General features: G+C 49.0%; 52 protein-coding genes, 11 tRNA genes, 4 rRNA genes, 1 other RNA gene and 1 pseudogene (2 of these 69 running past the window's edge). 32 read left to right on the top strand and 37 right to left on the bottom strand.

The genetic code is table 11. The features are described from left to right. The 9 genes and pseudogenes from EA26_RS18335 to EA26_RS18295 form a co-directional block, all read left to right on the top strand. A protein-coding gene (locus EA26_RS18335) for a GFA family protein (RefSeq protein WP_052079822.1) crosses the window boundary here: on the top strand, window positions 1–358 show its 3' portion. The gene continues 71 nt to the left of window position 1, outside the view; 358 of the gene's 429 nt are visible here — the last part of the coding sequence; its start codon lies beyond the left edge, outside the window; its stop codon occupies window positions 356–358. Window positions 359–659: 301 nt separating this feature from the next. After that, window positions 660–1913 (top strand): HD-GYP domain-containing protein, encoded by a 1254-nt coding sequence (locus EA26_RS18330; RefSeq protein WP_039430538.1) that lies wholly within the window; start codon window positions 660–662, stop codon window positions 1911–1913. A gap of 463 nt (window positions 1914–2376) precedes the next feature. Next, window positions 2377–3935: ribosomal RNA gene (locus EA26_RS18325) — 16S ribosomal RNA — on the top strand. A 307-nt stretch (window positions 3936–4242) separates the two neighbouring features. Continuing rightward, window positions 4243–7130, top strand: a 23S ribosomal RNA gene (locus EA26_RS18320). Between the two features lie 113 nt (window positions 7131–7243). Next, a 5S ribosomal RNA gene (gene rrf, locus EA26_RS18315) occupies window positions 7244–7359 on the top strand. 48 nt (window positions 7360–7407) lie between these two features. Continuing rightward, window positions 7408–7483 (top strand) — tRNA-Thr (locus EA26_RS18310). Between the two features lie 15 nt (window positions 7484–7498). Then, window positions 7499–7614 (top strand): 5S ribosomal RNA (gene rrf / locus EA26_RS18305). Together the 16S, 23S and 5S rRNA genes with 2 tRNA genes alongside form the textbook arrangement of a ribosomal RNA operon. 54 nt (window positions 7615–7668) lie before the next feature. Then, window positions 7669–7745: transfer RNA gene (locus EA26_RS18300), tRNA-Asp, on the top strand. Window positions 7746–8251: 506 nt separating this feature from the next. After that, a pseudogene (locus EA26_RS18295) lies at window positions 8252–9682 on the top strand (NAD-dependent succinate-semialdehyde dehydrogenase). 146 nt (window positions 9683–9828) lie between these two features. Here EA26_RS18295 and EA26_RS18290 read toward each other — a convergent pair. From EA26_RS18290 to mutY, 13 genes are all read right to left on the bottom strand, one after another. Continuing rightward, window positions 9829–9904, bottom strand: a tRNA-Asn gene (locus EA26_RS18290). A 15-nt stretch (window positions 9905–9919) separates the two neighbouring features. Next, window positions 9920–9995, bottom strand: a tRNA-Thr gene (locus EA26_RS18285). 33 nt (window positions 9996–10028) lie between these two features. Further along, window positions 10029–10104, bottom strand: a tRNA-Asn gene (locus EA26_RS18280). Window positions 10105–10236: 132 nt separating this feature from the next. After that, window positions 10237–10312: transfer RNA gene (locus EA26_RS18275), tRNA-Phe, on the bottom strand. A 7-nt stretch (window positions 10313–10319) separates the two neighbouring features. Next, window positions 10320–10395, bottom strand: a tRNA-Thr gene (locus EA26_RS18270). Window positions 10396–10447: 52 nt separating this feature from the next. Continuing rightward, window positions 10448–10523, bottom strand: a tRNA-Phe gene (locus EA26_RS18265). Between the two features lie 232 nt (window positions 10524–10755). After that, window positions 10756–12381: a methyl-accepting chemotaxis protein gene (locus tag EA26_RS18260; RefSeq protein WP_039430537.1), complete on the bottom strand. Its 1626-nt coding sequence runs from the start codon at window positions 12379–12381 to the stop codon at window positions 10756–10758. 258 nt (window positions 12382–12639) lie between these two features. Next, window positions 12640–12715, bottom strand: a tRNA-Asn gene (locus EA26_RS18255). Between the two features lie 39 nt (window positions 12716–12754). Continuing rightward, a tRNA-Thr gene (locus EA26_RS18250) sits at window positions 12755–12830 on the bottom strand. A gap of 49 nt (window positions 12831–12879) precedes the next feature. After that, a tRNA-Phe gene (locus EA26_RS18245) sits at window positions 12880–12955 on the bottom strand. A 108-nt stretch (window positions 12956–13063) separates the two neighbouring features. Then, window positions 13064–14194 (bottom strand): membrane-bound lytic murein transglycosylase MltC, encoded by a 1131-nt coding sequence (gene mltC / locus EA26_RS18240; protein ID WP_039430536.1) that lies wholly within the window; start codon window positions 14192–14194, stop codon window positions 13064–13066. A gap of 77 nt (window positions 14195–14271) precedes the next feature. Beyond that, window positions 14272–14544, bottom strand: a complete 273-nt coding sequence (locus EA26_RS18235) for an oxidative damage protection protein (protein ID WP_039430535.1) — start codon at window positions 14542–14544, stop codon at window positions 14272–14274. A 21-nt stretch (window positions 14545–14565) separates the two neighbouring features. Then, window positions 14566–15618 carry an A/G-specific adenine glycosylase gene (gene mutY / locus EA26_RS18230; protein WP_039430534.1) on the bottom strand — a complete coding sequence of 351 codons (1053 nt, stop codon included), beginning with the start codon at window positions 15616–15618 and terminating at the stop codon, window positions 14566–14568. Window positions 15619–15783: 165 nt separating this feature from the next. On the opposite strand from mutY, the gene trmB reads away from it, so the two are divergent. Together trmB and glsB are read left to right on the top strand one after the other, a co-directional pair. Further along, window positions 15784–16503: a tRNA (guanosine(46)-N7)-methyltransferase TrmB gene (trmB, locus tag EA26_RS18225; protein ID WP_039430533.1), complete on the top strand. Its 720-nt coding sequence runs from the start codon at window positions 15784–15786 to the stop codon at window positions 16501–16503. A 111-nt stretch (window positions 16504–16614) separates the two neighbouring features. After that, window positions 16615–17535 (top strand): glutaminase B, encoded by a 921-nt coding sequence (gene glsB, locus EA26_RS18220; RefSeq protein ID WP_039430532.1) that lies wholly within the window; start codon window positions 16615–16617, stop codon window positions 17533–17535. 39 nt (window positions 17536–17574) lie between these two features. Here the strand turns inward: glsB and hemW are convergent, their stop codons facing one another. The 7 genes from hemW to EA26_RS18185 are packed head-to-tail and all read right to left on the bottom strand — an operon-like array spanning window position 17575 to window position 22306. Then, window positions 17575–18747, bottom strand: a complete 1173-nt coding sequence (hemW, locus tag EA26_RS18215) for a radical SAM family heme chaperone HemW (protein ID WP_039430531.1) — start codon at window positions 18745–18747, stop codon at window positions 17575–17577. A gap of 9 nt (window positions 18748–18756) precedes the next feature. Next, on the bottom strand, window positions 18757–19359 hold the full coding sequence (locus tag EA26_RS18210; RefSeq protein WP_039430530.1) for an XTP/dITP diphosphatase: 603 nt from the start codon (window positions 19357–19359) through the stop codon (window positions 18757–18759). Window positions 19360–19367: 8 nt separating this feature from the next. Further along, window positions 19368–19799, bottom strand: coding sequence for a DUF4426 domain-containing protein (locus tag EA26_RS18205; protein WP_039430529.1), 432 nt, complete (start codon window positions 19797–19799; stop codon window positions 19368–19370). A 45-nt stretch (window positions 19800–19844) separates the two neighbouring features. Continuing rightward, window positions 19845–20135: a DUF167 family protein YggU gene (gene yggU / locus EA26_RS18200; protein ID WP_039430528.1), complete on the bottom strand. Its 291-nt coding sequence runs from the start codon at window positions 20133–20135 to the stop codon at window positions 19845–19847. Beyond that, window positions 20135–20692, bottom strand: a complete 558-nt coding sequence (locus tag EA26_RS18195) for a YggT family protein (RefSeq protein WP_039430527.1) — start codon at window positions 20690–20692, stop codon at window positions 20135–20137. Before EA26_RS18195 ends, yggU begins: the two co-directional genes overlap by 1 nt. A gap of 44 nt (window positions 20693–20736) precedes the next feature. Beyond that, on the bottom strand, window positions 20737–21555 hold the full coding sequence (proC, locus tag EA26_RS18190; RefSeq protein ID WP_039430526.1) for a pyrroline-5-carboxylate reductase: 819 nt from the start codon (window positions 21553–21555) through the stop codon (window positions 20737–20739). A 40-nt stretch (window positions 21556–21595) separates the two neighbouring features. Next, window positions 21596–22306: a YggS family pyridoxal phosphate-dependent enzyme gene (locus EA26_RS18185; RefSeq protein WP_039430525.1), complete on the bottom strand. Its 711-nt coding sequence runs from the start codon at window positions 22304–22306 to the stop codon at window positions 21596–21598. 24 nt (window positions 22307–22330) lie between these two features. Here EA26_RS18185 and EA26_RS18180 point away from each other — a divergent pair, with 24 nt between their 5' ends. Both EA26_RS18180 and EA26_RS18175 read left to right on the top strand, forming a co-directional pair. After that, on the top strand, window positions 22331–23368 hold the full coding sequence (locus EA26_RS18180; RefSeq protein WP_039430524.1) for a type IV pilus twitching motility protein PilT: 1038 nt from the start codon (window positions 22331–22333) through the stop codon (window positions 23366–23368). 17 nt (window positions 23369–23385) lie between these two features. Then, window positions 23386–24492: a PilT/PilU family type 4a pilus ATPase gene (locus tag EA26_RS18175; protein WP_039431675.1), complete on the top strand. Its 1107-nt coding sequence runs from the start codon at window positions 23386–23388 to the stop codon at window positions 24490–24492. Between the two features lie 63 nt (window positions 24493–24555). Here EA26_RS18175 and ruvX read toward each other — a convergent pair whose 3' ends face one another. The 7 genes from ruvX to metK all read right to left on the bottom strand — a co-directional run bounded on the left by ruvX (window position 24556) and on the right by metK (window position 30370). Beyond that, window positions 24556–24978, bottom strand: a complete 423-nt coding sequence (ruvX, locus tag EA26_RS18170; protein ID WP_039430523.1) for a Holliday junction resolvase RuvX — start codon at window positions 24976–24978, stop codon at window positions 24556–24558. A 40-nt stretch (window positions 24979–25018) separates the two neighbouring features. After that, window positions 25019–25582 carry a YqgE/AlgH family protein gene (locus EA26_RS18165; RefSeq protein ID WP_039430522.1) on the bottom strand — a complete coding sequence of 188 codons (564 nt, stop codon included), beginning with the start codon at window positions 25580–25582 and terminating at the stop codon, window positions 25019–25021. A 51-nt stretch (window positions 25583–25633) separates the two neighbouring features. Next, entirely contained in the window at window positions 25634–26587 is a 954-nt protein-coding gene (gene gshB, locus EA26_RS18160; RefSeq protein WP_039430521.1) for a glutathione synthase, read from the bottom strand. Window positions 26588–26601: 14 nt separating this feature from the next. Continuing rightward, window positions 26602–27333: a 16S rRNA (uracil(1498)-N(3))-methyltransferase gene (gene rsmE, locus EA26_RS18155; RefSeq protein ID WP_039430520.1), complete on the bottom strand. Its 732-nt coding sequence runs from the start codon at window positions 27331–27333 to the stop codon at window positions 26602–26604. Window positions 27334–27787: 454 nt separating this feature from the next. Continuing rightward, on the bottom strand, window positions 27788–28483 hold the full coding sequence (gene endA / locus EA26_RS18150) for a deoxyribonuclease I (protein ID WP_039430519.1): 696 nt from the start codon (window positions 28481–28483) through the stop codon (window positions 27788–27790). A gap of 119 nt (window positions 28484–28602) precedes the next feature. Then, entirely contained in the window at window positions 28603–29103 is a 501-nt protein-coding gene (locus EA26_RS18145; protein WP_039430518.1) for a SprT family zinc-dependent metalloprotease, read from the bottom strand. A gap of 112 nt (window positions 29104–29215) precedes the next feature. After that, a complete protein-coding gene (gene metK, locus EA26_RS18140) occupies window positions 29216–30370 on the bottom strand; it encodes a methionine adenosyltransferase (protein ID WP_039430517.1) in 1155 nt (384 codons plus the stop codon). 322 nt (window positions 30371–30692) lie between these two features. Here metK and tkt point away from each other — a divergent pair, with 322 nt between their 5' ends. The 5 genes from tkt (at window position 30693) to mscS (ending at window position 37447) form a co-directional block, all read left to right on the top strand. Continuing rightward, window positions 30693–32687, top strand: coding sequence for a transketolase (gene tkt, locus EA26_RS18135; protein ID WP_039430516.1), 1995 nt, complete (start codon window positions 30693–30695; stop codon window positions 32685–32687). Between the two features lie 113 nt (window positions 32688–32800). Further along, window positions 32801–33826 (top strand): erythrose-4-phosphate dehydrogenase, encoded by a 1026-nt coding sequence (epd, locus tag EA26_RS18130; protein WP_039431673.1) that lies wholly within the window; start codon window positions 32801–32803, stop codon window positions 33824–33826. A gap of 147 nt (window positions 33827–33973) precedes the next feature. Beyond that, window positions 33974–35137 carry a phosphoglycerate kinase gene (locus tag EA26_RS18125; RefSeq protein WP_039430515.1) on the top strand — a complete coding sequence of 388 codons (1164 nt, stop codon included), beginning with the start codon at window positions 33974–33976 and terminating at the stop codon, window positions 35135–35137. Between the two features lie 156 nt (window positions 35138–35293). Next, window positions 35294–36370 carry a class II fructose-bisphosphate aldolase gene (fbaA, locus tag EA26_RS18120; protein WP_039430514.1) on the top strand — a complete coding sequence of 359 codons (1077 nt, stop codon included), beginning with the start codon at window positions 35294–35296 and terminating at the stop codon, window positions 36368–36370. Window positions 36371–36583: 213 nt separating this feature from the next. Continuing rightward, entirely contained in the window at window positions 36584–37447 is an 864-nt protein-coding gene (mscS, locus tag EA26_RS18115) for a small-conductance mechanosensitive channel MscS (RefSeq protein ID WP_039430513.1), read from the top strand. 89 nt (window positions 37448–37536) lie between these two features. On the opposite strand, the gene EA26_RS18110 is transcribed toward mscS, so the two are convergent. Next, window positions 37537–38166: a LysE/ArgO family amino acid transporter gene (locus EA26_RS18110; RefSeq protein ID WP_039430512.1), complete on the bottom strand. Its 630-nt coding sequence runs from the start codon at window positions 38164–38166 to the stop codon at window positions 37537–37539. 133 nt (window positions 38167–38299) lie between these two features. Between EA26_RS18110 and EA26_RS18105 the strand changes: the two genes are divergently transcribed. Together EA26_RS18105 and EA26_RS18100 are read left to right on the top strand one after the other, a co-directional pair. After that, complete coding sequence (locus EA26_RS18105; RefSeq protein ID WP_039430511.1) at window positions 38300–39196, top strand: LysR family transcriptional regulator ArgP; 897 nt, start codon at window positions 38300–38302, stop codon at window positions 39194–39196. 121 nt (window positions 39197–39317) lie between these two features. Continuing rightward, the gene (locus tag EA26_RS18100) at window positions 39318–40013 is read left to right on the top strand and encodes an oxidative stress defense protein (RefSeq protein ID WP_039430510.1); all 696 of its coding nucleotides are present in this window, start codon (window positions 39318–39320) and stop codon (window positions 40011–40013) included. A gap of 67 nt (window positions 40014–40080) precedes the next feature. On the opposite strand, the gene serA is transcribed toward EA26_RS18100, so the two are convergent. From serA to EA26_RS18080, 5 genes are all read right to left on the bottom strand, one after another. Beyond that, the gene (gene serA, locus EA26_RS18095) at window positions 40081–41310 is read right to left on the bottom strand and encodes a phosphoglycerate dehydrogenase (protein WP_039430509.1); all 1230 of its coding nucleotides are present in this window, start codon (window positions 41308–41310) and stop codon (window positions 40081–40083) included. Window positions 41311–41569: 259 nt separating this feature from the next. Next, entirely contained in the window at window positions 41570–42226 is a 657-nt protein-coding gene (gene rpiA / locus EA26_RS18090) for a ribose-5-phosphate isomerase RpiA (RefSeq protein WP_039430508.1), read from the bottom strand. Window positions 42227–42280: 54 nt separating this feature from the next. After that, window positions 42281–42880, bottom strand: a complete 600-nt coding sequence (locus tag EA26_RS18085; RefSeq protein WP_039430507.1) for a 5-formyltetrahydrofolate cyclo-ligase — start codon at window positions 42878–42880, stop codon at window positions 42281–42283. Window positions 42881–42884: 4 nt separating this feature from the next. After that, window positions 42885–43069, bottom strand: a non-coding RNA gene (gene ssrS, locus EA26_RS21230) — 6S RNA. 4 nt (window positions 43070–43073) lie between these two features. Next, entirely contained in the window at window positions 43074–43385 is a 312-nt protein-coding gene (locus EA26_RS18080) for a cell division protein ZapA (RefSeq protein ID WP_039430506.1), read from the bottom strand. Between the two features lie 247 nt (window positions 43386–43632). Here EA26_RS18080 and EA26_RS18070 point away from each other — a divergent pair, with 247 nt between their 5' ends. Genes EA26_RS18070 through EA26_RS18060 form a run of 3 tightly spaced genes read left to right on the top strand, consistent with a single transcriptional unit; the run spans window position 43633 to window position 46636 of the window. Continuing rightward, window positions 43633–44208: a YecA/YgfB family protein gene (locus EA26_RS18070; RefSeq protein WP_039430504.1), complete on the top strand. Its 576-nt coding sequence runs from the start codon at window positions 43633–43635 to the stop codon at window positions 44206–44208. An 11-nt stretch (window positions 44209–44219) separates the two neighbouring features. Continuing rightward, window positions 44220–45398, top strand: coding sequence for a 2-octaprenyl-6-methoxyphenyl hydroxylase (gene ubiH / locus EA26_RS18065; RefSeq protein ID WP_039430503.1), 1179 nt, complete (start codon window positions 44220–44222; stop codon window positions 45396–45398). A gap of 14 nt (window positions 45399–45412) precedes the next feature. Further along, entirely contained in the window at window positions 45413–46636 is a 1224-nt protein-coding gene (locus EA26_RS18060) for an FAD-dependent 2-octaprenylphenol hydroxylase (protein WP_039430502.1), read from the top strand. Between the two features lie 71 nt (window positions 46637–46707). On the opposite strand, the gene EA26_RS18055 is transcribed toward EA26_RS18060, so the two are convergent. From EA26_RS18055 to ygfZ, 3 genes are all read right to left on the bottom strand, one after another. Next, a complete protein-coding gene (locus EA26_RS18055; RefSeq protein WP_039430501.1) occupies window positions 46708–46914 on the bottom strand; it encodes a DUF1107 domain-containing protein in 207 nt (68 codons plus the stop codon). 571 nt (window positions 46915–47485) lie between these two features. Further along, a complete protein-coding gene (locus tag EA26_RS18050) occupies window positions 47486–47974 on the bottom strand; it encodes an aminoacyl-tRNA deacylase (protein WP_039430500.1) in 489 nt (162 codons plus the stop codon). Next, window positions 47967–48941, bottom strand: coding sequence for a tRNA-modifying protein YgfZ (ygfZ, locus tag EA26_RS18045; protein WP_039430499.1), 975 nt, complete (start codon window positions 48939–48941; stop codon window positions 47967–47969). The genes EA26_RS18050 and ygfZ overlap by 8 nt, the downstream gene beginning before the upstream one ends. Window positions 48942–49169: 228 nt before the next feature. Between ygfZ and EA26_RS18040 the strand changes: the two genes are divergently transcribed. Both EA26_RS18040 and EA26_RS18035 read left to right on the top strand, forming a co-directional pair. Further along, a complete protein-coding gene (locus tag EA26_RS18040) occupies window positions 49170–49430 on the top strand; it encodes an FAD assembly factor SdhE (RefSeq protein WP_039430498.1) in 261 nt (86 codons plus the stop codon). Next, window positions 49399–49815 carry a protein YgfX gene (locus EA26_RS18035; RefSeq protein ID WP_160173463.1) on the top strand — a complete coding sequence of 139 codons (417 nt, stop codon included), beginning with the start codon at window positions 49399–49401 and terminating at the stop codon, window positions 49813–49815. Before EA26_RS18040 ends, EA26_RS18035 begins: the two co-directional genes overlap by 32 nt. Window positions 49816–49845: 30 nt before the next feature. Here EA26_RS18035 and nadB read toward each other — a convergent pair whose 3' ends face one another. Then, a complete protein-coding gene (nadB, locus tag EA26_RS18030) occupies window positions 49846–51453 on the bottom strand; it encodes an L-aspartate oxidase (RefSeq protein ID WP_039430496.1) in 1608 nt (535 codons plus the stop codon). A gap of 353 nt (window positions 51454–51806) precedes the next feature. Between nadB and rpoE the strand changes: the two genes are divergently transcribed. The 7 genes from rpoE to rnc all read left to right on the top strand — a co-directional run. Beyond that, the gene (gene rpoE, locus EA26_RS18025) at window positions 51807–52385 is read left to right on the top strand and encodes an RNA polymerase sigma factor RpoE (protein WP_039430495.1); all 579 of its coding nucleotides are present in this window, start codon (window positions 51807–51809) and stop codon (window positions 52383–52385) included. Between the two features lie 28 nt (window positions 52386–52413). Beyond that, window positions 52414–53034, top strand: coding sequence for a sigma-E factor negative regulatory protein (locus EA26_RS18020; protein ID WP_039430494.1), 621 nt, complete (start codon window positions 52414–52416; stop codon window positions 53032–53034). Beyond that, on the top strand, window positions 53031–54002 hold the full coding sequence (gene rseB, locus EA26_RS18015; RefSeq protein ID WP_039430493.1) for a sigma-E factor regulatory protein RseB: 972 nt from the start codon (window positions 53031–53033) through the stop codon (window positions 54000–54002). The genes EA26_RS18020 and rseB overlap by 4 nt, the downstream gene beginning before the upstream one ends. Next, entirely contained in the window at window positions 53999–54469 is a 471-nt protein-coding gene (locus tag EA26_RS18010) for a SoxR reducing system RseC family protein (RefSeq protein WP_039430492.1), read from the top strand. The genes rseB and EA26_RS18010 overlap by 4 nt, the downstream gene beginning before the upstream one ends. A 113-nt stretch (window positions 54470–54582) precedes the next feature. Next, window positions 54583–56376 carry a translation elongation factor 4 gene (lepA, locus tag EA26_RS18005; RefSeq protein ID WP_039430491.1) on the top strand — a complete coding sequence of 598 codons (1794 nt, stop codon included), beginning with the start codon at window positions 54583–54585 and terminating at the stop codon, window positions 56374–56376. A gap of 107 nt (window positions 56377–56483) precedes the next feature. Then, window positions 56484–57383, top strand: a complete 900-nt coding sequence (gene lepB / locus EA26_RS18000) for a signal peptidase I (RefSeq protein ID WP_039430490.1) — start codon at window positions 56484–56486, stop codon at window positions 57381–57383. A 22-nt stretch (window positions 57384–57405) separates the two neighbouring features. Further along, a protein-coding gene (rnc, locus tag EA26_RS17995; protein ID WP_039430489.1) for a ribonuclease III crosses the window boundary here: on the top strand, window positions 57406–57671 show its 5' portion. Its footprint extends 412 nt past the window's final position; the window shows 266 of its 678 coding nt (coding positions 1–266); the start codon lies at window positions 57406–57408; its stop codon lies off the right edge, out of view.

Raw genomic sequence — 57671 nt, 5'->3', positions numbered from 1 at the left:
ATGGCCATTACCCAACTTGTATCAGTGTCACTGTTCTAAATGCCGCAAGCTGTCAGGTTCTTCGTCTGATACGGCGACCTTTTTGAATAGGGAGCAGTTTAAATGGCGTAGTGGTCTTGATGTGATCCAGTCATATCGAATGGAATCTGGATATCGTTCGGATTTTTGCCAAAAATGTTGCAGTAGCGTTCCGCATTTGATGGACAACCAAAAACAGTATTGGATACCCGCCGGATTACTTGATGAAGCAGGGACTGAGAAAGTCGTTGCCCATTTGTATGTTTCCCACAAGGCAATATGGGATGTGCTCGGTGGACAAGGAACGCAGTTTGCAGAAATGCCGCCGATGGACGAATAAAACCAGTTATTGCAAATTAAGAGAAATTCATAGAAAGCGCACTTTACTTATCTGCAACTTAGCCTGTTGTCAGCTATCTTGTACTTAAGGAGAAAGTAACACTCGCCTGGCTGTTTACTATACCTGCGATGGGTTGTTAAGGTTTCTTGACGACTTTTTAAGTGTTGCAAGAGATGCGCATGATGTTGTCGCTCCTTTTTATCAGCTTTACCAATATGATCGTGAAGTGTTATTGATGAATTAATTCGCAATCTCCACTAATATTCACAACTTACGTAGCAATTTTAGGTCAGAACGAGAAGTGTCAACGATTAAAATTACCGTAGATCGTATTCAGCCTGGATTACATATGCGTCTGCCATTGAAGTGGAACGAACACCCCTTCCTGTTTAATAGCTTCAAAATTAAAGATCAGGAGCAGGTCGACATGATTCGCCACCTCGGCGTGAAGTATGTTTATCTGAATGTGAGTCAGAGTGATACACAGCCTCTTCCTGCCAATCAAACTGCAATTCATGATGAAAGCCAGTCGGATAAACTCGACGTCGAAACCCAAAAACTGTGGAGTGAAAAGCAAAAGCGTATTGAAAAACTCAGTTCATACCGACGTCGTGTGATTCAATGTGAGAAAGAGTTTGAGCGTTCATTGGCAAGAATGCGCTCCGTGATGACGAAGATACGTAATCGGCCAATGGATGCGGTTGATGAAGCAAAACAGCTTATTGACGATATTGTTGAAAAGCTCATGAGCGATGACAATGTCACGTTGCATTTGATGAATGGTAAAAGCGAATTTGAAGATATCTATTTTCATTCACTTAACGTTTCTGTCATTGCGATGATGATAGGCCGAGCGAAAGGCTTTGATGCAGAGCGTTTGAAAGAGCTCTCTTTTGCCGCTCTTTTTCACGATATTGGCAAGATTAAAGTGCCTTCAGCGATCATTCGTAAGCAGACGCCCCTGACCGAGCCCGAGTTCAACTATCTCAAGTTGCATACTAAATACGGTGTTGATTTAGCGAGTACCATCGGCGATTTCCCTGAAAGTGCCAAATTAGTGATAGCACAACATCATGAAATGAACGATGGCTCGGGATATCCGGAAGGACTGAAAGGTGCCGACATTGATGAACTCACTCAAGTGATTGCCGTTGCCAATGCTTTTGATAACTTGTGCCACCACAATGTTCAGTCTGAGCAAAAGATACCTTATACCGCGCTTTCTTTCTTATATAAGAACTGTAAGCATCTTTATAATGTTGAGAACCTCAGCATTTTGATCAAATTCATGGGCGTATTCCCGCCGGGCACGGTTGTTCAGCTTTCCAATAACATGGTTGGTTTAGTTATTTCGGTGAATGCATCTCATCTTCTTTACCCCAATGTATTGGTCTATGATCCTACCGTGCCTCGAACGCAGGCTCCGATCATCGATCTTGCCGATAAAGATATTAAGATTATTAGTGCTATTCACCCCAGCAAATTGCCTGAAAAAGTGAAAGAGTACCTGAATCCTAGATCGCGGATCTCTTATTTCTTTGATAGTGATGACTAGTTATCCACAAGGTTTTGTGAATATCCTCTGTGCAAGCTGAATATAAATTAAGACAAAATGGACGCTTGAGCGAATAATGTTCGCTTAAGCGTTTTTTTATCAAAAAACGCGATTTTCCACTTGCCAAGAAAAAAGCGTTCCCTATAATGCGCATCCACTGACACGGCAGACGCCACAAGGCTTCAGCGGTATCAGCGAGGTGAAAAACTTCTCCGAAAAGAAATTTGAAAAAGTGTTTGACTCTTCAAATTAACTCGCTAGAATGCACCTCCGCTTTGAGAGAAAAGCTTCTCGAAAAGCAAGCTCTTTAACAATATAAACCTATCAATCTGTGTGGGCACTCGTTGATGATAATCGCAAAAGATTTATCAATGAACTGAGTGACCAAAACGAATCGCAAGATTCGGCACAGTCAATTTATTCAGTATTCATTGAGCCGAAGCGAAAGCTTCAAAAAAACTTTTAATTGAAGAGTTTGATCATGGCTCAGATTGAACGCTGGCGGCAGGCCTAACACATGCAAGTCGAGCGGCAACACAGAGAAACTTGTTTCTCGGGTGGCGAGCGGCGGACGGGTGAGTAATGCCTGGGAAATTGCCCTGATGTGGGGGATAACCATTGGAAACGATGGCTAATACCGCATGATGCCTACGGGCCAAAGAGGGGGACCTTCGGGCCTCTCGCGTCAGGATATGCCCAGGTGGGATTAGCTAGTTGGTGAGGTAAGGGCTCACCAAGGCGACGATCCCTAGCTGGTCTGAGAGGATGATCAGCCACACTGGAACTGAGACACGGTCCAGACTCCTACGGGAGGCAGCAGTGGGGAATATTGCACAATGGGCGCAAGCCTGATGCAGCCATGCCGCGTGTGTGAAGAAGGCCTTCGGGTTGTAAAGCACTTTCAGTTGTGAGGAAGGTGGTGTTGTGAATAGCAGCATCATTTGACGTTAGCAACAGAAGAAGCACCGGCTAACTCCGTGCCAGCAGCCGCGGTAATACGGAGGGTGCGAGCGTTAATCGGAATTACTGGGCGTAAAGCGCATGCAGGTGGTTTGTTAAGTCAGATGTGAAAGCCCCGGGCTCAACCTGGGAATTGCATTTGAAACTGGCAAACTAGAGTACTGTAGAGGGGGGTAGAATTTCAGGTGTAGCGGTGAAATGCGTAGAGATCTGAAGGAATACCGGTGGCGAAGGCGGCCCCCTGGACAGATACTGACACTCAGATGCGAAAGCGTGGGGAGCAAACAGGATTAGATACCCTGGTAGTCCACGCCGTAAACGATGTCTACTTGGAGGTTGTGGCCTTGAGCCGTGGCTTTCGGAGCTAACGCGTTAAGTAGACCGCCTGGGGAGTACGGTCGCAAGATTAAAACTCAAATGAATTGACGGGGGCCCGCACAAGCGGTGGAGCATGTGGTTTAATTCGATGCAACGCGAAGAACCTTACCTACTCTTGACATCCAGAGAATCTGGCGGAGACGCTGGAGTGCCTTCGGGAGCTCTGAGACAGGTGCTGCATGGCTGTCGTCAGCTCGTGTTGTGAAATGTTGGGTTAAGTCCCGCAACGAGCGCAACCCTTATCCTTGTTTGCCAGCACGTAATGGTGGGAACTCCAGGGAGACTGCCGGTGATAAACCGGAGGAAGGTGGGGACGACGTCAAGTCATCATGGCCCTTACGAGTAGGGCTACACACGTGCTACAATGGCGCATACAGAGGGCGGCCAACTTGCGAAAGTGAGCGAATCCCAAAAAGTGCGTCGTAGTCCGGATTGGAGTCTGCAACTCGACTCCATGAAGTCGGAATCGCTAGTAATCGTGGATCAGAATGCCACGGTGAATACGTTCCCGGGCCTTGTACACACCGCCCGTCACACCATGGGAGTGGGCTGCACCAGAAGTGGTTAGTTTAACCCCTTTTCTTTCGAGATTAGGGGAGGACGATCACCACGGTGTGGTTCATGACTGGGGTGAAGTCGTAACAAGGTAGCGCTAGGGGAACCTGGCGCTGGATCACCTCCTTATACGATGATTATTGCGATGAGTGTTCACACAGATTGATGGTTTTGAAGCAAATGCTTCGAGCTATTATTGCTCTTTAACAATTTGGAAAGCTGACAAAGTAATTTATCTTTATTGATAAATTACTTGTAAAGTTCTCAATGTTTGTCTTGATGACAAACACCAACAAAACACATTCAAGTGTTCTTGGGAATGTCACTTATAGTGACAATTCAAAATTGAGTCCGGCAAATCAATGCTATCTCGCTCATTCAAATAATGAGATAGCGAACTTTGGTTGTTTAAACAGAAGACCCTTTGGGGTTGTATGGTTAAGTGACTAAGCGTACACGGTGGATGCCTTGGCAGTCAGAGGCGATGAAGGACGTACTAACTTGCGATAAGCGGTGATGAGGCAGTAAGAGCCACTTGAGTCACCGATTTCCGAATGGGGAAACCCACTTACATAAGTAAGTATCGCTGCATGAATACATAGTGCAGCGAAGCGAACCGGGAGAACTGAAACATCTAAGTACCCCGAGGAAAAGAAATCAACCGAGATTCCGAAAGTAGCGGCGAGCGAAATTGGATTAGCCCTTAAGCTTTATATGCGTTAGACGAATGGTCTGGAAAGGCCAACGATACCGGGTGATAGTCCCGTAGTCATAGGCGCATGTTCAGTGAAATCGAGTAGGGCGGGACACGTGTTATCCTGTCTGAATATGGGGGGACCATCCTCCAAGGCTAAATACTCCTGACTGACCGATAGTGAACCAGTACCGTGAGGGAAAGGCGAAAAGAACCCCTGTGAGGGGAGTGAAATAGAACCTGAAACCGTGTACGTACAAGCAGTAGGAGCAGGCTTTGTCCTGTGACTGCGTACCTTTTGTATAATGGGTCAGCGACTTAATGTTAGTAGCAAGGTTAACCGCATAGGGGAGCCGTAGGGAAACCGAGTCTTAACTGGGCGTATAGTTGCTAGCATTAGACCCGAAACCGAGTGATCTAGCCATGGGCAGGTTGAAGGTTGAGTAACATCAACTGGAGGACCGAACCGACTAATGTTGAAAAATTAGCGGATGACTTGTGGCTAGGGGTGAAAGGCCAATCAAACTCGGAGATAGCTGGTTCTCCCCGAAAGCTATTTAGGTAGCGCCTCGGACGAATACTACTGGGGGTAGAGCACTGTTAAGGCTAGGGGGTCATCCCGACTTACCAACCCTTTGCAAACTCCGAATACCAGTAAGTACTATCCGGGAGACACACGGCGGGTGCTAACGTCCGTCGTGGAGAGGGAAACAACCCAGACCGCCAGCTAAGGTCCCAAATTACAGCTAAGTGGGAAACGATGTGGGAAGGCTTAGACAGCTAGGATGTTGGCTTAGAAGCAGCCATCATTTAAAGAAAGCGTAATAGCTCACTAGTCGAGTCGGCCTGCGCGGAAGATGTAACGGGGCTAAGTTGTAAACCGAAGCTGCGGCAATGTTCTTGGAACATTGGGTAGGGGAGCGTTCTGTAAGCCGTTGAAGGTGTGTTGTAAAGCATGCTGGAGGTATCAGAAGTGCGAATGCTGACATGAGTAACGACAAGGGGGGTGAAAAACCTCCCCGCCGGAAGACCAAGGGTTCCTGTCCAACGTTAATCGGGGCAGGGTGAGTCGACCCCTAAGGCGAGGCCGAAAGGCGTAGTCGATGGGAAACGGGTTAATATTCCCGTACTCGATCAAATTGCGATGGGGGGACGGAGAAGGCTAGGTGGGCCTGGCGACGGTTGTCCAGGTTCAAGTGCGTAGGCTGAGTGTTTAGGTAAATCCGGACACTCGATAGGCTGAGACACGACGTCGAGCTACTACGGTAGTGAAGTCATTGATGCCATGCTTCCAGGAAAAGCCTCTAAGCTTCAGATTTGATGGAATCGTACCCCAAACCGACACAGGTGGTCGGGTAGAGAATACCAAGGCGCTTGAGAGAACTCGGGTGAAGGAACTAGGCAAAATGGTACCGTAACTTCGGGAGAAGGTACGCTCTTGATGGTGAAGTCCCTCGCGGATGGAGCTGACGAGAGTCGCAGATACCAGGTGGCTGCAACTGTTTATTAAAAACACAGCACTGTGCAAAATCGCAAGATGACGTATACGGTGTGACGCCTGCCCGGTGCCGGAAGGTTAATTGATGGGGTTAGCGTAAGCGAAGCTCTTGATCGAAGCCCCGGTAAACGGCGGCCGTAACTATAACGGTCCTAAGGTAGCGAAATTCCTTGTCGGGTAAGTTCCGACCTGCACGAATGGCGTAATGATGGCCACGCTGTCTCCACCCGAGACTCAGTGAAATTGAAATCGCTGTGAAGATGCAGTGTACCCGCGGCTAGACGGAAAGACCCCGTGAACCTTTACTACAGCTTGGCACTGAACATTGAACCTACATGTGTAGGATAGGTGGGAGGCTTTGAAGACGTGACGCCAGTTGCGTTGGAGCCGTCCTTGAAATACCACCCTTGTATGTTTGATGTTCTAACGTTGGCCCCTCATCGGGGTCGCGGACAGTGCCTGGTGGGTAGTTTGACTGGGGCGGTCTCCTCCCAAAGAGTAACGGAGGAGCACGAAGGTGGGCTAATCACGGTTGGACATCGTGAGGTTAGTGCAATGGCATAAGCCCGCTTAACTGCGAGAATGACGGTTCGAGCAGGTGCGAAAGCAGGTCATAGTGATCCGGTGGTTCTGAATGGAAGGGCCATCGCTCAACGGATAAAAGGTACTCCGGGGATAACAGGCTGATACCGCCCAAGAGTTCATATCGACGGCGGTGTTTGGCACCTCGATGTCGGCTCATCACATCCTGGGGCTGAAGTCGGTCCCAAGGGTATGGCTGTTCGCCATTTAAAGTGGTACGCGAGCTGGGTTTAGAACGTCGTGAGACAGTTCGGTCCCTATCTGCCGTGGGCGTTGGAAGATTGAAGGGGGCTGCTCCTAGTACGAGAGGACCGGAGTGGACGAACCTCTGGTGTTCGGGTTGTGTCGCCAGACGCATTGCCCGGTAGCTAAGTTCGGAATCGATAACCGCTGAAAGCATCTAAGCGGGAAGCGAGCCCTGAGATGAGTCTTCCCTGACAGTTTAACTGTCCTAAAGGGTTGTTCGAGACTAGAACGTTGATAGGCAGGGTGTGTAAGCGCTGTGAGGCGTTGAGCTAACCTGTACTAATTGCCCGTGAGGCTTAACCATACAACACCCAAAGGGTTTTGATGGACTCAAAACAAGAACAAAAACTTGATTGTGTTAAAAAGAACGTAAACAGCTTTCCAGATTATTCTCTAGAAATAGAGAGAAAGAATTTGCTTGGCGACCATAGCGTTTTGGACCCACCTGACTCCATCCCGAACTCAGAAGTGAAACGAAACAGCGTCGATGGTAGTGTGGGGCTTCCTCATGTGAGAGTAGAACATCGCCAGGCTTTAAATTACAAAATATGTTACTTATAACGTATTTTAGAGATTTGTGTGCTGATATGGCTCAGTCGGTAGAGCGCATCCTTGGTAAGGATGAGGTCCCCAGTTCGATTCTGGGTATCAGCACCATTTATTAAAAATTTGCTTGGCGACCATAGCACTTTGGACCCACCTGATTCCATCCCGAACTCAGAAGTGAAACGAAGTAGCGCCGATGGTAGTGTGGGGTTTCCCCATGTGAGAGTAGGACATCGCCAGGCTTTAAATATCGTATTAGGCGTTGCCTGATACCAGACTTACAGTCTAACTGATGCGGAGCGGTAGTTCAGTCGGTTAGAATACCGGCCTGTCACGCCGGGGGTCGCGGGTTCGAGTCCCGTCCGCTCCGCCACTTATTTAAAGGGTTCGCCCTTCGGTCGAATGAGTCCCGCTTGAACGCAAGCCCGGCCGTTCTGCCACTTATTAAGAAGCCTCGCTGGAAACAGCGGGGCTTTTATCGTTTTATTACGTTTTACTAAGGACACTCACGAGCCTTCGGCTTGAGTCCCGCTTGGACGCAAGCACGATCCTCCGCCACAATATCTGACCTCAGCGTGAATGCTGAGGCCTTTTTGTATATAGCAATCTGAAATGAACTGGCCACTCCCTCCATTCCCTCTACTTCCTTGTGTCCACCGTTTGTACCCTCGGCGTACTTTCAAGAATCGATTCCATGAGCAACACACCTTCGCGTTTTCGACAATATCGTTATCATTCGTAAAACTTTGGTTCGCTAAATAGCGTTGTCGTAGCCGACTCAATACTTGTTTTGCAGGTCATCCGCTATGAAACCTTTGTTTGCTTTACAGTGCGTGCTAGTCGCATTACCCTGCGCATGGAATAGCTAGGAGAGACAATATGCTGCAACTAAATGATCCGATACTCGATGCGTTACTGGCAGAACTTTCCGTCTCTGATGGCCTGCATGTTATCAATCCGGCAACGCAAGAAACGTTGATCTCACTTGAGCCGAGTTCATTGAAAAGCGTGGATAGGCAGATTGAAGCATGCTGCGAGGCTCAAAAAGCGTGGGCTGCTAGGAGTGCGAAAGAACGTGCCCTGCTGTTGATGCGTTGGTTTGAGTTACTTATCTAGCACCAGATGGCACTGGCCACCTTAATGACGCTTGAGCAAGGAAAGCCTCTTAGCGAAAGCCTTGCTGAAGTTGCCTACGGATCTTCGTTTGTGGAGTGGTTTGCTGAAGAGGCAAAACGCGCGTATGGCGAGGTTATTCCGGCAAACAAGGTGCATCAGCGCATTACGACCATTCGCCAACCTGTCGGGGTTTGTGCGGCAATAACACCATGGAATTTTCCAATTGCGATGATCACGCGAAAAGCGGCTCCTGCTCTAGCGGCAGGATGTGGCATGGTGGTTAAACCTTCAGAGCTGACACCGCTTACCGCCCTTGCTGCTGTGCATCTTGCGCATCTGGCGGGTATCCCTGAACACTTACTTTCAGTCATAGTGAGTGCTCAGTCCAGCGAAGTCGGTGAAATGCTTACGGGGGATAAGCGAATTAAAAAACTCTCATTTACCGGTTCTACTCGAGTTGGAAAAATATTAATGCAGCAGAGTGCATCCACTGTAAAAGCGGTGTCGATGGAACTTGGCGGCAATGCTCCTTTTATTGTGTTTGATGATGCGGATCTCGACCAAGCCGTTGAGGGCTTGATGGCATCGAAGTTTCGTAATGCTGGGCAAACTTGTGTGTGCACTAATCGTTTGTACCTGCATCGCAATATTAAGGATGCTTTTCTTGCCAAGCTCATACCACGAGTAGAGCAGCTTAAAGCCGGGAATGGATTGGACGAGGGTAACTCATTGGGGCCGCTGATCTCGATTGCGGCGAAACATAGGCTGGAAGCACTTGTTGAAGAGGCTTTGGCAGAAGGGGCACAACTGCTGATGACTCCTCAATCTTTACCCGGTCATTTTATGCCTCCAATCTTACTTGATCGTGTAACGCATCAAATGGACATTATTCATCAAGAGCTTTTTGGCCCGGTGTTGCCGATTGTTGAGTTTACGGATGACGATGAAGTGATCGCAATGGCCAATGATACGGAATATGGGCTGGCTAGCTATTTCTATACCGAAAGCCTCAAGCGTGCTGTACGAGTCAGCGAGGCGCTAGAATACGGTATGGTTGGCATAAATGAAGGGCTCATCTCGACTGAAGTAGCGCCCTTTGGCGGTATCAAGGAATCTGGTCTTGGTAGAGAGGGGGCGAGACAAGGTTTGGATGAGTTCCTGGAAACTAAATACATTTGCTTAGGGGGCTTGTAGAGCTCGGCTCTACTCAAGCGAGATGTTTCACAGGCTGGCGCTGGAAACATGCCAGCTTTTTATCGCAGGAAATAGGCTATTTGGAACAAGTGGCATAGGAGTAAAACGCAAAAAAAAGCTGCATCAGTGATGCAGCTTTCTGAATTTGGCTCCTCCTGCTGGGCTCGAACCAGCGACCTGCGGATTAACAGTCCGTCGCTCTACCGACTGAGCTAAGGAGGAACTATTTTAATTTGATGGTGCCGACTACCGGAATCGAACTGGTGACCTACTGATTACAAGTCAGTTGCTCTACCTACTGAGCTAAGTCGGCTTTGTTAACAAGATAACTCTTGCTAACGAAAAGTGGCTCCTCCTGCTGGGCTCGAACCAGCGACCTGCGGATTAACAGTCCGTCGCTCTACCGACTGAGCTAAGGAGGAACTATTCTTTATTGTGTTTTAGCACAACTTTAATAAGTGGTGCCTCGAGGCGGAATAACGGGCCCGCCTAGGGCACTGGCCGATGTTTTTCAAAAAGTTATTTTAACTTCATCAAAACACAGCTATCAAAAGTGGTGCCTCGAGGCGGAATCGAACCACCGACACGAGGATTTTCAATCCTCTGCTCTACCGACTGAGCTATCGAGGCAAAAGAATGGTGCCGACTACCGGAATCGAACTGGTGACCTACTGATTACAAGTCAGTTGCTCTACCTACTGAGCTAAGTCGGCACGCGATATTCTTTTTCTGTCGTTCGTAATAAGCACCAACGACTTTAATTCGTGGTGCCCGGAGGCGGAATCGAACCACCGACACGAGGATTTTCAATCCTCTGCTCTACCGACTGAGCTATCCGGGCGACGAGGTGTATTAAACGGTTTTTCGTTAGGGAGGTCAATACAAAAATGCAAAAAAAATATCGTTTGCTGTTTTTGTGTGCGTAACGGGGCGTTTTTATCCATTTGATGACAAGAGTGTACAGTCTGTAAACATTATCGCGCCTGTTTTTTACGAGATTAATTGGGTGTTTTATGGCTTAGAATACGAAAAAGCACGCGATAAAGCGTGCTTTTTGTTGAAAACGAGTTCGCTTAGTTTTTAACGGAGAACTTGTTGACCCAACTTTCCAGATCATTCGCTAATGACGCTAGACTGCGGGTGCTGTTATGGCTCTCTGTCACCACGGCCGTTAGTTGGTTGCCGCTGTCTTCAATCATATTGATTCTTTTTGCAATGTCATCGCTTACTTGGGTCTGTTCGGCCGCCGCAGTAGCGATTTGCTGGCTCATTGAGCTGATGGATTCCAGTGCAATGACGATTTGTTGCAGGGCATCGGAAGCATTTTTTGATTCAACGACTGTGCTCTGGCTAGTCTCGGCACACACTTCCATGGTTTGGATTGCGTTGCGCGATCCTTGTTGCAAGTTATTAATCATCTGTTGAATTTCTTTGGTGCTTGCTTGGGTTCGACCCGCAAGGTTACGAACCTCGTCAGCAACCACAGCAAAGCCACGCCCCTGCTCGCCTGCACGGGCCGCTTCAATCGCCGCATTCAACGCCAATAGATTGGTCTGTTCGGCAATATCGCCGATGACATCCAGTACTTTGACAATGTTATTGACATCTTGATCAAGGTCGGCCACCGCTTGGCTTGCTGTCCCCAATTGATTAGCAAGGCCTTGAATGTTCGCTACGGTGTTGTTGATGAGTTTTTGTGTGTGCTGACTTTGTTTGTCCGCTTCATCGGTATTACGCGCTGTATCGCTGGCCGAATCTGCCACATGGTTAGCGGATGAGGCCATTTCTGTCATAGCAGTGGCAATCATGGCAGTGGACTGCTGTTGAGAAGCAGACAGATGAGCAATGGAATCCGAGCGGGATTCTACCGATGCCAGTTCGCCACGTAGCGCATGCATTGAACTGCCTAAGTTAGTGATCATCTGCGCCAATGAACGGCTCATCTCTTGTACCGCTTGGTAGATGCTTCCCTGCGGAGCTTGAGTATCAAAACTGGTTTGAATATGGCCTTGGGCTACGGCTTGCACCGCTTTGCGCACATCATTGGGTTCTCCGCCCAACAAGTTGAGCATTTTTCTGATGGAGATGATAAGTCCGGTCAAGATGGCGCCCGCAATCACTAAGCACAAGAAAAGTTGCCACTGTGCAGTCGACCAGAAACGCGCGTTCACTTCGTTGAAACCGATGCCCGTGCCAACCACCCATTTCCAATGCGGTGTTCTTTCTGCTATTGACAGTTTCTCTTCAATTGAGCCATCGGCTTGTTTCTGTGTCCATGTGTACTCGACCAATTGCCCAGTTCGGCGACCTAAAATATCGAGAATCAACTGACCAACGCTGTTGCCTTTGCCATCTTTAAAGTCATGAAAACTTGTGCCGTGAAGCTGCGGATCAAGTGGTGTGGCGATGAATATCATCTTGTCGTCGGCGACATAAACATACTCATTGTCTTTATAAATATTGTTACGCAATAGGCGAGTTGCGAGTGCTTTGGCTTCTGCCTCGGGGATTTTGCCTTCCACCGACATTTTTTCGATCTCGGTTAATATGCTGTAGGCGCTGCGAAACAACTCGGTGACTCGGGCTTTATTGTCTAAGTTACTGACCACGCGTAGCGTCCAGAGACCTGTTGCGGTTAAAGCAAGCAGGGCTACTAAGATAATTCCCGATAACAAATAAGCTTGTGTTTTTAGTTTCATATAATGGCTCACATGATGATGGCGTCGACAAGTCAGGGCGATTGCTAGATCTATTTCACGTATATTTCATCTTAGTGTAGTCAATTTGAAACGAATAGTAGCCCGTATAGAAAGCATGATATGGATTAAATTTTTGCTGTGAAATAAGTGCTTTTTTATGTGGTACAACACTCGTTTGAATAATGCAGAGCGGGGGATATGAGAAAATAGCGATACGCAGAAAAGAAAAAAGCCAAGTCAGTGACTTGGCTTTGAAAGTGGCTCCTCCTGCTGGGCTCGAACCAGCGACCTGCGGATTAACAGTCCGTCGCTCTACCGACTGAGCTAAGGAGGAACTATTCGCTATCTCTTGCAAGGCAAGAGTTATTGTAAATGGTGCCGACTACCGGAATCGAACTGGTGACCTACTGATTACAAGTCAGTTGCTCTACCTACTGAGCTAAGTCGGCACACTATATTTTTATCGCTCGTACATTTAGCACCAACGATTTTAATTCGTGGTGCCCGGAGGCGGAATCGAACCACCGACACGAGGATTTTCAATCCTCTGCTCTACCGACTGAGCTATCCGGGCAACGGAGCGCTATTAAACGGATTTTCTCTTCAAGCGTCAACCCCTTTTTTCAATAAATCGCTGAAAAAAATCTGAGTGATGAAACTTTACCCTTTGTCTCTATAAAGATTAGCCCTGATTAAATTCTTTCTTAAACTGAGTCACTTTCTCTAAGTAGCGTCGGGCTTCAGCATTGGGATGTTTTTTTGTTAAGGCCCAATACACTTGGTTGGGCTGTAGTGCATTGAGATCGCGCATGGCGCGTTTGCGATCGCTACGGTTAAAGGTGTTGAGCACACCGCCCGTACCGCCGTTGTAGGCCGAAATCATCGAGTACTCGAGCGATGTCGGGTGGGTGACGTCTTTGAGGTAGCGATTTTTCAGCAGATAAAAGTAAGCAGTGCCTGTGTCGATGTTGTTTTCAGGGTTAAACAGATATTCCGGCGAAGGTTCACCAGAACGGTTTTTGACTAAATTGAACACATCGCGACCGGCGGTTTTGGGTACCACCTGCATCAGACCATAGGCATTAGCCCAACTCACCGCATACGGGTTGAAGCTACTTTCGGTCTTAATGATGGCGTAAATCAGATCTTCATCAATGCCGTACTTCTGCGATGCTTTCCTCACGATATCGGCGTACTGGTAGCTGCGTTTCATGATGTGGTCGGCCACCATGGGAATTTCTACGTAGTAGGCTTTTTTGAAGTCTACGGTGCGGGTTTTAAGCTGGGTAGCAATCAAGTAATCGGCAAAGCGGTTGGCACGCCAAGACCATTGAATGGCTTTTTTGTCTTGATCAACCACTTGGTTGTAGAGAAACGGGCGTCCTTCTAAGTGGATCTCCTTGGAGGAAAAGAGATCGACGTTCGCGGGATCATCGGGAGTGAGCAAGGTGGTAATAATGGCTTTTTTGAGGTGGTTTTCCGGCTCAGTGGGTGAGACGGTTTCAATTAAAATATTGCCGGTGGTGAAGTTGACGTCGGCTCGGCTGAGGTAGTTGTCGATGTATTTGACGTAGTTGCTCTTACCCGCCATTTTGATCTCTCGGCTGCCCCAACGCTTTTTAATGTTACCGGAGAAACTATCGATCAGCGCGTCCAGCGCTGCGGTATCTTTTTCAAACTGACCGGGCAGCTGCGCTAAATTATTGGCAAAGCGGTTGGTCGGTTCATAGTTGACATCGTAGATGTTCTCGATGAATTCCCGACTACAACCTGCCAGCAATAGCGTGATCAGTATGTATCCAAGTTTCTTCATGGCGGTTCCATTAAACAAAAAAATGACATCAGTGCGTCAGCAATGATGTCATTGATTGAAGAGCTTGCAAACCCAGTTTATTGACTTGGTGGAGTATAGCCTTCGATATGCACTTCTTTGCCTTCAAACAGGAAGTTCACCATTTCGGTTTCGAGCAGTTTGCGATGTTCTGGATCCATCATATTGAGCTTTTTCTCGTTGATCAGCATGGTTTGTTTATGCTGCCACTGCCCCCAAGCTTCTTTGGAAATGGTATCGAAAATACGTTTACCCAACTCGCCCGGGTAAAGTTGAAAATCTAGGCCTTCAGCCTCTTTGTTTAGACGAGCACAAAAAACAGTGCGGCTCATAGTGACTCCTTAAATAAAGCTTTAACGAAGTTCATGGGGCAGGCTTTCCAGTAGCTGTTTGACCGGAGCCGCCAGACCTATGGTTTCGGGTTGAGCTAAGTTATACCAAAGACCGTTGCCCGCTTCCATTATCACATTGGGTTGCTTTGATAAATCCAACAGAATCGGCGTGATATCGAGGTGATAGTGGCTAAAGGTATGGCGAAACGCGATCAGGGTTTGCTGGGTACGAATGTGCTCGTCACGGATACCACGTTTGGCCAACAAATCGCTCAGGTCATTCTCTGGTTGTTGCGGGAAACAAAACAGCCCGCCCCAGATTCCGCTTTGCGGTCGCTGCTCTAGCCACACTTGATTGTCGTGATGCAACATTACAAACCAAGTTTGCTTGGTCGGTTTCTCTTTTTTCGGCTTTTTGCCGGGATAATCGAGTGGGTTGCCTTGTTTTTGGGCGAGACACAAATCCGCTACCGGGCACAAGCTGCATTTGGGTTTGCTGCGCGTGCAGATCATCGCGCCCATATCCATCATCGCTTGATTGTATTTATCGACATCTTGCTGCGGTGTATGCGCTTCGGCGAGCTGCCAAAGCTGATTCTCAACCGCTTTTTGCCCAGACCAACCTTCAACGGCAAAGGCGCGAGATAAGGTGCGTTTCACATTGCCATCAAGAATGGCATGTGGCTGCTTATAAACAGAAGAGAGCACCGCTGCTGCGGTAGAACGGCCAATGCCCGGCAGGGCGTTCATCTGTTCAATATCGGTGGGAAACTCGCCTTGATATTGCTGCGCGACGATTTTGGCCGCTTTGTGCAGGTTGCGCGCCCGCGCGTAGTAACCAAGCCCAGTCCACAGATGCAAGACTTCATCTTGCTCGGCGTTAGCCAGATCGGTCACGGTCGGGAAACGTTGCAAAAAGCGTTGATAATAAGGGATCACGGTCGCAACTTGTGTCTGTTGCAGCATGATCTCCGACAGCCAGACGCTGTAGGCAGTTTTGTTCTGTTGCCAAGGGAGATTTTTTCTTCCATAGGCGTCGTACCATTTCAAAATGGCATTAGCAAAAGGGGTCACGACTTGCTCTGTGTTCTATTATTTGTAGGCAAAATTGCATCACAGAATAGGGTGAAAGTACAACCGACAAAGTGTGGGGATACTCGTTTTTACGGATAACACTTGCGCCAAAGAAAATTCTTTGGATAATCCCCGCTTTGATTAATCAATGTGCAGGCAGAATCCATGAGTGAAGTGACCACTAACGAATTCAATGAAGACGGTAAGTTGATCCGTAAGATACGCAGTTTTGTTCGTCGCGAAGGCCGTTTAACCAAAGGTCAAGAGAATGCGATGAAAGAGTGCTGGCCGACAATGGGTATCGACTACCAAGCACAACTTCTTGATTGGAAAGAGGTCTTTGGTAACGACAATCCAGTGGTTCTTGAAATCGGCTTCGGCATGGGCGCTTCGCTGGTCGAAATGGCGAAAAACGCGCCGGAGAAAAACTTCTTTGGTATCGAAGTGCACAGCCCAGGTGTTGGTGCGTGTCTGTCGGATGCACGCGAAGCGGGCCTGACCAATTTGCGCGTAATGTGCCATGATGCGGTGGAAGTGTTTGAACACATGATCCCCAATGACAGCTTGGCGACGCTGCAACTGTTTTTCCCTGATCCGTGGCACAAAAAGCGTCACCATAAGCGCCGCATTGTGCAGCTTGAGTTCGCCGAAATGGTACGCCAGAAATTGATCCCGAATGAAGGGATTTTCCACATGGCGACAGATTGGGAAAACTACGCAGAGCACATGATTGAAGTGATGAATCAAGCGCCCGGTTTTGCCAATATCGCACAGGAAGGTGACTACATTCCGCGTCCAGAAGAGCGTCCTTTGACTAAGTTTGAAGCGCGTGGACATCGTTTAGGTCACGGTGTGTGGGACATCAAGTACAAACGCACCAATTAGTGTTTGACTGGTTTTTGTAAAATCCGCACACTGCATAACAAAGAGCCAACATTATCGATGTTGGCTTTTTTGACCCTACAAGAAAAATAACAAGCAGTCAGGTAAAAAGTCATGAAGCCGACAAAAGCGTTGCTCGCTGAAATTCTGGACGAAGTTCGCCCCTTGATTGGGCGTGGCAAGGTTGCCGATTATATTCCCGCACTGGCGAAAGTTCCGGCGGAGAAACTGGGTATGGCGGTGTACACCAATGAAGGTGAAATCATCGCGGCCGGTGATGCCGAGGAGAGCTTTTCCATTCAATCGATTTCCAAAGCGCTAAGCTTAACTTTGGCAATGTGTTTGTATCAGCCCGATGAGATTTGGCGTCGAGTGGGCAAAGAGCCTTCGGGGCAGGCGTTTAACTCGCTGATCCAGCTTGAGATGGAGCAGGGAATTCCACGTAATCCGTTTATTAATGCTGGGGCGATTGTGGTGGCGGATTTGCTCGCCAGCCGTTTGTCCGCACCACGCCAACGCCTGCTGGAGTTTGTTCGCCAGCTCTCGGGGGATAACCAAATCTGCTACGATAAAATCGTGGCGGCTTCCGAGATGATGCACAGCGATCGTAACGCGGCGATTGCGTATCTGATGCGCTCGTTCGGCAATTTCGACAACGACGTGATTCCTGTATTGAACAACTATTTTCACGCCTGCGCGCTCAAGATGAGCTGTGTCGATCTGGCGAAAACCTTCAGTTATCTCGCCAACAAAGGCACTTCGGTGCACACGGGCAAGAAAGTCATTACCCCGGTGCAGACCAAGCAGCTTAACGCGCTGCTGGCGACCTGTGGGCTGTACGATGGCGCCGGAGAGTTCGCTTACCGTGTCGGTATGCCGGGCAAATCGGGGGTTGGCGGTGGAATTATTGCCGTGGTGCCGGGCGATATGACCATTGCGGTTTGGTCGCCAGAGCTTGATGCGTCGGGTAACTCGCTGGCAGGGACTAAAGCGCTTGAACTCTTTTCGCAGCGTATCGGGCGCTCTATTTTTTAACCGATAGCGCCAAGGTTAAGCCTCGGCGCTTATCATGACTTACTCTTCGTCAGGCATAAACGCTTCGAGCAGGTCATTGAGGAACAGTTTGCCTTTCTCCGTGATCTGCCATTGCGTGGCATCTTCACGCAAGTAGCCCATTTCCAACGCCCATTGAATTGTCGTTGCAATCGCCTCCAAACCTAGCCCAGTGGTATCGATAAAATCTTGCTTAGGGCAGGCTTCCATTAAGCGAAAACGGTTCATAAAGAATTCGAATGGTCTCTCTTGCGCCGCAACCAACTGCTCACTATCAAGATAGGGTTTGACCATATTCTGATATGCCGCTAAGTAGCCACGAGGGTGTTTGATTTTGGTGGTGCGAATGATGCGCCCATCGGCAAAACTCAGTTTACCGTGGGAGCCACAACCGATGCCGAGATAGTCGCCAAAGCGCCAGTAGTTGAGGTTGTGACGGCACTGATAACCCGGTTTGCTGTAACCGGAGATTTCGTACTGCACATACCCTGCTGCGGTCAGTTTCTGGTGGCCTTGTTCGAAAATATCCCACAAATCATCATCATCAGGTAACACTGGTGGTTTGTAGTAAAACATGGTGTTCGGCTCGATCGTGAGCTGATACCAAGAGAGATGCGGTGGGTTGAGCTCAATCGCTTTATCGAGATCCGCCAAGGCTTGATCAATACTTTGATCCGGCAAACCGTGCATCAAATCCAAATTGAAACTGTTGAGGCCTATTTGGTGAGCAAGCTGCGCGGCAGCGACCGCTTCTTGCTGACCATGGATCCGCCCTAAACGTTCGAGTTTTTCCGCTTCAAAGCTTTGCACACCAATCGAAATACGTGTTACTCCCGCAGCGCGATAGCCAGCAAAGCGCTTGGCTTCTATCGTACCTGGGTTGGCTTCCATGGTGATTTCGATCTCTGGCGTGAAGGCAATCCGCTGCTCAATGCCTTGCAAAAGCTGCGCTATCCCTTCTGCGGAAATTAAACTGGGTGTGCCACCGCCGATGAAGATCGAGTGCAGCGGGCGCGGTGCATCATTGAGACGATATTTCTCAATGTCGCGATCCAAATCTTCCAACAAGGCAAGAATGTACTGCTGCTCCGGGATCGCTTCTTTTACAGCGTGAGAGTTGAAATCGCAGTACGGGCATTTTTGTACACACCAAGGAATGTGCACATACAAACTGAGAGCGGGGGGCTTTAACATCATGCTGCCTTACGCTAATGGCTGTTGGCTCAGGGTGGCAAACAACTGCTGTAACGCTTTGCCACGATGTGAAAGCTGCTTTTTCCGCGCAGGTACAAGTTCAGCCGAGGCACAGTTCTCTTCCGGTACGAAGAAGATGGGGTCGTAACCAAAACCGTTTTCACCGTGTGCTTGGGTTAGGATTCGCCCTTCCCACGTTCCATGACAGACGATCGGCGTTGGGTCGTTTTCATGACGCATCAAAACCAATACACAATGGAAACGAGCGGTACGTTGCGCTTCTGGCACACCTTCCATCGCGGTTAATAGCTTTTCTAAGTTCTCTTGATCTGAGGCTTTCTCTCCTGCGTAACGTGCAGAGTAAATCCCTGGGGCACCTTGAAGAAAATCCACCTCAAGGCCAGAGTCGTCGGCAATGGCTGGCAAGCCCGTTTCTTTGGCGGCATGACGCGCTTTGATAATGGCGTTTTCAATAAAGGTTGTGCCCGTTTCAGCCACTTCAGAGACGTTAAATTCGCTTTGCGCGACCACGTCAAAACCAAAATCGGCCAATAAACCCGCCATCTCGCGCACTTTGCCTTGATTGCCAGTGGCCAATACGATCTTCTTCATGCTTGTTGTTACTCTTCTATATAAAATTTTTGCGTAAAGGTGAGTTTGCCTGCCCCTTTGAGGCCTGCATTGATGTCTAAATCAAATGTCAGTGACTCTTCATGATTCACTGGCAGCTCTGCGATGTAGTAAATCGCCTCGCCTTCACGTATTTCTTTAAACGTTAAGGTGCGGATCTGGCCGAGCAGGTTTTTCGCTTGCCCTTTGACCGTTGCCGTTAGCGCAGGTTTGCCGACTCGGCTTTTATCCAGCACGCTGATATTCACGATGGCGGAATACTCACTGCGTTTCAGCCCATAACTTTTCGCCACTTGCGGCGTTAAGAAGGTTGAGCTCAGCGCCACGTAGTGCACTTCGGTATCTTTGATCTCTTTAAATTGCCCAGCCCAAGTCGGCAGGGCGACCAAGCAAGTCAGCAGGGCGGCGATCCATTTTTTCATTGTAAACTTCCTTACACCTTGTGGTGTGTGACAAACAAAAAGCCATCACAAGATGGCTTTCACTTCCTCTGGTATCTGCGTCGGGGCATGGATGCGCACTTGCTTGTGACGGCCAAGCTCGCCTTTTTCAATCTCAACCAGACTTTTGGCGACTTTAAACATCTTGGCCAGTAATTTAGCCAGATGGGCATTCGCTTTGCCATCCACGGGCGGCGCGGTAATGGCGATTTTCAGCTCATCACCATGCAAACCCAGAATTTTATCACGGCTGGCTTTGGGTTGGATGTAGAGCCGCAGCACCACATCCTGCCCCTCTTGCCAAGCAGCTTGGCTCATTATAGTTGATACCAGATAGGGCCGATGAGATCGCCCATTAGGAAATTGGCAAATTGCAGCACAATAAACAGCACCAGCACGCTTAAGTCAAAACCGCCCATAGCTGGTAGGATGCGACGGATCGGTGCCAGCATAGGTTCAGTTAATTGATGGAAAACGTATTCAATCGGGCTGCGGCCTTGGCTTACCCAGCTTAGGATCGCACGAATCAACAGCACCCAGAAGAGTAGTCCACCTGCGGCTTTGATTAATGACAGTAGCCCTAGGAAGAGAAAGTCTGCGCTGAAACTGACGGAGCCGCCTGACGCAACCATCACCAACGCCACAAATTTCAGTACGCACAGCAGGTAGGCAAACAGCACAGTGGCGAGATCGATACTGCCAATCGATGGGATCACACGGCGCAGCGGGCCGATCACTGGCTGAGTCGCTTTGACGATAAATTGTGAAAATGGGTTATAGAAATCGGCGCGTGCGGCTTGCAGCCAGATCCGTAAGATCACCACCATGATGTAGAGATCGAACAGCGTCGAAATCAGGAAACTCATTGAACTCATAGATGCCCCTTAAAAAGGTTATGCTGCCTGAGGCAGCAGGGTAATTAAAACAGTTTTTCCATCTCTTGTGCGCGTTCTACCGCAGCGCGCATCGCTTTGGCGACAATATCACTGAGCTGATGATGGTTAAATGTACGGATCGCTTCGGCGGTGGTGCCCCCTTTGGAGGTGACGTTTTCGCGCAAGGTCGAAAGCTCGCTCTGCGGATTGTTGACCACCATACTGGCCGCGCCCAGCGCAGATTGCTCCACCAGCAGACGCGCGGTGGCTTTATCAAATCCTTGTGCTATCGCTTCTGCTTGCATCGCTTCCATAAACAAAAAGAAATAGGCTGGCGCGCTGCCTGCTGCGGCAATGACGTTATTGATGCCCGATTCTTGCGCCACCCAGCAAGTTTTGCCGACCGCTTGCATCAGCTCTTGCGCAAAGGTTCTGTCTGCATCGCTTAGCGAGTCGGGTGCATACAGTCCGCTCATTCCTAGCCCCAGTTGCGATGGTGTGTTGGGCATTACGCGCACCAGATCTTGCGTGGTACCGAGCATCTGCTTGAGGCGTTGACAACTGATGCCAGCGGCGATGGAAATCACCAGTTTGCCTTGAAAGTCGAGCGCTTGCAGCGGTTTGCACACCTCCTCCATCATTTGTGGTTTGACAGACAGGACCACCACATCCGCGTCACGAGCGGCAGCGAGATTATCCGCTGTGGTGCTAATAGCAAACTCTTGCTCCAGTGGCAATCGGCGAGTTTCGCTTGGCGCTGTGGCGATAATGTGTGTTGCAGGGTATCCGTTGCCCACGAGGCCAGAGACAATCGCACGCACCATGTTACCTGCACCAATAAAGGCAATTTTTTTCTGTTCCATCTCTATCAATTCCGCTTGTGTCAGTGTGTTGGCGCATCGTTTACGCTTTGCTTGCGTAATCCCGTGCACCAAAAATGGCTGTGCCGATGCGAACCATGCTTGAGCCTGCTGCGATTGCCGCGTCCATGTCTCCACTCATGCCCATCGAAAGGGTATCCACCTGGGGATAATGTTGGCGCAAGCGCTGCTGCAAGGCGGCTAATTGCTCAAAAGCGGCCAGTTGCGCGGCGTAGTCATCGACATTTTCCGGAATGGACATCAACCCTCTTAAGGTGAGGTTGGGTAAGCGTGAAATCAACTCAGCGAGGGCAAATATTTCTGTGTCGCTGGCACCGGATTTCGAGGCTTCACCGCTGGTGTTAACCTGAATCAGCACTTGCAAAGGCGGCAGATCTGCTGGGCGCTGATCATTCAAACGCTGGGCGATTTTTTCGCGATCCACGGTGTGCACCCAAGCAAAACGCTCGGCCACCAAACGACTTTTATTGGACTGAATCGGGCCAATAAAGTGCCATTCGATGGTTTTGTCTGAATGATGCTCGGCAAAAAAGTCGACCTTCTCACTCCCTTCTTGCACATAGTTTTCACCAAAAGCGCATTGTCCGGCATGGTACGCTTCGAGAATTGCCTCGACAGGTTTAGTTTTACTTACTGCCAGAAGTTGCACCGACTCTGGAGCTCGTCCACACTTTTGTTCAGAGCGACGGATCTGTGTGGTGATATGTTCAATGTTTTGTTGAATACTAGTCATAGCAAGTTTTTGTAAGGAAAAATAATGGATATCACTGAGTTACTGGATTTTAGTGTAAAGCATAACGCGTCGGATCTACATCTTTCTGCTGGCGTTCCGCCTATGGTACGCATAGATGGCGATGTAAGAAAGCTCGGCGTGCCCGCTTTTAGTCATGCTGATGTTCATCGTCTGGTGTTCGAAATCATGAATGATTCTCAGCGTAGTGAATTTGAGGAAAAACTGGAAGTCGATTTCTCGTTTGAATTACCCAACGTGGGGCGTTTTCGTGTCAATGCTTTTCACCAGTCGCGTGGCTGCTCGGCGGTGTTTCGTACCATTCCAACCAAGATCCCAACCTTAGAAGAGCTGGATGCGCCAGAAATCTTTGAGAAAATTGTGCGCAGTGAAAAAGGGCTGGTATTGGTGACAGGGCCCACAGGCTCAGGTAAATCCACCACATTGGCGGCGATGGTTGATTACATCAACCGCCACTACAACAAGCACATTCTCACCATTGAAGATCCGATTGAGTTTGTTCACCAAAACCAAAAGTGTTTGATCAACCAGCGTGAAGTGCACCGTGATACGCACAGTTTTAAAAATGCGCTGCGCAGCGCGCTGCGTGAAGATCCAGACGTGATTTTAGTCGGTGAGCTGCGCGATCAGGAAACCATCAGTCTTGCTCTGACCGCCGCTGAAACGGGTCACTTGGTGTTTGGCACGTTGCACACCAGCAGTGCGGCAAAAACGGTTGACCGGATCATTGATGTGTTCCCCGGCAGTGACAAAGACATGGTGCGCTCTATGCTCTCTGAATCGCTGCGCGCGGTGATCGCCCAGAAGCTGCTCAAGCGGATTGGCGGTGGTCGTGTCGCGTGTCATGAGATCATGATGGCGACGCCTGCGATCCGCAACTTGATCCGTGAAGACAAGGTGGCGCAGATGTATTCGATCATTCAGACAGGCGCGGCGCATGGTATGCAAACCATGGAGCAAAATGCACGGCAGTTGCTTGCTCAAGGTAAAGTCGGCAAAGAAGAAGTGGACAGCAAAATCGAAGTCGAAGCGATCAAGTTCTAGCGGAGAGCAGCATGAGTATTGAGTTAAACCGAGTGCTGGAAGGGATGCTCTCTCTTAAAGCGTCGGATTTGTATATTACGGTAGGCGCGCCGGTGCTGTTTCGCGTCGATGGCGAGTTACGCCCACAAGGCGCTAAGCTCTCAGAAGCCGAGGTCGCGCAGTTTCTCGATGGTGCAATGGATGAAGAGCGGCGCGCCGATTTTCGTAAAACCCGTGAATCAAACTTCGCGATTGTGCGTGATTCTGGCCGTTTTCGCGTCAGTGCGTTTTATCAGCGAGAGCTACCGGGCGCGGTGATTCGCCGCATTGAAACCCATATTCCGACGTTTGAAGAACTCAAGTTGCCCCAAGTGCTGCAAGATTTGTCGATTGCCAAACGCGGTCTTGTGCTGGTGGTGGGAGCGACGGGGTCGGGGAAATCCACCACCATGGCGGCGATGACGGGCTATCGCAATAGCCATCGTAGTGGTCATATTCTGACGGTGGAAGATCCGATTGAATTTGTTCACGAGCACAAGCGCTGTATCGTTACCCAACGGGAAGTGGGGCTCGATACCGAAAGTTACGAAGTGGCGCTGAAAAACTCGCTGCGTCAAGCGCCAGATATGATCCTCATCGGCGAGATCCGCAGCCGAGAGACGATGGAATACGCCATGACCTTTGCCGAAACGGGCCACTTGTGCATGGCCACTCTGCACGCTAACAACGCCAACCAAGCGTTGGAGCGGATCCTACATTTAGTGCCGAAAGAGCAAAAAGAGCAGTTCCTGTTTGATCTATCCATGAATCTCAAAGGGGTGATCGGTCAGCAGTTACTGCGTGATAAAAACGGCAAAGGCCGTCACGGTGTGTTTGAAGTGTTACTCAACAGTCCAAGGGTGTCGGATTTGATCCGCCGCGGCGAATTGCATGAGTTGAAAGCGACCATGGCGCGCTCCAAAGAGATTGGCATGCAGACCTTTGATCAATCGCTGTATAAGTTGGTGGTGGAAGGCAAGATCAATGAAGAAGATGCGTTGCACAGTGCCGATTCGGCCAACGATCTGCGTTTGATGCTCAAAACCCAGCGCGGCGATCTCAATAACACCGGATCCTTGGCCAACGTGAAGATCGATATGGATTAAGCTCGGACTTTGTTGCAATGAGAGGGAAGAGGTTGTCCCTCTCTTGCGGTTTTCCTCGCCCTGTTAGCCCCACTGCGCTTCGAACCAGCTTTCTAGAATGATCACCGCAGATTGACAATCGACATTGCCCTTACTTAGCGCTTTGTAGCCGCCCATCGAAAACAGTTCGGCGCGTGCTTCGGTGGTGGAAAGGCGCTCATCGTGCAGCTCTACGGGCAAACCGAAACGGCCATGCAGCCGCTGGGCAAATTTCTTCGCCCGAGGTGTGATGGTTTGCAGATCTTTTCCGTGCAGGTCAGTCGGCAAGCCGACCACGAGTAACGTGGGCTGCCACTCTTTGATTTGCTTTTCAATCTCGTCCCAATTGGGAATGCCATCGTTGGCTTTGAAGGCCTTTAACGGCGATGCGGTGCCGGTAATTTCTTGGCCGATGGCGCTGCCAATACTCTTGGTGCCAAAATCGAAAGCCATGATGGTACGTGACATAAATAACCTAAGTAACAATAAGTGAGTGAAGGGCAGCGAGTTAAGCGTGCCCTGCCTGATTGGAAAGTTGGGTAGCATTAATGCCGAGCATCTGTACCGCTTTTTGCCAACGCTGGGCGATAGGGGTATCGAAAATGATTTCCGGGCTGGCTTCGACGGTTAACCAAGAGTTTTCCGCTAGCTCGCTTTCCAACTGTCCAGCGCTCCAGCCTGAATAGCCTAAAGCCACGAGATAACTGCTCGGTTCCGCCTCCGTGCCGAGTACCGTCAAAATATCTTTGGACGTGGTGACGGCGATGTGATCGGTCATCTGAATGCTCGACTCGTAGTAATCTTTGGGGCGGTGCAGAATAAAACCGCGATCCTCGGAAACTGGCCCGCCGTTGTACACCGGTTTGGTCAGACTTTGTCTATGCAATTGTGGATGCACTGGCTGTACATCGACCTGTTCCAGCATTTTGCCCACGGTGACGTCGATCGGTGCGTTGATCATCAGTCCCATCGCACCCTCTTCATTGTGTTCACAAATGTAGATCACTCGGTGCTGGAAATAGGGATCTTTCATCCCCGGCATGGCCACCAGAAAATGATTGGTCAAATTCATACATGACTCCCCTTCAAAGGGGCCATCCGGCCCCAACTGGCTCTTGAGTGCTCAAGCTTTAGCTTTTAGGCGGCGCTCAATCGCATCCATCAATTTACCGGTAATCGAGATATCAAACGCCGCTTCAATCTCGCGAATACAAGTTGGGCTGGTCACGTTGATCTCGGTGAGCTTATCGCCAATCACATCTAAACCAACAAAAATCAGTCCTTTTTCTTTCAGCGTTGGCGCGACGGCTAGTGCAATTTTCTTATCTGTTTCGCTCAGTGGGCGAGCTTCACCACGACCGCCAGCGGCGAGGTTACCGCGCGTTTCCCCTTTAGCTGGGATGCGCGCTAAACAGTAAGGCATGGGCTCGCCATCTACCACCAAAATACGTTTGTCGCCATTGCTGATGTCTGGCACAAAGGTTTGCGCCATCGCGTAGTTTTGCCCGTGATTGGTCAAGGTTTCGATGATCACCGAGACGTTCGGATCGTTCTCTTTGACTCGGAAAATCGATGCACCACCCATGCCATCAAGCGGTTTAAGGATGATGTCGCCATGCTCTTCACGAAACGCTTTTATCTTTTCTGCTTTGCGCGTCACCATGGTGATTGGCGTCAGCTCTGGGAACCAAGCGGTAAAGAGTTTCTCGTTACAATCACGTAGGCTTTGTGGCTTATTGACGATTAAGGTGCCTTGTTCTTCTGCGCGCTCTAAAATGTAGGTGGCGTAAATATATTCCGTGTCAAACGGTGGATCTTTGCGCATCAATACCGCATCCAGTTCAGCCAGTTCAATGGTTTGCTCTGACTTAAATTGGTACCAGCCGTTAGGATCTTCTTTTAGCTCGACCACTTTGGTATCGGCAATCGCCACGCCTTGCTCTAAGTGTAGATCATTCATCTCCATGTAATGGATTTCCCAACCGCGACGTTGCGCTTCCAGCAACATGGCGAAGCTGGAGTCTTTCTTGATGTTAATGGACGAAATAGGGTCCATTACGATGCCGAGTTTGATCATGTGTGTTCTCCGTGTTAACCCAAATCGCCGAAACGAACTTGTAGCGCGGTAATGGCAGTCAGTGCTGCGGTTTCAGTACGCAATACGCGCGGACCGAGTAGGGTCTCTTCAAAGTGATAGGTTTGTGTCATGTCGATCTCTTCTGCAGAGAGCCCCCCTTCAGGACCAATCAGCAGGCGCACTTTGTTGACCAGCTCCGGTAGCGTGTTGATCGAATATTTGGCGCGAGGGTGCAGATTAAGCTTTAGGCCGTCGTACTCTTCCGCGCACCAAGCTTCCAGCGACATAATGGGGCGAATCTCCGGGATGATGTTACGTCCGCATTGCTCACAAGCGCTAATGGCTATTTTCTGCCACTGAGCGAGTTTTTTCTCAAAGCGTTTTTCATCCAACTTTACGCCGCATCGCTCCGAAATCAGTGGCGTAATGGTATTGACCCCAAGCTCTACCGATTTCTGGATGGTGAACTCCATCTTTTCACCGCGCGAGATCACTTGCCCCAAATGGAGATCTAAAGGTGACTCGCTGCTGTTTTCCTCCCGCTGTGTCACTTTGACCAACACCTGCTTTTTGCTCACTTCGGTGATTTCGGCTGGAAATTGTGCGCCACTGCCATCAAATAGCAGCACTTCTTGCCCTTCTTTCATGCGCAAAACGCGGCCGATATGGCCAGCGGCGTCTTCCTGCAAGGCGACGATATGGTGCAGATGGAGTGTTTCGGGGTGATAAATTCGAGGGATGCGCATTGTGTTTCCGGTTCCTGCAACAGACAGAATGAATTAGAGATTAACATGGATGCGCGGAGGAGAAAAAACAAGTCAGTGTGGTAATTTAAGCGTAAGGTCGTAATTTTTCGCCAAAGTGATTGTTATTTATTGTTTTCATGAATAGTTTGTATGCCGCTTTGTAGGGGAGAACGTATTCAAGCTGGCAAAGTTTAAACAAATTAATAAGTACAATAATCATGGATAGTGTTATGAAAAAGACCAAACTGGCAGTGGCTTGTGCCCTGCTGATGACTATTAGCTGGCTGTAATGGCGGCTCTTCTTCGTCTGATGGCCCAAATGGCTAAGTAGTTGACCTACAGTCAGCCCTTAACCTCTTCACCGCAAAAGCGTAAAGAACGCTTTGGTTATCTTGAGGATATCGGCGCGAAAGAGTAAGTATGATGGCATCCCAGTGGCGACACTGGGATTTTTCTATCGCGTTTGACACGCTTCCTTCACATAAGAGTTGTGGTTGCCCTGAACTTTGGCAATTCGCTCATCGCGTATGCATTCCCACTCTGATACGGGATAAGTTTTATTCCATGCTTGCATCAACTGAGTCTGCTGTTTCGACAGTTGGAAGCCGTACTCTCGGCTCATGTAGAGATACGTGCGAGCAATAGAGCCTCGGGCGCGATCCGGCGGCATCACTTTACGCGCTTTGAAATTGACCTGCATTTCACAGCGGCCATAGGTCTCACCATCAACGCCATTCCACTGGCTAAAATTAAAGTTCGAGCGATCGCCGTTGACTTCGCCAACTGCTGGGGTGAGGTTATGCAGATCCGCTTCCATCGAGCGAAACTGAACATCATGTTTGCTGCAATTTTTCCGTCCACCGTTTTGCCAACATTGTCGCTGGTGGCCGAACTGCCAAGCGGGCACCACATGTTCCCACTCAATACGACTGGCACGATTTTGTTGCTTACGCACTTGATAACCACAAGATTGCAAATCTGGAATGCCTTTTTTTCCTTGCCATTGAATCTCGCAGCCACAGTAAAAACTGACCGGATAATCTTGGTAAATTTGTAGCGCCTCTTTCTTCGCCGCAGAGAAGTTGGCCGGGGGCGCAGCCAGTACAGGCAAGCTGCTGAGAGCCGCCAGTAGTGAAAATAGGTATTTCATCTAAAAAGTCTTAGAAAAGTATGACTTTTTAAATTGTAGCACTCAGTTTTTCCGCGAAGTAGTGAGCGAATTGTTAAAGCTGAGTCAAAACTGCGCGGAGGGCGAGCTTAGAGAGGCCGCTAACTGAGTTGTAAGCCGGTAAACTGCAAAGTCTGACGACACTTTGTGCAGCAATAACTGGCTTGATGACGTTGCACTTTGTTGTGGCGGCGAATCGACAGTGGGTACTCGGCGCAGGCGCAGCGATATTGAAAGGTTTTCCCTTGTACCGAATGGATATTAAAGCGATGCGTCGTTCTTGCTGGTTGCTGAAATACCTGCTCCATAATCGCTTGCCACTCTTTACCGTGGGGTTTGACGCGCCCGAACACTTGATAAGTGATGAGGTGGGCAACTTCGTGAGGAATCACCTCTTGCAAAAACTCATCAGGGTTTTCTTTGAACAATACAGGATTCAGGCGTATCTCATTTAGTTGCAAGTAAGCTTTTCCTGCCACTTTGCCTCTCACGTTAAAACTGAGTTTGGGCAGAGGGAAAGTGCGCTGAAAGCGTTGCTCGGCTAAGGCGATACAGTGGGCGAGGACTTGCGAGGATTGTTCGGCTAGTTCGGGGTGCAACATGGACTCTTCTTCAAACGGCAAAAATTGGGGCTTTATTACGCATAACCAATTCTTAGGCATAATAAAAAGCCCCTGCATTGTAGCAGAGGCTTTTTGTTCGAGAAGAGGCTGATTATTTGATGCCAGCAAACTCACGCAGTAGTGCTGCTTTGTCGGTTGCTTCCCAAGGGAACTCTTCGCGACCGAAGTGACCATATGCAGCGGTCTTCTTGTAGATTGGCTGAAGCAGATTCAGCATCTCTTGCAGGCCGTATGGACGCAGGTCGAAGAACTGGCGAACGGCTTCAATGATGATGTCGTGCGACACTTTCTCAGTACCGAATGTTTCCACCATGATAGAGGTTGGATCCGCCACACCGATTGCATAAGACAGTTGGATTTCACAACGATCAGCCATGCCAGCTGCGACGATGTTTTTCGCCACGTAACGTGCTGCGTAAGCGGCTGAACGGTCAACCTTGGATGGATCTTTACCAGAGAAAGCACCACCACCGTGACGAGCGGCGCCGCCGTAGGTATCCACGATGATCTTACGACCGGTCAGGCCACAGTCACCCATTGGACCACCGATAACGAAACGACCGGTTGGGTTGATGAAGTACTTGGTTTCTTTGTTTAGCCATTCAGAAGGAAGAACAGGCTTGATGATCTCTTCCATCACCGCTTCGCGCAGATCTGGTGTCGAGATAGAATCACAGTGCTGAGTAGACAGCACAACCGCATCAATACCAACAATTTTGCCTTGATCGTATTGGAAAGTAACCTGTGATTTTGCATCAGGGCGCAACCATGGCAGCGTGCCATCTTTACGTACTTTCGCTTGACGTTCCATCAAACGGTGCGCGTAGGTAATTGGTGCTGGCATCAGTACTTCGGTTTCGTTACATGCGTAGCCGAACATAATGCCTTGGTCGCCCGCGCCTTGCTCTTTAGGATCGGCTTTATCAACGCCTTGGTTGATGTCAGGAGACTGTTTACCGATGGTGTTTAGAACAGCACAAGAGTTGGCGTCGAAGCCCATGTCTGAGTGAACGTAGCCGATTTCGCGTACGGTTTCGCGTGTCAGTTCTTCGATATCAACCCAGGCAGAAGTGGTAATTTCACCACCGACCATGACCATGCCGGTTTTTACGTAAGTTTCACATGCAACACGTGCTTTCGGGTCTTGCTCAAGAATCGCATCAAGAACCGCATCAGAAATCTGGTCTGCAATTTTGTCTGGATGGCCTTCTGATACTGACTCAGAAGTGAACAGGTGCTTTGCCATGAGAGCTCCACTTTTGATTAATTTTCGCAGCTGAACACTTGCTCTCAGCTCCGGGAATGAAATACGATTTGTAGGCGTTTCTACATCTAGACGTCTATTCTAGTTTTGAATACTCGAATTACAAGTGATTTTTTAGTATGAGCCAAAAGTAATCGTTTGCCTTGCTGGCGCAAAGAATTTGCTCTATTGCGCTTTCAGTGAAGTAGAGCATGGTTTGCTAGGGGTATTTCTCGGGTAAATCGTTTGCAGAGCAGAGATTGCTTTGCGAAAATAGCCAGCGCAATTTTTCTTATTACATCGCTTAATGCACTCAGGAGCAGACATGCCATCTCGTAAACATCTCGCTAATGCAATCCGCGCACTCAGCATGGACGGCGTACAAAAAGCAAATTCAGGCCACCCAGGGGCACCTATGGGTATGGCGGACATCGCTGAAGTTCTTTGGCGCGGCCACCTAAACCACAACCCATCAAACCCAGAGTGGGCGGACCGCGACCGCTTCGTGCTGTCTAACGGCCACGGCTCGATGCTGATTTACTCGCTACTGCACCTAAGCGGTTACGAGCTATCTATCGACGACCTAAAGAACTTCCGTCAATTGCACTCTAAGACTCCAGGTCACCCAGAATACGGCTATGCACCAGGCATCGAAACAACAACGGGCCCACTAGGCCAAGGCATCACCAACGCGGTTGGTATGGCAATGGCTGAGAAAGCGCTCGCAGCGCAATTCAACAAAGAAGGCCACGACATCGTTGACCACTTCACTTACGTGTTCATGGGTGATGGCTGTCTGATGGAAGGTATTTCGCACGAAGCTTGTTCTCTTGCTGGTACGCTAGGTCTAGGCAAACTGATCGCATTCTGGGATGACAACGGCATTTCGATCGACGGTCACGTTGAAGGTTGGTTCTCTGACGATACGCCTAAACGTTTCGAAGCTTACGGCTGGCACGTCATCCCAGCCGTTGACGGTCACGATGCGAACGCCATCAATGCAGCTATCATCGCGGCAAAAGCAGACCCACGCCCGACGCTTATCTGTACTAAAACCATCATCGGTTTTGGTTCACCAAACAAATCAGGCTCGCACGACTGTCACGGCGCACCACTAGGCGCTGAAGAAATTGCAGCGACACGTAAAGAACTAGGTTGGGAGCACGGTCCTTTTGAAATTCCGCAAGAAGTGTACGCAGAATGGTCAGCGAAAGAAACAGGCGCAGCTAAGGAAGCAGCGTGGAACGAGAAATTTGCAGCTTATGAAGCAGCGTACCCTGAGCTGGCAGCTGAATTTAAACGCCGCGTAAACGGTGAACTTCCAGCTGAGTGGGAAGAGAAAGCAAACCAAATCATTGCTGACCTTCAAGCAAACCCAGCGAACATCGCATCACGTAAAGCATCGCAAAACGCGCTGGAAGCGTTTGGTAAAATGCTACCAGAATTCATGGGCGGCTCAGCTGACCTAGCGCCTTCTAACCTCACCATGTGGTCGGGTTCTAAGTCGCTAGAAGCAAGCGACTTCTCTGGTAACTACATCCACTACGGTGTGCGTGAATTCGGTATGACGGCGATCATGAACGGTATCGCGCTGCACGGTGGTTTCGTTCCTTACGGAGCGACTTTCCTGATGTTTATGGAATACGCACGTAACGCCATGCGCATGGCGGCGCTGATGAAGATCCAGAACATCCAAGTCTACACGCACGACTCTATCGGCTTGGGCGAAGATGGCCCTACTCACCAACCAGTTGAGCAAATCGCATCACTACGTCTAACGCCAAACATGAGCACTTGGCGTCCATGCGACCAAGTGGAATCAGCGGTAGCTTGGAAACTGGCAATTGAGCGTAAAGATGGCCCATCGGCGCTGATTTTCTCTCGTCAAAACCTCGCGCAGCAAGCGCGCAGCGCTGAGCAAGTGGCAGACATCGCCAAAGGTGGTTACATCCTAAAAGACAGCGATGGCAAGCCAGAGCTTATCCTAATCGCGACGGGCTCTGAAGTTGAGCTAGCCGTAAAAGCCGCTGAACAACTAACCGCAGAAGGCAAGAAAGTACGCGTGGTTTCCATGCCATCTACCGATGCATTCGACAAGCAAGATGCGGCTTACCGTGAAGCGGTACTGCCATCAGACGTAACAGCGCGCATCGCTATCGAAGCGGGCATTGCAGATTTCTGGTACAAGTACGTTGGCTTTGGCGGTCGCATTATCGGTATGACGACGTTTGGTGAATCAGCACCCGCTGATCAACTGTTCGAAATGTTCGGTTTCACAGTAGACAACGTGGTGAACACAGCGAAAGAAATCATCGCTTAAGCGCTACAAAGTGGAACAAGCCGAGTCAACCTGACTCGGCTTTTATTTTAATGCGCAAAGGTTTTCGATAAGTTACTATGCGTGACACGAAAAAAATGTGGGGCGATGGAATTATGCTAAAAGTTGCGATCAATGGATTTGGACGTATCGGTCGTAATGTTTTAAGAGCTGTGTATGAGAGCGGTAAGCATCAGCAGATCAAGGTGGTGGCGGTTAACGAACTGGCCCAGCCGGATGCCATGGCCCATTTGCTACAATACGACACCTCGCATGGTCGTTTTGGTAAGAAAATCAGCAATGACCAAGAACACATTTACATTCATCACAGCAACGGTGACATGGATACGGTGCGTATTCTTCATCTAGCCGAGATCGATTTACTCCCTTGGCGCGATTTAGACGTCGATTTAGTGCTTGATTGTACTGGCGTATACGGCTCGCAAGCCGATGGTCAAGAGCACATCAAAGCGGGCGCGAAGAAAGTGCTGTTTTCTCATCCCGGCGCGAATGATGTGGACAACACCATCATCTATGGCGTCAATCATCAAACGCTGACCGCGCAGCATAAAGTCGTGTCTAACGGCTCTTGCACTACCAACTGCATCGTGCCAATTATTAAGGCTCTCGATGATGCTTTTGGCATTGAATCTGGGACCATCACTACCATTCACTCCTCAATGAACGATCAACAGGTGATTGACGCCTACCACACCGATCTACGCCGTACTCGCGCTGCCAGCCAGTCCATTATTCCAGTTGACACCAAGTTGCATAAAGGAATTGAAAGAATATTCCCGAAATTTTCCAACAAATTTGAAGCTATTTCGGTGCGAGTACCGACAGTCAACGTCACTGCGATGGATTTGAGCGTCACAATTAATACAAATGTGAAAGTTAATGACGTAAATCAAACCATAGTGAAGGCGTCTCAGTGTACATTACATGGCATTGTTGACTATACTGAAGCGCCATTGGTTTCCATCGATTTCAACCACGACCCTCATAGTGCGATTGTGGATGGAACGCAGACACGAGTCAGTAACGGGCATTTGGTGAAAATGCTGGTGTGGTGCGATAACGAATGGGGCTTTGCGAATCGCATGCTGGATACTGCGCTCGCAATGCAGGCGGCTAAGTAGTCTTTAGTCGCCGCGGAGAAAATTTATTTCTAGGCTTGAAATAAATTGCTAGTAACTCCATATCAAGACCAGTTTAAAGAATTAACAGGCTTGGCAGGGTTGCCGAGTTTTCAAAAACTTTATTTTTAATATTTGAGAGGACACAACATGTCTGTAATCAAGATGACTGACCTGGATCTCGCAGGTAAACGTGTATTTATCCGTGCTGACCTAAACGTGCCAGTAAAAGATGGCAAAGTCACTTCAGATGCACGTATCATCGCATCTCTGCCAACGATCAAACTGTGCCTAGAAGCAGGCGCGAAAGTGATGGTTACATCTCACCTAGGCCGTCCAACGGAAGGTGAATACGCAGAAGAATTCTCTCTACAACCTGTTGTGAACTACCTAAACGACGCGCTAGATTGCGAAGTGAAACTGGCGAAAGACTACCTAGACGGTCTTGAGCTAAACGCTGGTGAATTGGTTGTTCTTGAAAACGTTCGCTTTAACAAAGGCGAGAAGAAGAACGACGAAGAACTTTCTAAGAAATACGCGGCACTGTGTGACGTATTTGTAATGGATGCATTCGGTACCGCTCACCGTGCGCAAGCATCAACGCACGGCGTTGGTATGTTTGCAGAAGTCGCGTGTGCAGGCCCTCTACTGGCTGCTGAACTTGAAGCGCTAGGCAAAGCGATGAGCAACCCAGAGCGTCCTCTAGTCGCTATCGTTGGTGGTTCTAAAGTGTCTACCAAACTGACAGTGCTTGAATCGCTATCAAAAATCGCTGACCAACTGGTTGTTGGTGGTGGTATCGCTAATACTTTCATCGCAGCAGAAGGCCACAATGTAGGTAAATCTCTGTACGAAGCAGACCTAGTTGAAACTGCACAAAAACTGATGAAAGAGTGTGCAATTCCTGTTGCCACTGACGTAGCATGTGCAAAAGCATTCGATGAGAACGCAGAAGCAGAAATCAAACACGTTTCTGAAGTTCAAGACGATGACATGATCTTCGACCTAGGTCCAGATTCAACGGCAGCACTAGCGGAAATCATCGCAAAAGCGAAAACCATTCTTTGGAACGGCCCAGTAGGCGTATTCGAATTCAAAAACTTTGAAGCGGGCACAAAAGGCATTTCTGAAGCGATCGCTAAGTCTCCAGCATTCTCTGTTGCTGGCGGTGGTGACACGCTAGCGGCGATCGACAAGTTCGGTATCAAAGCCGACGTATCATACATCTCTACTGGCGGCGGTGCGTTCCTTGAGTTCGTAGAGGGTAAAGTACTTCCAGCGGTTGAAATGCTAGAAGCACGCGCTAAAGCTTAATCAATATGTCGAGGGCGGGAGAAATCTCCCGCTTTCTTGTTTGCTGCATGCGCAGGTTTCTTCTGCTAGAATGACGCCCGTTGTGAGCAAACGTTTGCAAGAATTTAAACTTAACAAGTTTTGTTTTTAAAACGACAGATAAATAGGATTCCATCCATGTCTAAGATCTTCGATTTCGTAAAACCTGGTGTTATCTCTGGTGATGACGTACAAAAAGTATTTCAAGTAGCTAAAGAGAACAACTTCGCTCTTCCAGCAGTGAACTGTGTGAACACAGATTCTGTTAACGGTGTACTAGAAGCGGCTGCGAAAGTGAAAGCACCAGTTATCGTTCAGTTCTCTAACGGTGGCGCGGCTTTCTTCGCAGGTAAAGGCGTTAAACTGGAAGGTCAAGGTGCACAAATTCTTGGTGCAGTAGCGGGCGCGAAATACGTTCACGCTGTCGCTGAAGCATACGGTGTGCCAGTGATTCTGCACACTGACCACGCGGCTAAGAAACTTCTACCATGGATCGACGGTCTGCTAGACGCTGGTGAAGAGTTCTTCGCTCAAACTGGTAAGCCTCTATTCTCTTCTCACATGCTAGACCTGTCTGAAGAGTCTCTAGAAGAGAACGTTGAAACCTGTGCTAAATATCTAGAGCGCATGGCGAAAATGAACATGACAATCGAGATCGAACTGGGTTGTACTGGTGGTGAAGAAGATGGCGTTGATAACTCAGATATGGATTCTTCTGAGCTGTACACTTCTCCTGAAGACGTTGCTTACGCATACGAGAAACTGAACGCAGTGAGCCACCGTTTCACTATCGCGGCTTCTTTCGGTAACGTACACGGCGTTTACAAGCCAGGTAACGTTGTTCTGACTCCAACTATCCTACGTGATTCTCAAGCGTACGTTTCTGAGAAATTCGGTCTTCCAGCGAACTCTCTGAACTTCGTATTCCACGGCGGTTCTGGTTCTACTGAAGCAGAAATCAAAGAGTCTATCTCTTACGGTGTGATCAAAATGAACATCGATACCGATACTCAGTGGGCAACTTGGGACGGTATCCGTAAGTACGAAGCAGAAAACCACGATTACCTACAAGGTCAAATCGGCAACCCAACGGGTGAAGATGCGCCGAACAAGAAGTACTACGATCCACGCGTATGGCTACGTGCTGGCCAAGCTTCTATGGTTGCTCGTCTTGAGAAAGCCTTTGCTGACCTGAACGCAGTAGACGTACTATAATTCGTTGCAAATTTTTGCTAAAAGCCCGCTCATTTGAGCGGGTTTTTTTATGCTTGTTAATCACTTATGGTGAAATTTCTGGCACATATGACGAGAATTGCTTAACCTTGTACAGATTGATATGAGTGCTGCCTTGCGGAGCATTGTCGTATCAATGGCACGCTAAATAGCCACGTATACATACAGGCTCGTAACAGATTGAGGAAAGAAATTATGGCAGGTGAATCTGTGGGGATTGAAACTCCACTTGTAGACAGTCTGGCACAGGCTGAAACTTGGCTGACGAACAACTCAGACCTATTTATTCAATACGGCGTGAATATTATCTCCGCCATCATTATTCTGTTCATTGGTAACATGATAGTGAAAGCGGTGGCAAACAGCGTCGCGAAAGTGCTCGAAAGCAAACAGATGGATAAGGCAGTCGTGCAGTTCATTCACGGCTTAGTGCGTTATCTCTTGTTTGTGATTGTGCTGATTGCTGCTCTTGGTCGTCTTGGTGTGCAAACAGCTTCCGTGGTGGCTGTGATTGGTGCCGCCGGTTTAGCGATTGGTTTGGCTTTGCAAGGTTCCTTGTCCAACTTTGCAGCAGGTGTGTTGATTGTCGCTTTCCGTCCTTTCAAGTCGGGCGACTATGTTGAAGTGGGTGGCGTTGCAGGCAGTGTTGAAGCGATCCAGATTTTTCAGACAGTACTCAAAACGCCAGACAACAAAATGGTGGTGGTACCTAACTCATCGGTGATTGGCGGACCAATCACCAACTATTCTCGCCACGAAACTCGTCGTGTAGATATGGTGATTGGCGTTTCTTACAAATCGGATCTGAAGAAAACCAAACAGGTGCTGCGTGAGACCTTGGAAAAAGATCCGCGTATTTTGAAAAATCCAGATATCACTATTGGGGTACACACGCTGGCGGATTCATCGGTTAACTTTGTTGTGCGTCCTTGGGTGAAAAGGTCCGATTACTGGCCTGTCTACTTTGACAATATGCAAGCGATTAAAGAAGCATTGGATGCCAATGGTATCGAGATCCCATTCCCGCAAATGGATGTGCACCTGAACAAAATGAACTAACTTGTTATCTTGATAGAGAACAGAGCAAAGCGAGGCGAAAAGCCTCGCTTTTTATTTATCAGGAAACAAAATATGCCGCGCGCGTAAGGTTAGCTGTACTGCAGATATAGCCCTTTGGTTAGCACAAAGGCGATAGTAAACATCATGGCGGCCACCAGCATATCAATCCCGCATTTCACCTTTGGTTTTGACAACGTTGGGCCGAGTTTGGCGGCGCCAATCGATAAGGTATAAAACCAGACAAAAGAAGCCAAAATGGTGCCGAGAGCAAAAGCAATCCGATCGTGCCCCTCAAACTGACCACCAATTGAGCCAAGAATCACTACGGTATCTAAATAGAGGTGCGGATTAAGTACTGTGACCGCTAAAGCGCCAAGAATAACGGTACGACGCCCGCGTGCCGTGATCTCCTGTTTATTTTCAGTAGCGTTACCCGGTTTTAGCGCGCTGCGCAGCGACATGAAACCGTACACGGCAAGAAAAGCAATGCCCCCTAAGGTGACGGAAGTCAGTAGCATCTCATTTTGCGATAAAATCGCGCCGCCACCAAAAATGCCCAGAGAGATAAAAATCATATCCAGCACGCTGCAAATAGCCGCTGTGGTCAAATGATGTTGTCTTTTAATGCCTTGATTCAGCACAAACGCATTTTGTGCGCCAATGGGAATAATCATGGTCGCGCCTAAGCCAAATCCCTGTAATAACAGCCAGAAATTCACGGTAAACCTCAGATAAAAAGTGATACGAATAAGAGAATGTGAGCAAGGTAGCTCTTTTGTTTTAATAAGTGTAATTAATGATTTTAATCATATATAAGAATGTCTAATTACTTATTAAGAGTGGGGGAGTCGGATGCGCGGATTGGATTACAAATGGATAGAGGCGCTTAATGCCGTGGTAACACAAGGCGGTTTTGAGCGGGCAGCAGAGGAGCTATTTATCTCCCAATCGGCCATCTCCCAGCGAGTGAAACAGTTGGAGAAGTTCCTTGCCCAGCCAGTATTGATTCGCGAGCAGCCACCTAAACCGACCCCCGTTGGCAAGAAACTGATTGGCTTGTATCAACGCATTCGCCTGCTTGAGCATGAGTTGATCCCCGAGCTGATGAACGACGACGTATCAAGACCGGTGCAGCTGGCTCTGGCCACCAACGCTGACAGCCTCGCAACATGGCTGTTGCCCGCGCTGAAAGAGGTGATGACACAGCGACAAGTGGAACTCAATCTGGCCATTTATGGTGAGTCACGCTCGATTGAAAAGCTGAAAAGTGGCGAAGTAGCTGGGGCGATCAGCTTGGAATCTCAGCCAATTACCGGGTGTCGAGCCGATTATTTAGGCCGAATGGACTATGTGTGTGTCGCCAGTCCGGACTTTGTTCAGCGCTATTTCCAGCAGGGCGTGAATTACCAGACGCTCAGCAAAGCGCCTGCGGTTTCCTACGATCAGTATGATGATTTACATCGTAAGTTTCTTGCGGATCATTTCAATATTGCCAGAGACAGCGTGATCAATCATAACGTCGGCAGTTCTGAGGCGTTTGTACGCTTAGCGGTATCGGGCATCGCTTACTGTTTGATCCCCAAATTACAAATTGAAAGAGAGTTGACCTCGGGCGAACTGGTGGATATTACTCCGGGTTTTCTGCTCTCCAACCGTATTTACTGGCATCACTGGCAATTGGAGACGGGAATTTTGCAAGAAATTTCCCAAGCGATTGTCAGCTATGCACAGGCTCATCTCCCGCAGTAGGGACGTGCTGAGCGCGTCAAAATTGTGTAAGAAATCATCGCCAGATATTGGTTAATTGGCCAAACCTTCTATTATCAGAAGTGTCTGATAATAGAAGGTTTGATAATAGAAGGTTTGATAAATGAAACGGTTCTCTCCCTACCTGCTTGTGAGTGCGCTAATCTCCAGCGCGCCAGCTTTGGCCAATACGCTGAATTTTGCCCACCTCTCGACGACGGGCTATGGTGAAGTGGTTGCGATTCCCGACAGTGCGGTCTTTTCTGTAAAAGTGGTGGAATCTAGCATGACCGCGGAGTCGGCTAAGCAGTCGGTTGATAGTACGGTTGATGCTTTCCTCACTAGCCTCAATAAAGCTGGCATCGGTAAAGAGAGCATTCGCAGTTCCAATCTCTATCTTGCTCCGCAGTATCACTATCCAAACAATGCCAAGCCGGAACTTATTGGCTATCGCGCTTCACGCAGCGTCACGGTGCAAGTCGACGACCTCTCGGCGCTCAATAACTATTTAGATCTGGCGCTCAATGCAGGGATCAATCAGATCGACAGTGTCGAGCTTAAAGTCAGCAATGAAGCAGAATATCAGCAACAAGCGCGCTTAGAAGCGATTAATGATGCGCGGCAAAAAGCCAGTTCACTGGCGAAAGGTTTCGGTAAAAACTTGGGCGAAATCTGGCAGATTAACTACAATCAGCCCAATATGCAGCCAGTGTTGATGCGTTCTATGGCGATGGATGCAAAAGCGGAGTCAAACAGTTATCAAGACTCCAGTTTGATCATTCGTGATCAGGTGGATGTGATCTATCAGCTCGCGGAATAAAAGCGAAGTGGCAAAAGTAAAGGGCAGAAGAATCTGCCCTTTGGTATGATTTCTCGTGAATGTAAGATTAGTGCAGAATGCGCGCGCGGATCGTGCCTTCAATCTCTTTTAGTTTCACCAGCGCTTCTTCAGAGCGTTCTGTTTCAACGTCAATCACCACATAACCGATATCAGCCGAGGTCTGTAGATACTGACCCGCGATGTTGATCCCTTCTTTGGCAAAAATGGTGTTGATTTGCGTCAGAATACCCGGACGGTTTTGGTGGATGTGCAGCAGACGTGAACAACTGCGATGTTCTGGCAGAGAAACCTCAGGGAAGTTCACACTAGACAGTGTTGAGCCGTTGTCAGAGTACTTAGCCAGTTTGCCTGCCACTTCAACGCCGATGTTTTCCTGCGCTTCCTGCGTCGAACCGCCGACGTGCGGGGTGAGGATGACGTTGTCGAATTTTTGCAGTGGTGATTCAAAAGGCTCGGCGTTGGTTGCCGGCTCCACTGGGAATACATCGATAGCCGCACCAGCCAAATGGCCCGATTCCAAGGCGTGACAGAGTGCTTCAATGTCCACCACAGTACCGCGTGCGGCGTTGATGAATATAGAGCCTGGCTTCATGCGCGCGAACTCTTCCGCTCCCATCATATCTTTGGTATCTGGGGTTTCGGGTACGTGCAGCGAAATTACATCACACTTGTTAAGCAGCTCGCTCATAGTGTGCACTTGCGTCGCGTTACCTAGCGAAAGCTTGTTTTCAATATCGTAGAAGTAAACGCGCATCCCTAGGTTTTCAGCAATAATGCCCAGCTGAGTGCCAATGTGGCCGTAGCCGATAATACCTAGGCGTTTACCACGCGCTTCATAGGAATTGTCCGCACTTTTTTTCCAAATACCACGATGTGCCAGCGCATTTTTCTCAGGAATGCCACGTAGTAACAGGAGAATTTGCCCAAGGACAAGTTCCGCTACGCTGCGGGTATTGGAAAACGGCGCGTTGAACACTGGAATACCACGTTTGGCCGCTGCATTAAGGTCTACTTGGTTGGTACCGATACAGAAACAACCAATCGCAACCAGCTTTTGTGCTGCATTGATCACTTCTGCGGTTAGGTTGGTACGGGAGCGAATGCCGATGAAGTGCGCATCTTTAACCGCTTCGATAAGTTTTTCTTCTGAAAGAGAACCTTTGTGGTACTCGATATTGGTATAACCAGCGGATTGGAGTACTTCTACCGAAGATGGGTGAAGGCCTTCAAGAAGTAAGATCTTAATTTTGTCTTTTTCCAGTGAAACTTTGGCCATTGTTATCGTCCTTAAAATGGAAAGGTGGGCTAATGTGGCGCACATGCGGCAAAACGGCTAAAAGTGATAAAATTAACAGTTTTGTTATAGGACAAACGTTTCCTTGTGCGTCTTCTGTTCAATAAAGTAACAAAAAAAATTTGCTTTGGGTAAGAAAATTACGGAATAAGAGATAATTTTCTTAGTGAAAGTGATAAAAAACGGTGCCCTAAGGCACCGTCTGTAAGCAAATAACGGAAATAAGCACAAAGCCAGCGAATTATTCCTCGATTTTTGCCCCTTGTGGTGTACCCGTGATCACCACATCGGCACCGCGATGAGCAAACAAACCAACAGTGACCACGCCAGCGATACCATTGATTTGGCTCTCTAGCTCTTTAGGGTTGGTGATCTTCATTCCGTAGACATCGAGGATCACGTTACCGTTGTCGGTGATAACACCTTCGCGGTAGCAAGGGTCACCACCAAGCTTAACGAGCTGACGAGCGACATAAGAGCGAGCCATTGGGATCACTTCAACAGGCAGAGGGAAGGTGCCCAGTACATCAACGGCTTTTGTGCCATCAACGATACAGATGAACTTATCGGCAATCGCTGCAACAATCTTCTCGCGAGTGAGCGCGGCGCCGCCGCCTTTGATCATTTCACGATCAGCGTTGATTTCGTCAGCGCCGTCGACATAGATATCCAGAGAGGCTACTTCGTTGCAATCAAACACTTTAATACCCAGTGCTTCGAGTTTCTCGGTAGATGCGACCGAGCTAGAAACCGCCCCTTTGATCTCTTCGCTCATGGTGCCCAGAGCATCGATGAAGTGATTAACGGTTGAGCCAGTACCAACGCCAACAATACTGCCTTTCTCTACATATTTCAGTGCTGCCCAACCAGCGGCTTTTTTCATTTCATCTTGAGTCATGCTCATCTCCTGAATTGATGAAGGGGGTAAACGGTGCCGCGCGATTATAGCGAGTTAGCGCTCGATTTCCCATTGCCAGATCTGGCTTGGAGTCACGATCTTGGGCAAAGGAATATCCCATGCTTCGACGGGCAACGCTTCGACGTATTGGCAATCGTGAGCAATGCCGATCGGCTTGGCGCCCACTCCGGTAGTAAACCAGCCCGAGAGCGTGCGATCATAATAACCGCCCCCCATGCCGAGACGATGTCCGTGGCGATCAAAGCCAACTAATGGGGTGCAAATCAAATCCAATTTTGCCAGTGGTTGAATCAGCCTTAGGTCGAGTTTGGGCTCAAGAATGCCATAGCGGTTGTAGACTAAAGCAGTTTGCGGGGTGTAATGCAAAAACAGCAATTGTCCTTGAGAGAAAGGATGAATGACCGGCAGATAGACGTTTTTATCTTGTTGCCACAGCCAGTGGATCAGCGGCGAGGTATCCAACTCTCCATCTGAAGAGAGATAGAGTGCGATGTGCTGCGCTTGCGGCAACTCGCTTAACTGAGAAAATTGGTGGATAAGATCGAGAGCGGCTTGATATTGAGTATCGCTGCACAGGGCGTTGCGTTTAGTGCGGATTAAGCGGCGAAAATCTTGACGAGACAATGTCTGCATGAAAGGGTACCCCAGAGTGCCGTTGCGGATTATAGCCCTTGAACCAGCTGGTTCAAGGCGGATCGGCAATGATAACCGTAGGCTTCTCGGTGCGAGCCAAGCTTGCTCAATAGCTATCAAGTACCAACCCTTGGTTGTTGCTTATCGGCTCAGGGACGTAAATCCCGCTGACAAACACTCCAGGGTAAATTCTTTAGCGATGCAATCCTTGCTTGACGTTACTTAAGGCTTCATCAATAGAAGCGGTCAATTTTTCCATCCGTTCAGTAAGGAGTCGCTGTTGTTGATTCTCTTCACTGAACTTACTGTTGAGTTCATAGCAGATGTTGAGTGCTGCGAAGGTCAACAATTGGGTCTCATTAGTTACCTTAGTACGTTCACTCATCTCTTTCAATCGGCGATCGAGATCTTGAGCGGCGGCAACCAATGCCTGTTCTTGCCCTGCCGGACAGCTGACACGGGTCATTTTGCCAAGAATTTCAACGTCTACCGCTTGGTTGCTCATGATGAATTAACTCTGTAACGCGTTTACTTAGGTATTGTACTCAACAACGACCGAGGAGCAAACTATAGGTAAAGCGCTATGAAGATTCAAGCTTTTCACCATGCCTCTGAGTGAAATGTCATGGCAAAGTGACAGTAATTGGACAATTTGCTTAATTGCTATCCAGAAAACCGTGACGTCGTCGTTTTCGCCCATCGGTCTAAATGGTACGATTGGCGCTACCAATTTTTCATCACAAGACTGAATCATGAGTGAAATTCAATTGCCAAACTATCCACAAGCGTCTGATTTATTAAAAATGGCCAGTTTGGCCGTGACGCCTGCTGAGTTACACGGCTTGTTGTGTGGCATGTTGAGCGGTGGATTGCCACTTAACTCACTGAGTTGGCAGCCAATGCTGTTTGACTACACCAATGATGGTATGGGATGGCCAAGTGAAGCGTTAACGTTGGCCGAGAATCTCTTTAAAGCGACCAGTGCCGAACTGACCAGTAGTGAGATCGAGCTAAATCTACTCTTACCAGATGAATCAAGAGACGAGGCACTGTTTGCTTTGGCTGATGGCTTGTCTGATTGGGTGAACCACTTTATTTCAGGCCTTGGTCTTGCTGGGGCAAAAGTGAACCAAGCGTCGACAGTGGCGAAAGAAGCGCTGTCAGACATGGAAGAAATTGCCCGCCTCGGTATCGACGAAGAAGACGATTTAGTGGAACAAGCTGAACTGCTCGAACAGGTGATTGAGCACGTTAAAGCGTGCGCTTTGATCATCCATGCAGAATTCGGCGCGAAAGCTGAGAAGCAAGATAACCCAACGATTCACTGATGGAGTAGGCGATGGCGCAATATGATGTTGTGATTGCGGGCGGTGCGATGGCAGGAGCCACTTTGGCTTTGGCTATTGCCCATTTGAGTGGGGATAGATTACGTGTGGCGGTGGTTGAGCCTCATGCGGTAGAGACACAATCCCACCCCGGCTTTGATTCGCGCTCGATTGCGCTCTCATTTGGTACCGTTACCTTATTGAAACATTTTGCTCTTTGGGACGAGATGTTGCCTTTTGCCACGCCGATCCGCCATATTCACGTTTCTGACCGTTCGCATGCGGGCATGACGGACATTGGCGTGCAAGAAGTGGGGGGGGAGGCGTTAGGCTATGTGGTGGAATTGGCCGACGTTGGGCGATTTTATCAGCAGCGGCTACAACATCATCCGTCGATTGACGTTTATCTGCCTGATGCCGTTATCGATGTGCAGCGTGACTCGCAACAAGTTCAGTTGACGTTGCAAAGTGGCCAATCGCTGACCTCGCGTTTGTTGGTCGCCGCCGATGGGGCAATCTCGTCTTGCTGTGAGCAACTTGGCCTCGCCTTGCAAAAGCACGATTTCCAGCAAACCGCGATCATTGCCAATATTGTTACTCAGGAGTCGCATCTCGGTCGGGCGTTTGAGCGCTTTACTGAACATGGCCCGCTGGCTCTACTCCCGATGTCTGACAATCGCATGTCATTAGTCTGGTGCTTGCCACCGCAAGAGGCGGCGCGAGTCATGGCGTTGTCTGACAGCGAGTTTCTCGGCCAGTTGCAACAGGCGTTTGGCTGGCGTTTAGGCGCATTCAAACGAGTGGGGCAACGTGCGAGCTATCCATTGGTATTGCACCATAGAACGCAAAACATTTCCCACCGCTTTGCCGTGGTGGGCAACGCTGCACAAACCTTGCATCCAATCGCAGGTCAAGGGTTTAATTTGGGCATCCGTGATGTCGCCAGCTTGGCTGAAGAAATTGTCAATTCAGCGCAAGATGCTGGCGCTTACCCAACACTGATGCGCTTCAAGCAAAGACGAGCAGCAGACCGCAGTAATACGATTCAAATGACAAGTGCCTTAGTGCATATTTTTTCCAATGATTACCTTAGCTTGCGCCTCGGGCGTAATCTTGGCTTAGGGTTGATGGACAATCTTTCGCTGTTAAAACAACCTTTACTTCGCCAGACTTTAGGGCTGGTGAGCCGATAACGAGTAAACAAAGCATGATGCAAAGTGTAGATATTGCCATCATTGGTGGTGGCATGGTCGGACTGGCGTTAGCCGCCGCCTTCAAAGAGAGCGAGCTGCGCGTTGCAGTCATTGAAGGCCGAGTGCCAGAAACACAACTTGGTGAGCTGCCCGATGTGCGTGTATCGGCGCTGAGTCGTTCGAGCGAAATCATGTTGCGTAAACTCGGTGCTTGGCAAGGTATTATTGAACGCCGTGCGGCGGCTTATCAGTCGATGGAAGTGTGGGAGCAAGACAGCTTCGCCCACATCAATTTTGACGCAGCGAGCATGGCGCAGGACAACCTTGGTCACATTGTAGAAAATCGTGTTATCCAGCTGGCTCTGCTAGAGCAGGTGGAAAAAATGGATAACGTGACGCTTTTAATGCCGGCGCAATGTCACTCTATGGCGGTGGGGGAAAGCGAGGTTTGGCTTTCGCTTGATAATGGCCAGGCGTTGACGGCCAAGTTGGTGGTCGGGGCTGATGGCGCTAACTCTTGGGTCAGGCAGCAGCAAGATATTCCACTAACCCACTGGGACTACGGCCACACCGCGATTGTGGCAAATGTGCGCACCATGGAAGCGCATGACAGCGTGGCGCGACAAATCTTTACCCCCGATGGCCCCTTGGCCTTTTTACCTATGTCTCAAGGCGACATGAGCTCGATCGTTTGGTCCTGTGAACCGGATAGAGCGCAAGCCCTAATGGCATTGAGTGATGAGCAGTTTAATAAAGCACTGACCAGTGAGTTTGATGTGCGTTTAGGGCTGTGTGAAGTGGTTGGTGAGCGCTTTGCTGTGCCACTGAAAATGCGCTATGCACGCGATTTTGTGCGTGAACGGGTCGCGCTGGTGGGCGATGCGGCGCACACCATTCACCCTTTGGCTGGGCAAGGGGTCAATCTTGGATTGTTGGATGCAGCGAGCTTAGCCCAAGAGGTGCTGGCGTTGTGGCGCAGTGGTCAAGATATTGGTGCTCAGCGCAATTTGCGCCGTTACGAGCGCTGGCGCAAAGCTGAAGCGGCAAAAATGATCGCCGCGATGCAAGGCTTTCGTGACCTGTTTGCTGGGCAAAACCCACTGAAAAAATTGTTACGTGGCGTGGGGATGACGGTGGCGGGAAAACTGCCGGGAGCCAAGGGTGAAATCATGCAGTATGCGTTAGGTTTGAAAGGAGAATTGCCTGATCTGGCACGTACGTCTGTGACGCACAATTAAATGCAAGTGGTTGCGCATAAAAATGCAAAAGGGCTGGTTCTCCAGCCCTTCTTTTTGATTCAATCACGATGCTAAGCATAGGCGCATCGAAGCCGCATAATTTCCTGATTCACTTCTTTGACAGTCTGATAATGTTTTTTATCCGCTTTCTCAGGCAAGATGAGTTTTCCGTTATCAAACTCAAACTTGCCCACACCATAGATATAAATTCTTCCCTTAAAAAGACGACTTACATGCTTGGCTATCATACCCGGCGTATAGCGCTTAAACAGTCTCATATAGGTCTCCTTTTTCTCAATCTGCACCATCATTATATCGATTGGCGTATTTGAATAATGTGATATGTGCAGGTCAAAATAGAGCTAAGTATTATTCATTCAGATAATTGTGCTGTCATTGGCGGTTTTAAAAGTCAGTTGGATCAATTTAGTGATATCTACCCCAAAAACAGTATTTACGCTCATCTGAGCATCTGTAACTGACACGAGAGCCACGCTACCTTGACTTATACGCGCCGTATTAGGCAATGGTTTTGTTACAGAAATAAGAATAGTTGATATTTTTTTGTTACGCGAAGCTGAGCAGGAAAGAAAAGAAAAAAAGCCCGCAGCAGCGGGCGAATAGTCACAGATGCATTACACAAAAGTGGATTTACTGAACAGTGTCAGTGGATTCACTTAGGCTGAGATGGTTTTTGTACGAAACTCACTCAGCCAAATCAGAGTAGCCTAATTTAATCTTTGTGACTATTTATGTTTTTTAAATGACTAAAGATTCCATATAAGATTTCTTTAGTTGTGATGCTAGTCAATAAATTGTGAAGATGTTCACATTGTTTGCATCTCAAAATCAGAGGTCGCCCGGCTCCCGACAGATGGCAGCCAGTTGCGGTTGGCAAAGTGAGAGTAAACTTTTCAGTTCCAGTTTGAGCCCTGCCATCAAATTGCCGCTGCTGATCGTCACCCATGGCTCGCTCAGTAGGGTTGAGTCGAACACGATTGGCATGTTGGTCTTTAATAGCAAAGGTGTCACCGTGCCAATCTCATAGCCAGTGATTTCGGCCACCTCGGCTTTGTCGACACACGTCATGCGCCGATAACCGAACAGTGCGCGAACTTTTTTCGGATCAACGCTGCGATCGCCGGGGGCACAGGCCAACACATAGCGGTCGCTCATATCTCGCAGTAAAATGCATTTTACCATCTGTGCCGGGCGAATCCCTCTTTGTTGAGCCGCGTCTTCAATGCTAGTCGCAGGCCTTTGGTGGTGAAGCAGGTGATAACTCACCTGCTGCTGTTGGAGATACTGCGTGAGCGCGGTAGCGATGAAATCACTCATCAGCAAGTGAATAGGGCAGTGGCAGGATGCGCCAGCGAGTCTCAGGCTGCTCTGCGAGGCGAAGTTCTGTCTCTGGAGCGAGGTCGTTTGGCAACACCATCAGGCCTAACGCTTGTTGGTCACTAAATTGATAGCAGTGCATTAGCTCGCCTGCTTTACGCCAGTTTTCTCCTACGCTGCGTTCGAGCGTAATCGGCAGCTGTGCGTTCAGTGCGAGCGGACAGTCGCCAGAGACGATATACATCGCGCGTTTGTTGATGCCGCGATATTTGGCACGAGCGACGGTTTCTTGCCCGGTGTAACAGCCTTTCTTAAAGCTTATCCCGCCCACAGCCTGCAGATTGACCGCTTGTGGAATATGTTCACCTTGAGCGGATAGGGGAATGCGCGGCGCTGCCTGTAAAATGTCATACAAATCCCAGAGCGAATGCGTGGTTAAAGGGGCATTGAACTTGGCCAAGAGACTTTCGACTGCTTCTGGTTCAACGATCAAAAGCCACTGTTTGTCCGTCAGTTGCACGGCGGTGGCGTTCTCCAATGCACGCAGTGCTCCGCGCGCCTCACCGCTAAGTGAGTCGATGCAATCTGTTGCTTTGATGCCGCTGATCCCAAGTAATACTTTCTCGCTGATTTGCATGTCAACTTTGGAAAAAATGGCGTATTTCTTCAGCTCTTGCAGTTCAACCTCAACGGCAGATTGGTCTTGCAGCATGGCGTAGCCATCTTGAAAATGAAACAGACGAAAGGTCGACCAAAGTTTGCCTTTGGCATCGCAGTGTCCACCCCAAACGACTTGATCCGCTTGCAGCGAGACCACATCGCAAGTCACTTGACCTTGTAGGTACGATTTTTTGTCGTTGCCAGTGATGGTTACTAGGCTTAGATTGTCCAGTAGGCTGACCGCCAATTCTGGCAACGCTTCGCTGCTGCTCAATTCGAGGCGGGAGAACAGATTCTTCCATTGCATAAGAAAAATACCTATCAATACAGTTGGTAATGCGACGATAAGGGATGCGCACTTGGCATCGCAGCGTCATTTGTCTCTATGTTAATCCGCGCAGCACGCTTTGTCAGCACAGCAAAAACAGGGTTTTATTCAGTGGGTGAGATTGCAGTTTGTGACAGATACACTAGTGGCGGACTGACAGCCTTGTTACACTCCGCCTCAATAAAAACATAAGGTGAGGAATAACCGATGTACACTACGGAAGAAAAAGCGCGCATCAAATGGGCTTGTCGTCGCGGCATGCTGGAGCTGGATGTGGTGATCATGCCTTTTTTTGAAGAGTGCTTTGAAAGCCTAAGTGAAAACGAACAGCGCGATTTTGTATCGCTGTTGGAAAGCGATGATCCGGATTTATTTACTTGGATCATGGGCCACGGACGCAGTGAGAACTTGGGGCATGCCTCAATGGTCGATAAAATTGTCGCTCACAACCTCAGCAAGGTACGTTAATCTTACCTGTTTTTCATCTCGTAAAGCCCATTGGCTCAGTGCTGGCGTGTTCAGTCTTGCTTTGTGGGCTTTAGTCTACTCTTCCTTGCCGCTGGTGACGCTTTTCCCTCTATTCACCATTTTGCTGCAGCGTTATCAAAACCGAGACATCCTCTATCCGCAGTTGCTGGGTCATCTCTCTTTGTCTTTTTCGGGGCGCTTAAAATTGGGCCAGCAACAATGGCAGCTCGCTTGGGTCAATAGTCAGTTCTATTGGTGGTTTATCAGTTTAAAAACCGCCTCGGGTGAACGGTTTTTAATTTGGCGTGACAGTTGCCAAGAAGACGAATATCGCCAACTGCTGGTCGTCATCAAGCAGCTGCAAATGAAAAGGGAGCTAACCTAGCTCCCTTTCATGATTGATAGAACGTAGCAATTAACGCTCTGGGGTGAGAATGGTCGGTGCACTGTGCTCCAACTGCTCAGGATAATCCAAGGTATAGTGCAAGCCTCGGCTTTCTTTGCGTTGCATGGCGCAGCGAACCATCAGTTCCGCCACTTGCAGCAAGTTACGCAGCTCAAGCAAGTTGTTGGAAACTCGGAAGTTACTGTAGTACTCGTGTGTTTCTTGTTGTAGCAACTGAATGCGTCGCAGCGCGCGCTCAAGGCGTTTGTCGGTGCGAACGATACCCATGTAATCCCACATAAACAGGCGCAGTTCATGCCAGTTGTGCTGGATGATCACTTCCTCATCGCTGCAAGTCACTTGGCTCTCATCCCAACTTGGGAGCGAAGGAGCAAGCGTTACGTTTTTGTGCTTTTTCAGTACGTCTTTGGCGGCGGCCCAGGCATAGACCACGCATTCGAGCAGCGAATTCGACGCCATGCGGTTCGCGCCGTGCAAACCCGTGTAGCTGACTTCGCCAATCGCGTAGAGATTTTCCAAGTCGGTTTGGCCGTTTTTGTCGACCATGACGCCACCACAGGTGTAATGAGCGGCAGGAACGATTGGAATGGGTTCTTTGGTCATGTCGATGCCTAAATCCATCAGGCGCGAGTAGATCATCGGAAAGTGCTTAGTGATGAAATCGGCAGGTTTGTGGCTGATGTCGAGATACATACAATCCGCGCCCAGACGTTTCATTTCAAAGTCGATCGCGCGCGCGACGACATCACGCGGTGCTAACTCCTCGCGCGAATCAAAGTCCGGCATAAAGCGCGATCCGTCTGGACGACGCAGATAAGCGCCTTCGCCGCGCAAGGCTTCTGTCAGCAGGAAGTTGCGTGCTTCTGGATGGTAGAGGCAAGTTGGGTGGAACTGGTTGAATTCAAGGTTGGCGACACGACATCCGGCGCGCCAAGCAATGGCAATGCCGTCTCCCGAGGAAACATCTGGGTTTGAAGTATACTGATACACTTTGGATGCGCCGCCCGTAGCCAACACCACAAACTTAGCACGAACCGTTTCGACGTGTTCAGCGTTGCGGTTCCATACGTACGCGCCGATCACCTTGTTTTTGTCGCCGCCAATTTTGTCTTCGGTGATCAAATCAAGGGCGTTATGACGTTCTAAAACTTGGATGTTGGGGTGATTGTGCGCGTTGTCTTGCAAGGACGTTTGCATCGCCATGCCCGTGGCGTCGGCAGCGTGCAGGATGCGCCTGTGGCTGTGTCCGCCTTCTCGGGTCAGGTGATAGCGTGGCTCGTCATCGGAGTCATCTTCTTCTCGATCGAAAGGCACGCCCCCATCAATCAGCCATTGCACACACTCTTTGGCGTTCTCGGCAATAAACTTCACCGTCTCTCGCTCACACAGTCCATCGCCAGCAATCAGCGTATCTTGGATATGCGACTCGATACTATCTGACTCGTCAAAAACAGCGGCGATACCACCCTGTGCGTAAAACGTCGCGCCTTCGCTGCGTGGCCCTTTACTCAACACGATAACTTTACAGTGATTGGCGACTCGCAAGGCTAACGATAGACCCGCAGCACCACTGCCCACCACTAACACATCACATTCATGTTCACGGTTTGCGTTCATAAAATTTTCAAAATCCCGAGCTAAAGTGAACTGGTTCACTTTGGTATATTCAGCACCTCATGTGCATCCAATCTGCATAACACACCGAACACAGTCGGTGAAGAAAAGCCCTAGTCAGCACAAACCGCCATTGCATTTCTCACTCTGTCCATCCAGAATCAATGGCAAAGCGTGTTTATTACATCACATCACGAACCAATATTGACAAAATATTTAAGAAAGCGTGGAACTTTCTTGTTGGTCGCAAGTCACAATAGTGCTCAAGTAGACAGTGGTGTCAATACTACATTATGCATAATTATTGCCCATATCTGTGAAGAGAAGGGTCATAACGAATAGGAGTATCCGCTCGAATGAACGAGCAGCTTACCGATCAAGTATTGATTGAGCGAGTTCAGAGTGGCGATAAGCAAGCATTCAACCTCTTGGTGATCAAGTACCAAAATAAAGTATGCAATCTTATTTCCCGATATGTCAGTAATCCTGGCGATGTCCCCGACGTTGCTCAGGAAGCTTTTATTAAAGCTTATCGTGCGATTCCAAGTTTTCGTGGCGAAAGTGCCTTTTATACTTGGCTATATCGAATTGCGGTAAACACTGCCAAGAACCATATTGTTGCGCAGAGTCGTCGTCCTCCTGCCACCGATGTGGATGCTGAAGAAGCTGAATTTTATGAGACAAGTAACGCCTTAAAAGAAATATCGAACCCAGAGAACTTAACGTTGTCCAACGAACTGAAACAAGTCGTTTTCGATGCGATTAATGCGTTACCCGAAGATTTGAAAACCGCAATGACTTTGCGCGAGCTAGATGGCTTGAGCTATGAAGAAATTGCAGAAGTGATGGATTGCCCTGTAGGAACGGTACGTTCGCGTATCTTCCGTGCTCGTGAGGCGGTGGAAAAGAAAATTCAACCTCTTTTACAACGCTAGTACCAGTAATAACAATGGTGAATTAAGAATGGCTGATAAAGAAAAGCTTTCGGCACTCATGGATGGTGAAACAGTCGATTTGGCCTTGTTGCGAGAAATCGAGCAAGATCAAGACAGCCTTGACTCTTGGCGTCATTATCATTTGATTGGTGATGTGATGCGTGGAGAAGGACCAAGCCAGCCACAATGGAATATTGCTGAAAGTGTTGCCTTAGCATTGGAAGATGAGCCGGTACATAGTACTCATCAGCAGCGCATTGTGGAACTGAGTCAAGTTCCGCGTGAATCGCAGCCCACTCCGCGAGAAGCGAAAAAGCAGCTACCTGCTTGGCTCTCTCAATTTGGTCAGGTGGCGATTGCAGCGTGTGTTTCACTGGCGGTGATCATCGGTGTTCAGCAATATGGCGGCGGTGATTCCAGCGTGCCTCAAGCGGAACAGTTACCTGTCTTGCAAACCATTCCTTTTGCAGGCAGCGCAGAGCCTGTGAGCTTGACACGCGAATCGGTAGAAAAATCGATGAGTGATGCGTCTTTGCAAGAGCAGCGTAAGCGGGTTCATGCTATGTTACGCGACTACGAACTCCAGTTAAGATTAAATAGTGATTCATCCATGCTTGAGGATGAGCAACTTAAATCGGAAATTGAATGAAGAAATTCCTGTTCAGCGTTTGTGCTCTGTTCAGTGTGATGACTCCTCAAGCCTTTGCTAGCGACAAGCCAGCAGAGGCTTTGTTGCATCAAATGAGCGAAGCCAGCCAAAATTTGAGCTATGAACTAGCTTATATTCTCATCAAGAAGAACAGCATCGAGCCTTTGTTGTACCGTCATGCCAACAAAGATGATCTGCAATATGCGCATCTGGTCTATTTAAGTGGCCCGGTACGTGAAGTGATCAAACGGGGCAGTGAAGTCAGTTATATCGAACCGGGCACCGAGCCTTTCACCATCGAAGCCGGAGAAATGGTTGCTCCCGTGATGCCCATGCTTGGCAGCGACATTGAACATCTGCATCGCTACTACGATTACGTTCAAGTGGGCCGAGCACGTGAAGCGGGCACGCCTTCGCAAGTGATCCGGATTGTTCCTAAAGATGGCTTGCGTTATTCCTACGTTATGTGGATTGATGAACAGAGCAAGTTGCCATTGCGAGCTGATTTGGTGGATCGCGATGGGGAAGTACTTGAGCAGTTTAGAACCATCTCCTATTCCGTTAATCAACAGATTGCCGAGCTAATGAGCGGCTTGAAAGATGTCCAGTTGCCTGCAGTACTGAGCTTGCCTAAAGGCGCCGTCGACCAAAGTAATTGGAAAGTCTCTTGGGTGCCTGAAGGGTTTGAGCCGAATGAACTCAATCGTTACCGTTTAGGGTTAACAGAACAGATGGTTGAGAGCCAACTGTTTAGTGACGGTTTGTTCAGCTTTTCTGTGTATGTCAGTGAAAAAGATGCTCATTCGCTCAAAGGGCAATTGGTGCGCCAAGGGCGCCGTACACTCAATAGTGCAGTGCGTGGTAACTACGAGATCTCCGTGGTGGGTGATATTCCTCCCGCTACAGCGCAGCGTATTATCCAATCTGTGACCTTCTCCACCTCGCAGGCTAAGGAGAGCTCGCAATGATGACGGCACTGGCGACGGTCACTCAAGTGACCGCTCAGCAACAGCATTTTTCAGTTGAACTGAGCTGCGAGCAGCAAACCAGTTGTAATAGCTGCGCCTCACAAAAGAGCTGTGGCACAGGCATTGTCAGTAAAGCCGTCGGAAAAAAAGCGTTAGCGTGGCACCTGCAAACCCAGCAGCGTTTGCAGGTGGGAGAAGTGGTCGAAATCGGCATCTCAGAACAAAACGTGCTGCGCTCGGCATTGATTGTCTATGTTGTTCCTTTAATGGCGTTGATATTAGGCGCCATGGTTGGCCAGTTATTGTTGGCTCCTTTGCTTGGACTGGGTGAAGGGATCGTCATCGCCGCTTCGGCCATCGGGGCTGGATTGGGCTTATTGACAGCGAAAAAACTCGCCCGCGCTACTGAACAGCAAAGCGCACAACAGGTTATTTTGCTGCGAACCTTCGGCGCGCCTATTGCCTAAATTATGATGCGTCCCGCCCTGAAATTGGGTAGAATCTGCCAACTTAACAGAAATGCCGCCTTTGAGCGGCGTTTCTATGTCCCAGAATTAAAGAGTTTAGTCACCCCAAATCTATGAAGCACATTCGTAACTTTTCGATTATCGCCCATATCGACCACGGTAAATCGACCCTATCAGACCGTTTAATCCAAGTTTGTGGTGGATTGAGCGACCGTGAAATGGCAGAGCAAGTTCTAGACTCAATGGAACTTGAACGTGAGCGTGGTATCACCATTAAAGCGCAGAGTGTGACACTCGACTACCAAGCTAAAGATGGTGAAACCTACCAGCTCAACTTTATCGATACCCCTGGGCACGTGGACTTCTCTTACGAAGTATCGCGCTCGCTAGCGGCTTGTGAAGGCGCTCTGCTGGTGGTGGATGCTGGTCAAGGGGTAGAAGCTCAGACGCTTGCGAACTGTTACACCGCAATCGAAATGGATCTGGAAGTGGTGCCAATTCTGAACAAAATTGACCTGCCAGCAGCCGAACCTGAGCGTGTGGCGGAAGAGATCGAAGACATCGTCGGTATTGATGCCATTGATGCGGTTCGTTGTTCAGCTAAGACGGGGTTGGGCGTTGACGAAGTGCTGGAGAAGATTGTTTCTGCCATTCCAGCCCCCGAAGGCGACCCAGAGGCGCCGCTGCAAGCGCTGATCATCGATTCTTGGTTTGACAACTATCTTGGTGTGGTGTCGCTGGTGCGAATCAAACACGGTCAGTTGAAGAAGAACGACAAGATCAAAGTGATGAGCACGGGTCAGGTGTGGGGCGTGGATCGCCTTGGTATTTTTACGCCAAAACAAATCGATACCACCGAGCTCAACACTGGCGAAGTAGGCTGGGTTGTTTGTGGTATTAAAGACATTCTTGGCGCGCCAGTGGGCGATACCTTGACGCTGGCAAAAAATGGCGCAGAAAAACCGCTGCCAGGCTTTAAGAAAGTCAAACCACAGGTGTATGCAGGTCTGTTCCCTGTCTCTTCTGATGACTATGAAGCGTTCCGTGATGCCCTTGGCAAACTGAGCCTCAACGACGCTTCTCTGTTCTATGAGCCAGAAACATCAGCGGCACTTGGCTTTGGCTTCCGTTGTGGCTTCCTTGGCATGCTGCACATGGAGATCATCCAGGAGCGTCTTGAGCGTGAATACGATCTTGACCTGATCACCACCGCGCCGACCGTAGTGTATGAAGTGCTCAAGACCAACAAAGAAACCATCTATGTCGATAGCCCAGCCAAACTGCCGGCCATTAATGACATTGATGAGATTCGCGAGCCGATCGCGCGTTGTAACATTCTAGTGCCAGCCGACTACCTAGGTAACGTAATTACCTTGTGTATTGAGAAACGTGGCACGCAGGTTGATATGGTTTACCACGGCAACCAAGTGGCGCTAACCTACGATATTCCAATGGCTGAAGTGGTACTGGATTTCTTCGACCGCTTGAAATCGACCTCACGTGGTTACGCCTCGCTTGATTATGGTTTCCAACGCTTTGAAGCGTCAGACATGGTGCGCGTAGACGTTCTGCTCAACGGCGATAAAGTTGACGCACTGGCGATCATCACTCATAAAGATCAATCGCAGACGCGTGGTCGTCAGTTGGTCGAGAAAATGAAAGAGTTCATTCCTCGCCAAATGTTTGATATCGCGATTCAAGCGGCCATCGGTAACCACATTATCGCCCGTTCAACCGTGAAACAGCTGCGTAAGAACGTATTGGCGAAATGTTACGGTGGTGACGTGAGCCGTAAGAAAAAACTGTTGAAGAAGCAGAAAGAAGGTAAGAAACGCATGAAGCAGATCGGTAACGTCGAACTGCCGCAAGAAGCGTTCCTTGCGATTCTGCACGTGGGTAAAGATTAATTTCCTTGAACTTTATCCGCCTGACATCGGTCATACGACGATAGAAACTGAACAAGTGAAAGGGTTCTCGCCCTTTCACTTTCGTATTTTTTAGATAAGGGAAGTCAATGGCGACGATATTTTCACATCTCCTGGTTATCGCCACCCTAGTGACTGGCGTCATTTGGGTACTAGAAAAGCTGGTTTGGAGCAAACAACGTCAACAGAAAGTGGCGGAAATTGAAGCGCAAACCAACGCAGGTCTGGATGCTGCGACACTGGCAAAAGCGAAAATGCAGCCTTGGTGGATTGAAAATGGCGTGTCGATTTTTCCAGTGATCGGCTTTGTACTGATTCTGCGCTCTTTTATCTATGAACCGTTTCAAATCCCATCGGGTTCTATGATGCCAACCTTGCTGGTCGGCGATTTCATCTTGGTGGAAAAGTACGCGTACGGTTTGAAAGATCCGGTATGGCGCACCCAACTGGTCGAAACGGGCAAACCGGAGCGCGGTGATATTGTGGTGTTTAAATATCCGCCTTCACCGAACGTTGATTACATCAAACGTGTCGTCGGTTTACCGGGAGATACGGTGCGCTACGACAGAAATAAAGAACTTTGTATTCAGGCGAAAGGGCAGAATGAATGCAAATTGGTGGCGCGCAACAATGTGGTTGAGAGTGAGTTCTCGCAGGGTGGCATTCCCCTCATGCAGTTGGATGAAACCTTGGGCGAAGTGAAACACCGCATTCTGATTGATACCACGCGCAGCGATCGCATCAGTGCTTACCGTCCTCGTAGTGGTGTAAACGAGTGGGTCGTTCCACAAGGACACTATTTTGTCATGGGCGACAACCGCGATAACAGTGCTGACAGCCGATTCTGGGGCTTTGTGCCAGAAGCTAACTTGGTGGGTAAAGCCGTCGCTATCTGGATCAGTTTTGAATTTGATCGCAGCGCCGACAGTTTCTTGCCATCATGGATCCCAACCGGAGTGCGTTTTAACCGCATCGGCGGCATTCACTAACATAAATGACTATCGAGAGAGTATGAATTCTCCTATTGATCAACTAAGTAAGAAGCTCGGCTATCAATTTAACGATGCTGAGCTGATCAATCTGGCGCTGACTCACCGCAGCGCCAATGGTAAACACAATGAACGTCTTGAGTTTCTGGGCGATTCAATTTTAAGTTTTGTCATCGCTGATGAACTCTATCACCGCTTTCCCAAAGTGAATGAAGGGGATATGAGCCGCATGCGTGCAACTTTAGTGCGCGGAAACACATTGGCAGAGCTGGGCCGTGAGTTTGGTCT

Source organism: Vibrio navarrensis (assembly GCF_000764325.1).
Taxonomy (GTDB): domain Bacteria; phylum Pseudomonadota; class Gammaproteobacteria; order Enterobacterales; family Vibrionaceae; genus Vibrio; species Vibrio navarrensis.
This window is presented reverse-complemented; position numbering and strand designations above follow the sequence as displayed.

Coding starts and splice junctions, on each gene's coding strand:
- rseB (WP_039430493.1), top strand. CDS start 53,031: ATGAAGAAATTCCTGTTCAGCGTTTGTGCTCTGTTCAGTGTGATGACT.
- fbaA (WP_039430514.1), top strand. CDS start 35,294: ATGTCTAAGATCTTCGATTTCGTAAAACCTGGTGTTATCTCTGGTGAT.
- ruvX (WP_039430523.1), bottom strand. CDS start 24,978: ATGTCACGTACCATCATGGCTTTCGATTTTGGCACCAAGAGTATTGGC.
- trmB (WP_039430533.1), top strand. CDS start 15,784: ATGAGTGAAGTGACCACTAACGAATTCAATGAAGACGGTAAGTTGATC.
- metK (WP_039430517.1), bottom strand. CDS start 30,370: ATGGCAAAGCACCTGTTCACTTCTGAGTCAGTATCAGAAGGCCATCCA.
- mltC (WP_039430536.1), bottom strand. CDS start 14,194: ATGAAGAAACTTGGATACATACTGATCACGCTATTGCTGGCAGGTTGT.
- tkt (WP_039430516.1), top strand. CDS start 30,693: ATGCCATCTCGTAAACATCTCGCTAATGCAATCCGCGCACTCAGCATG.
- EA26_RS18235 (WP_039430535.1), bottom strand. CDS start 14,544: ATGAGCCGCACTGTTTTTTGTGCTCGTCTAAACAAAGAGGCTGAAGGC.
- ubiH (WP_039430503.1), top strand. CDS start 44,220: ATGGCGCAATATGATGTTGTGATTGCGGGCGGTGCGATGGCAGGAGCC.
- epd (WP_039431673.1), top strand. CDS start 32,801: ATGCTAAAAGTTGCGATCAATGGATTTGGACGTATCGGTCGTAATGTT.
- EA26_RS18055 (WP_039430501.1), bottom strand. CDS start 46,914: ATGAGACTGTTTAAGCGCTATACGCCGGGTATGATAGCCAAGCATGTA.
- EA26_RS18185 (WP_039430525.1), bottom strand. CDS start 22,306: ATGACTAGTATTCAACAAAACATTGAACATATCACCACACAGATCCGT.
- EA26_RS18010 (WP_039430492.1), top strand. CDS start 53,999: ATGATGACGGCACTGGCGACGGTCACTCAAGTGACCGCTCAGCAACAG.
- rpiA (WP_039430508.1), bottom strand. CDS start 42,226: ATGACTCAAGATGAAATGAAAAAAGCCGCTGGTTGGGCAGCACTGAAA.
- EA26_RS18180 (WP_039430524.1), top strand. CDS start 22,331: ATGGATATCACTGAGTTACTGGATTTTAGTGTAAAGCATAACGCGTCG.
- EA26_RS18125 (WP_039430515.1), top strand. CDS start 33,974: ATGTCTGTAATCAAGATGACTGACCTGGATCTCGCAGGTAAACGTGTA.
- serA (WP_039430509.1), bottom strand. CDS start 41,310: ATGGCCAAAGTTTCACTGGAAAAAGACAAAATTAAGATCTTACTTCTT.
- EA26_RS18105 (WP_039430511.1), top strand. CDS start 38,300: ATGCGCGGATTGGATTACAAATGGATAGAGGCGCTTAATGCCGTGGTA.
- EA26_RS18020 (WP_039430494.1), top strand. CDS start 52,414: ATGGCTGATAAAGAAAAGCTTTCGGCACTCATGGATGGTGAAACAGTC.
- EA26_RS18070 (WP_039430504.1), top strand. CDS start 43,633: ATGAGTGAAATTCAATTGCCAAACTATCCACAAGCGTCTGATTTATTA.
- lepA (WP_039430491.1), top strand. CDS start 54,583: ATGAAGCACATTCGTAACTTTTCGATTATCGCCCATATCGACCACGGT.
- hemW (WP_039430531.1), bottom strand. CDS start 18,747: ATGTTAAAGCCCCCCGCTCTCAGTTTGTATGTGCACATTCCTTGGTGT.
- proC (WP_039430526.1), bottom strand. CDS start 21,555: ATGGAACAGAAAAAAATTGCCTTTATTGGTGCAGGTAACATGGTGCGT.
- endA (WP_039430519.1), bottom strand. CDS start 28,483: ATGAAATACCTATTTTCACTACTGGCGGCTCTCAGCAGCTTGCCTGTA.
- yggU (WP_039430528.1), bottom strand. CDS start 20,135: ATGAGCCAAGCTGCTTGGCAAGAGGGGCAGGATGTGGTGCTGCGGCTC.
- rsmE (WP_039430520.1), bottom strand. CDS start 27,333: ATGCGCATCCCTCGAATTTATCACCCCGAAACACTCCATCTGCACCAT.
- rpoE (WP_039430495.1), top strand. CDS start 51,807: ATGAACGAGCAGCTTACCGATCAAGTATTGATTGAGCGAGTTCAGAGT.
- EA26_RS18060 (WP_039430502.1), top strand. CDS start 45,413: ATGATGCAAAGTGTAGATATTGCCATCATTGGTGGTGGCATGGTCGGA.
- glsB (WP_039430532.1), top strand. CDS start 16,615: ATGAAGCCGACAAAAGCGTTGCTCGCTGAAATTCTGGACGAAGTTCGC.
- EA26_RS18085 (WP_039430507.1), bottom strand. CDS start 42,880: ATGCAGACATTGTCTCGTCAAGATTTTCGCCGCTTAATCCGCACTAAA.
- EA26_RS18195 (WP_039430527.1), bottom strand. CDS start 20,692: ATGAGTTCAATGAGTTTCCTGATTTCGACGCTGTTCGATCTCTACATC.
- mscS (WP_039430513.1), top strand. CDS start 36,584: ATGGCAGGTGAATCTGTGGGGATTGAAACTCCACTTGTAGACAGTCTG.
- EA26_RS18100 (WP_039430510.1), top strand. CDS start 39,318: ATGAAACGGTTCTCTCCCTACCTGCTTGTGAGTGCGCTAATCTCCAGC.
- EA26_RS18040 (WP_039430498.1), top strand. CDS start 49,170: ATGTACACTACGGAAGAAAAAGCGCGCATCAAATGGGCTTGTCGTCGC.
- EA26_RS18080 (WP_039430506.1), bottom strand. CDS start 43,385: ATGAGCAACCAAGCGGTAGACGTTGAAATTCTTGGCAAAATGACCCGT.
- EA26_RS18145 (WP_039430518.1), bottom strand. CDS start 29,103: ATGTTGCACCCCGAACTAGCCGAACAATCCTCGCAAGTCCTCGCCCAC.
- gshB (WP_039430521.1), bottom strand. CDS start 26,587: ATGATCAAACTCGGCATCGTAATGGACCCTATTTCGTCCATTAACATC.
- EA26_RS18210 (WP_039430530.1), bottom strand. CDS start 19,359: ATGAAGAAGATCGTATTGGCCACTGGCAATCAAGGCAAAGTGCGCGAG.
- EA26_RS18205 (WP_039430529.1), bottom strand. CDS start 19,799: ATGAAAAAATGGATCGCCGCCCTGCTGACTTGCTTGGTCGCCCTGCCG.
- EA26_RS18260 (WP_039430537.1), bottom strand. CDS start 12,381: ATGAAACTAAAAACACAAGCTTATTTGTTATCGGGAATTATCTTAGTA.
- EA26_RS18165 (WP_039430522.1), bottom strand. CDS start 25,582: ATGAATTTGACCAATCATTTTCTGGTGGCCATGCCGGGGATGAAAGAT.
- nadB (WP_039430496.1), bottom strand. CDS start 51,453: ATGAACGCAAACCGTGAACATGAATGTGATGTGTTAGTGGTGGGCAGT.
- lepB (WP_039430490.1), top strand. CDS start 56,484: ATGGCGACGATATTTTCACATCTCCTGGTTATCGCCACCCTAGTGACT.
- ygfZ (WP_039430499.1), bottom strand. CDS start 48,941: ATGCAATGGAAGAATCTGTTCTCCCGCCTCGAATTGAGCAGCAGCGAA.
- EA26_RS18050 (WP_039430500.1), bottom strand. CDS start 47,974: ATGAGTGATTTCATCGCTACCGCGCTCACGCAGTATCTCCAACAGCAG.